We start from the raw sequence: 57671 nt of genomic DNA on the forward strand, positions 1-57671 counted from the left end.
ATCCGCGAGAGTTTGTACAATGATTGCCTTCATTTTGAAGTCCAGCTTCTCAAACTCCTCTTTGGCCTTCTTGTTTTCCATTTCGATAGCGAAGCTCGCTTTGATGAAGCGGTTGTTGGCCGCCAGATTAGTCATAACATCCTCAATGAGAACCGTGTTTTCTTTCGTTTCATCCGGTGACGCTTGCTCCGCCTCGTTTGCTGAAGCTTGATCCTGCTGGGTCGGACTGGCGCCGGCTGATTTCTCCATGTAATTCCATAACACGAAGGCAGCTGTTAAAATCAATGTAATCGCGATAAGAATGGCCACTACCAGTAAAAAAACTCTGCTTTTAAGCAACTACAACCCCTCCGAGTCCAAACTCTTAATTGTTCCGGTAACTAAACCGATCGATTGCAGATACTGGGTCACAAGCTGCACCACTACACTTTCCGGTTCTAGTACGGTGATCCTTCTGCTGGTAACCAGGGTGACAATGGTGTCAGGTGTTTCTTCAATATTCTCAATCAGCAAAACATTTACCGTAATGGGTTTTCCATTCAGACGGGTAAGCCGAATCATGACTAGCCTCCGATTTCTAAGATTGGGGGAGACCAGACTCCCCCTCCGCTGTTAATTCTTCAGATTAACAACTTCCTGCAAAATTTGGTCCGATGTGGTGATGATGCGTGAATTCGCCTGGAAACCACGCTGCGCAACGATCATCTCAGTGAATTCGGCAGTCAAGTCCACATTCGACATTTCGACCTGACCGGTTACTATGGCACCGGTGCCTGTTTCAGCGTCATTTGCTACACCCAGCAAGTCCGCTACTGCTTGTTCAGAATTGGAATTGCCGGTACCACGGTACAGATTGCCCCCGATCTTTTCCAAGCCGGCGGGATTCGGCACTTTAACTACCCCGATAAATACTCCCGAATTGTTAGTGGCTCCGGTATCGTCTGTAGTGATGATTTCGCCTGAGTTAGAGATGGAATATGCCGTGACGGTGCCCAAATCATCGAGGTCAATGATATCTCCCGCACTGTCAACTACAAACATCCCATCAGCTGTCACGAGCTGGTTGTTCGCATCAAAACTGAAATTGCCGGCGCGAGTCAAAAAGGGCTCCTCTTGCTCCTCGGTTGCTTTAACTGCGAAAAAACCGTCCCCGTCAATTCTCAAGTCTGTGGGATAATTCGTAGTCATCGCGCTTCCTGGTGTGTGCAGCGTGTCTATTGCGCTAAGTGCCACGCCGAGACCGACTTGCTTAGCGTTAACCCCTCCTGTCGCACCATCTGCTGAAGGCGTCGCCCCGGCAACAGTCTGGCTTAGGATGTCCTTGAACATAACGCGCCCAGCTTTAAAGCCGACCGTATTTACGTTTGCAATGTTATTACCGATGACATCCAGCTTGGTTTGAAAACCTCTCATGCCAGAAACACCGGAATATAAAGATCTTAACATACAATATTTTCCTCCCATTGGGGTAATGTAATTAGGTTGCTTCTATCGTTCCACAACCCGGAGCTTCCTGAGCAGGGCCGGCTCCCATTGTTACGAAATGATCACCGCACTATCGATCTGTGTGAACAAATTATTTTTCATAGATGCTTGATCTAATGCGGTGATAACGGTTTTGTTCTTGATGTTCACAATAAGCGCAGTGTGGTCGATCAGCATTAAGGACTCTGTAGCGCCTTTCGAAGCCGCATTGTCAATAGCATTACGGATTTTGGCCAACTGTTCCGGCTGGAACTCAATCCCTCTCTGTCTGAGCCGCAGTTCAGCGTGGTTGCTGAATCGAACGAGCTCATTTTGCAGGAGGTTGTCAAATGTCGCATGTTGACTGCTCGGTCGCTGTTCGTTTCTTGTGGGAGGTGCAGGCCTCAGGGTGCCAGGATAGAGCTGTCCGATAGAAATGCGCTCAGTCATGGCGTTGCCTCCGAATTCGTAATCTTCGAAATTCGATCCAGCGCTATTTGCTCATCCTTGACCACCGCATACTGACCGTCAGGTTTCACTACAATCGATTCAACCATGCCACTTTTGGTGGTGTCTTGCTCGCCATTCTTGCCCGCGACGATCCAAGAAATTTGCTTTCCAATAATCCCGGAGGCGAAACCCAGCGTTTGGCGCAGCTGCTTCAGCTCCGTGCTCATATTGCTCAATTGTTCGACAGACGTAAATTGTGCCATCTGTGCAATAAATTCTTTATCCTGCAGAGGCTGCATCGGATCTTGGTGGTTCAATTGAGTTATTAAAATTTTTAAAAATTCATCCTTGCCTAGCTGGCTTTTGTCACCGGTACCCGCATTGCTTATGTTGGTTTTGCTGTAGTATGGATACACATTTTTAGTTCCCACTGCCGGATTTGGCATATTCTCACCTCCCAGTCAATCCTAGACGATTCAGTTATTAAGCAATCGTATCGATTGAGGTATGTCTCGAAGCGCGCGAACTCTGAGCAGGTTTGTCCTTTGGTTGAGCCAGCTCGTCATCGAGTGCCACAATCTCTCCTGAACTGGCGTCCTTTTGCTGCTTGTTGGATTGTTTAAACTGCTGCTGGCGCTGCTCTTGGAATAACCCCGATTCAAACGCTTGACTTTGGCTTACTTCCAGCTTATCCACCTGAATGCCTTGGCTTTGCAATGTTGTTTTCAATTGTGATAATTGACTTTCAAGCATCTCTCTGCCGACTGCACTTTCTGCCACAAATTGCGCCACCAGCTGTCCGTTCTGCATTGTCAACTTAACGTCCACTTGACCCAGATGCTCAGGGTATAATGACAGCTTGGCTTCTGTGATACCTTCAGCTCGAACGTCCATTGTGAAGGATTTGATCACAAACTCTGCCATCTCCTCTACAAAAGCTGGTGCGTTCATGACCAGAATCAGCGTTTTGTTTATCCGTTCACCATTGTCCAACTTTTTCAAGAATTCATGGATCGGCATTGCTTGATTGTCCTCGGTCATTTCGGTCGGCATTTCCACTAACGGTTCAAACAACGGTGCATCAACGGTCACTAGCGAACTGGACGTGACAGTTTGCGGGGGCGCTGATTTCGCTGCCAAAATCTCAAGCTTAGGATTCACGCTGACCGGTTGTGCCTGAACTTCAATTGACACCGATGTGTCGGGCTTTAACAGATTCTGCTGTGCATTTGGCCTGCTGTGAGAAAGTGCACTTCCGCCTGCCAAGGTGTAGCTGCCGTTGGCTGTGCCGGACTTATTTACTTCATCCTGCCTGCGACCGGCAAGCAAAGGAGCCAGCACTTCTTGCAGTTCCGCAACCTTAGCGTGAATTGTTCGCGCAGATTCGGTAACAGCCACCTGAGATTTAGTAGTTTGTTGCAGCACCTCCTTAACCTGCTGCAACAAGTCGATTGCCTCAGATTTGCTAAAATTACTCAAAGTCGATACTGCTTGACCTGGCAGGGAATCATCTGCTTCTAACGGCTGCTCCATAGGAACAAACAGCAAAGAATTTACACCGACTGCTTTCACGTTGTGGTTTGCGAGCGGCAGTTCCACTGCGCGGTCACCAGTCACTGCGTCTCCCGAAGAATTGCCATCCGGTGCAACTGCTGGTTCCGTGAATGACGAGTATGCCATAAGTGCCGCCTGCATTTGCACCAGCCAAGCTTGTACATCCGGGTTATGTAACAGGGCGGATGCATCTTCTGAGTCGGCATCCAGCAATTCAACTAGTGCATCCAACTGCTGCAATGCAGCTTCAGCTTGTGTGTCCGGAGACACACTCGCAGTACGCTCGAAAGCCAAGAGCAGCTGGTTCAATGCAGCTAAACCCGTCAAAGAGAGTTGTACACTCGGTTGGCTGTCCGTCGGCATACCGGCCAACACACCATTCAACGCTGCGGAAAAGCCGCCAACTGCTTGCCCGTTTACCTCGGCCGACGCTGAGGCGATGGTATTGCCGGCTACTGAGGTGCTCGTGAAGGCAGCTGCGTTAATCGGAGCTTGACTTTGTACTACCATAGTAATTCACCTCCCTTCCTCATTTCATTGAACCAGACGGTTCGAGATTATAGCTGCCGTCTCCTTGGATTGCTCTGCCACAGCAGTAATGACTTTGGAACGCCCGACGCTGTCCATTGAACTCAAAATCGCGACCACCTTCTCCGGATTGCTTTTATACATCTCCATTAGCACTGTCGCCGCGCTCTTAGGTGTCATATTTGCGAAGGTGCTCCCTAAATCATCCTTGCTAAGCTTTTCGCTTACGCCCTCTTCTGTCGGAGCCGCTTGCTTTAACCGGTCTTGCAGTGCCGCAATCTGTGTGTCCCTGGCCGTAGTTTGATCCTTCAGCAGAATGGATGACTCGGCGGCAATTTTAGGATCCATTTTTTCCAGCACCTTAACCCGTTCGTCCGTTTTCATCTTACTCAGAACGAGCACCCGCTCGGCAGTTGTCAAGTTTTCCAAGATCGGTGCGGATTTCGATGGAGACATCTTCGCATACATCGTCGCAAGCTGCTGCACTTGATTATCATATTCCTCATCAGATTGTGTTTTGGCCTGCACTTGTTCCTCTAACGCGGTATTCTTCGCCTCAAGCTCTTTAATCGCCTGATCGCGCTGTGCGAGCAACTCATCCGACTTAATTAGATCCTGCTCTTTCTCTTGCAAATCGCTGGTCAGGGATTGAACCGTTTCTTCCGGCGTGGGTGCAGTTGTCTCGTCCGCAACGGGCCCTTCAGTTTCTGCAGATGCCGTTTTCGGATCAGGAATGACGCTGTTAACCACGGGCACACGATTAGCTGCTTTCAGGACATTGTTCACCACATCGTAGTCAAAAATGGTGAGCAGTACACCGAGAAGCACCGCAGTGAACACAAACGGAATCAAGAACCAAATAAGAAACCGTTCCATCGCACCGTACGAGGACCCATTTTCCACATCAGTGTCCGCCATATGCCTCACCTCCTATATTCTGTCGGCTCCTACGATAACCTCTGGAACCGATTGGTTGCCATTTCGTCTAGCTGTTCTTGTTCCTTTTTCAGCATGTTGATCACAAATTTTTGCTGAGCCCGGTTTTTCGCTTTGGTCCAAATCTCTTCTTCCAATGCTTTGCCAGCCAGCGTCTCTTTTTTGCTGGCCATTACCGCTTGAGCCTTCTGTAAATCTTTGTTCTTCATCACGATTTGATGATCAATTTGATCAACCATTTGCTGAATGATCATGATCTGCGATATGGTCGTTTTATTAGAAGAAACGGTATGCAGTCGCTCATGCAGATGATCCTTCTCGGTAACCAGCTCGGCTAAAGAAGTTTCCTGTGCTTTAACCTTGCCGATCGCTTCTGACAGCAGCCATTCCGCTTGAATTTTTTCGTTGGTTTTGAGATCCACTATTTTCTGGAAAGCATATCGAAAGCGCATGGTATACATTCTCATCCCTTATAAAATTCTCGAATTAATCTGTGCTGAGCTTCCTCATACGTCAGCTTCTCATTCACTCTCTGTTTGGTGTAATCCCAGATGGATTGAATGTGTTGTAAAGAAAGATCAATTTCCGGATTAGAGCCTGGCTGGTACGCCCCGATATTGATTAAATCTTCCGAATCTTTATAAACAGAAAGTAATCGTTTTAGGTGTTCGGCTGCCAGCATCTGTTCGGCAGGGACGATTTCCTTCATCACACGGCTGACACTTGACAGTACGTCGATCGCCGGATAGTGGCCTCTGTTAGCGATGTTCCGATCTAGTACGATATGCCCGTCTAATATACCTCGTACTGCATCCGCAATCGGTTCATTCATGTCGTCGCCGTCAACCAGGACGGTGTAAAACGCAGTAATCGAGCCCTTTGGTCCGGTACCCGACCTTTCCAGCAGCTTTGGCAGCGTGGCAAACACTGAGGGCGTGTATCCCCTCGTAGCGGGCGGCTCACCTACTGCCAAACCGACTTCACGCTGCGCCATGGCGAAACGGGTGACCGAGTCCATCATCATCATCACGTTTAACCCGCGGTCTCTGAAATATTCGGCGATGCTGGTTGCGATCAAAGCACCTTTGATCCGGATAAGCGCGGGTTGATCCGAAGTAGCGACAATGACCACCGATCTGGCAAGGCCTTCTGGACCAAGATCGCGCTCAATGAAGTCCAGCACCTCACGTCCGCGTTCACCGATAAGTGCAATCACGTTAACATCGGCTGAAGTATTTCTCGCTATCATCCCCATCAACGTACTTTTCCCAACACCGGAACCAGCGAAAATACCGACCCGTTGTCCTCTACCGATTGTGAGTAAACCATCGATGCACCGCACACCCACGCTGATCGGATCAAGAACACGCGGTCGCTTCAGCGGATTGCTGGGGGCGTTGTTCGTTGAGTATTGCGTCATCCTCGAAGGGAGAAATGTTCCATCCAGAGGCTGTCCCAGTCCGTCCAATACTTTGCCCAACAGCTCGTGCCCCACTTGTACCGACAAAGGTTTGCCAGTGCCGACGACGTCGCAGCCCGGACCGATAGCTTGCAGTTCTCCTAGAGGCATTAACAGAACTTTATTGTTCTTAAAGCCCACAACCTCTGCTTTCAACGGTCGATTTGACTTTAACGGGAAGATGTAACAAACATCGCCAATGCTCGCGTCAGGACCTTCCGACTCAACGGTTAGTCCTATTACTTGAGTGACTTTGCCGTTGACACGTATCGGATCGATCTGTCTGAGATGCTCGATGTACTTGGAGGTATTCAGCGATTGCCCCATGCTACTCTCCCTCGTTTCTCACTGCCAGCTGCTGCAAAGCGTTTTTAATTTCATTCAGCTGAGTATCAATTCTGGCGTCGATGCTGCCGAACGACGAGCGAATCACACAACCGCGATCATGTACTGAGGGATCAGGAATGATTTGCAGCTCCGCCTGAGAGTCTATATGCAGTAGAAGCTCCTCTCTGGCGTCCTGTATATTCGAAAAATGCGCGGGTGCGATACATAAAGTAATGATGCCTTTTTCCTTTCGTCTAGCCAGCACCGATTGGATTAATTCAATCACCCAGGATGATTCCACAGTGAGCTGCCTTGCGATGATTTTCTCGGATATTGCACAGCTCATTTCAATTAGAAAGGGTTCTGCTTCCTGGATGATCTGCTGCTTTGATATGTAAGCTTGCTCTAAAATCTGCGATGCTTCTTGCAGCATTTCACTGTACTGCTGACGCAGTTCCTCTTCAGCCCGCACCAACCCGTCTTGATAACCCTGTGAAAAGCCTTCATCTTTCAGTTTGTTTTGCAGCTCGTCATCATCTTGCCTGCGTTCGTTCCACCACTGCTGAATTTCCTCCTGCGCCCGCTCCCGAATCGCGGAAGCCTCGGACATAGCCGCTCTAACCTGCTCTTCAGCGAATGTTTCCGCATCGTTCAATATCTGCTCTTTGATTTCAGTCAGTTCTGTGAGTTCCTGCCTCTGCTCTTGAGTCATGTGACTTGGATCAACGGCATTGTCGTCAAACGCTGGTCGACGTTCGACCAGTTTCACGTCGTCTAATGATACATAATGAGTATATTTAATCACATTAGACAACGATATCATCTCCTCCACCGCGCGCAATGATAATCTCACCGGACTCCTCTAACCGGCGGATCGTCGCAACAATCCGGGTCTGAGCTTCTTCAACGTCCCGCAATCGTACGGGTCCCATGAATTCCATCTCTTCCTTAAAGGTTTCCGCCATGCGCTTGGACATGTTCTGGAATATCGCCTCCCGAACTTCTTCGCTCGCCACTTTCAGCGCCAATTGCAGATCAGCATTCTCGATGTCGCGGATAATTCTTTGAATTGAACGGTTATCGATGTTAACGATATCTTCGAATACAAACATTCGCTTCTTAATCTCTTCCGCCAGCTCGGGATCTTGAATTTCCAACGAATCCAGAATGGTACGCTCCGTACCACGGTCAACGCCGTTCAGTATTTCTACGATAGCGGAAATGCCGCCCGCATTCGTGTAATCTTGTGTTACAGTGGCCGACAGTTTTTGTTCGAGAACACGTTCCACCTGGCTGATCACTTCGGGCGATGTACTGTCCATTAACGCCACGCGTTTGGCAACATCCGCTTGCTTTTCCTGCGGCAGCGATGACAGAATGATCGACGACTGCTCAGGCTGGAGATAGGCAAGCACCAACGCGATGGTCTGAGAATTCTCATTTTGAATAAAATTCAGAATCTGCGCGGGATCGGCTTTTCTCGCAAAGTCAAACGGCCGCACTTGCAGAGTCGCCGTTAACCTGTTGATAATGTCCAGCGCTTTTTGAGAGCCTAGCGCCTTCTCTAATATATCTTTTGCGTATGCGATACCGCCTTGTGAAATATACTCCTGAGCCACGCAGATCTGATGAAATTCCGAAAGGATGGACTCTTTCTCCGCGTTGTCTACCTTTCTGACGTTTGCGATTTCCAATGTCAATTGCTCGATCTCTTCATCGCGCAAATGCTTAAAAATTTCAGCAGAGACCTCGGGTCCTAAACTGATCAACAAGATGGCTGCTTTTTGACGTCCTGTTAATCCCTGACTCGTTCTAGCCAATAAAAGCCCACCTCTATTCGTCCGCTAACCAGGTACGAAGCAAATTAACGAATTCCTCCGGTTTTTTCTTCGCCAAGGTTTCAAGCTGTTTTCGTACTTGATTGTCATTGGTCACACTGTCCATATCAATCGTAGGAAATTCAACTTTGGCTGGCTCGGCTGCGTCAAACTCTTCAGCCTCCTGCCGGGCCTTCCGTCGCCGCATTAGCATATAACCACCGACTCCTAGCAGTGCCAAGGCCAGTCCACCCAGTCCGCCATACAGCAGCATAGTATTTGAGTTGCCAGCTTCCTCTTCAACCGTACGAGCAAACGTATGCGGGAACACTGAAATTTTCTGAGCCAGATCCTCATCCGTCAGCGGTTGGTCGCTGTCCGCGAGTGCCGCTCTTACGACGTTCGTAAGAATTTGCTGCACCGCAGCCACCGTTTCGGGCGTTAAAGAATTCGGATCAACCGGATCCGGCGGTTCAATGCCTACGTTGATTGTTAAATCTTTCACTACATACGGTGCAGCCACAATATCATTCGTGATTCGGTTAACTTCGTAATTCACTGTCCTTTGAAGCTCTTCTGACTCCGCGGTGCCTGCGTTGTTCGCCCCAGGATAGCCGGGCACATCAGTCTGACCAGTCCCAGGTACGCCTGCGGCACCCGCTCCACCGTCACTGTTGTAGTTTTTCTGAAGCTCCTGCACCGAAATTTCAAGACCTCTCTGGTCAACCTCATTCGGCGCAGTTACCAATTGCTGCTTGGTATTCGTCTGGTCGAAGTTCATAGTGGAAAACACCTGTACGATGACCTTGTCCCTGCCAAGTATGGCTCCTAGCATTTGCTGTACGTTTTTCTGAACGTCATTCTTAAACTGATTATTAATTTGAAAATGCTCCGCCACCAGATTTGCGCTGGTGTTTTTCGTCTTACCTTGGGAATACTCAAGCAGTTCACCGTTCTGATCGGAGATTGTGATATTCTCAATCGGTAAGTCCTGCACGCTGTGGGAGACCAGATTATACATCGTGTCGATTTTGGCCTGGTCCAGTGTGTAGCCCGGCTTCAAATCCAGCACTACGGATGCTGAAGCTTGAGGTTTGTCAGTCCCTTTAGGAAGAAACACAGTTTCCTCAGGAAGATTTATTAGGACCTTAGAACTATTCACCGCGTTGTTTGAGTTAATCAGCTGTTGCAGCTCTCCCTGCACTGCATTGACATACCTAACGTTAAATTCTTTGTCTGTTGTGCCAAACGTACTATTCTGATCAAAAGCGCCATAGCCCACGTTGCCGGTTTTGTTCAACCCTTGCGATTCAACAGCCAGTTTCACATTAGCCACTTCGCTGCGGGGCACTCCGATGCTTTTACCATCCTCACTCAGCTGGTATGGAATCTTTGCTCCGTCAAGGTAAGATTTGATTGCAGCAGCATCGCTTGGCTGCAGATTCGTGTATGCCAACGCGTACTCAGTCTTTGAAAAGTTATAGCTCACAATCCCGATGGTTAACATGACGAGAACCAAGGTTCCAATAGCTGTTATCTTCTGTGCTCTGCTCAACTGCTTCCAGTGTTGTGTGAATTTATTCCAATACTGGCCAATATTTTCGTTCACTTTTCCACCCCATCCAAAAGACCGTAGCTATACATTGAACTGTTGCATTACAGCTGCATTCTCATGACGTCTTGATAAGCATCAATGACTTTATTGCGCACTTGAACCGTGAGCTCTAATCCCAAGGACGCTTTTTCCGCCGCGATCATCAGCTGGTGCACATCCGAAATTTCACCCATCGCAAATTTATCGTTCAACATGTCAACGTTCTGCTGCTGGGCGCTGAGTTTGTTCATGGCATCCGTGAGAAAGCTTCCAAACTGCCCGGTTACCACCGATGGGTTGAAATTTTTAGCTGCGGGTTGAGTAATGTTTTGCAGAGGCTTCATGCCCAATTTTTCAATCATTTGCGTATAAATCCCCTTTCACATACTTTATCTGCCGATTTCCAATGCCTTGCTGATCAGAGACTTTGAAGCATTCAACGCTGTCACGTTAGCTTCATAGGAACGAGTTGCCGATATCATATCGACCATCTCTTTAAGCACGTCAACATTCGGCATCATAACAAACCCGTTTTCATCCGAATCAGGATGCGTTGGATTGTAAACCTGCTTAAAGGGAGAAGTGTCTTCTATCACTCTCGTTACCTGTACCCCTTCTCCGGCCGTACCTGCCTGTGCGTTCTGTAGAGCCTGTTCAAAACCTGCGTGCTTGGGTTCAACGGTGACCAACTTCCTTTGGTACGGTGTCCATTTGCCATCGACCATCCTTGCTCTAGTGGAATCGGCATTCGCGATGTTCGAAGAAATCACATCCATTCGAAACCGCTGCGCGGTCAATGCCGAAGAGCTGATGTCAAATCCATTCGTAAGCTTCATTATTTACCCCCTTATACCGATTGCCATATGGGCCTTCTTAATCTCGCTGTTCACCTGCTGTACCATGACGTTATAACGCAGCTGATTTTTCGCCATCAAAGACATTTCATAATCGATATCAACGTTATTCAAGTTGTTGTTTACTGCCGACGAGTTGTCTCTCACAATTTGTGGTTCCGGAGTCGCCGCCCCTCCCAACTGAAAGTGCCTCGGATCGGTTCTAAATCCTTGCAAAGCAGGACCATTCATCTCATTTTGCAGGAGCTCTTCAAAACGAACCTCCGCTCTCTTAAATAATGGTGTGTCGACATTCGCAATGTTATCAGCTATAACACGCTGTCTCATGGTTGATGCATTCAAAGTGCGCTCAAGCTGGTTAAACGCGGGTTTATTTAAGATATTCATAAGCAGCCCTACCTTTAAATTGATGTTGATTTCCATTATTCGGATGTTGTTAATTTCTACTATTCAACAAGTCTAGTGTAATTCCTTTATTTTTTCGACATTTTCTTCTAAAAAATATGTTACAATTTTCGTAACGCGATAGTAAACTAGAACTATATCTATATTATACAATCAACGCCTTAAAACAATGAGAAAAAAGCCCTATATTTGTCATATAGGGCTTAATTTTCACAATTTGTCATATTTTAATGTTTCGAATTCCCTGCATCAGCTGATCGTTCAGCACTCGGATATACGTGCCTTTCATTCCCAAAGAGCGGGTCTCGATAACGCCGGCACTTTCCAGTTTTCGCATTGCATTGACAATAACCGACCTGGTAATTCCCACACGGTCCGCAATTTTACTCGCCACCAACAATCCTTCAGACCCGTCCAGCTCCTCGAATATATGTTCCACCGCTTCTAATTCGCTGAAGGATAATGATGCAACCGCTACCTCGACAACAGCTTTACTCCGCGCTTCAATCTCAACTTGCTCCGCTTTCTCACGCAGAATCTCCATGGCGACGACCGTGGAGCCGTACTCCGCGAGAATCAAATCATCATCGACGAACTCATCGAACCGCTTTGTTAGGATTAAAGTGCCTAGCCGTTCGCCGCCCCCTATAACAGGTACAATCGTGATATACACGTCGCCATGCTGCAAGTAGCTGCCAAAAACGTGATACTCGCTGCGTGAATCCATGTTAGAGGAGGTCTCTTCCACTCTTAACAGCAGTTCGTTGTAATCGGCGGGAAAACGATTGTCCTGCAGCATCGACTCCAGCAGCATCGGGCTCCGCTCTGTTGAAGAAACAGCTTTGCCCAACACCTTGCCTCTGCGGCTCACCACAAAAATATCCGCGCGCAATATATCGTTTAGGACCTCAGCCATATTTTTAAAGCTCACCGGATTTCCGGCTTCTTTTTGGAGCAATTTATTCAATCTTCTTGTCTTTGCTAACAATAGCATGATGCTGCCTCCCAAATGCGGCTTACCATAATGACAGAGCCTCTTGGTTAAAGCTCTGCGGAACTACAATATATATTGGCTTAAATCCCGGTTCTGCACAATGTCAGACAGTTTTTCCCGGACGTATTCCGGTGTGATGACAATCTGCTCTAAGGTGATTTCGGGCGCCTCGAAAGACAGATCCTCCAAAAGTTTCTCCAAAATCGTATGCAGCCGGCGCGCTCCTATGTTATCTGTGTTGTTGTTGACATCAGCTGCAATTTTGGCAATTTCTTCTATAGCGGCATCGGAGAATTCCACATGAATTCCTTCAGTTTCTAACAGTGCAGTATACTGCTTGGTAAGTGCGTGCTTAGGCTCCCTCAGAATGAGCATAAAATCCTGCTCTGTCAAGCTGCTTAATTCTACCCGGATTGGAAACCGGCCCTGCAGCTCTGGGATAAGATCGGATGGTTTTGCAATATGAAAAGCACCTGCAGCAATGAAAAGAATATAATCCGTCTGCACGGGGCCGTATTTGGTCATAACTGTCGAGCCTTCTACGATAGGCAGGATGTCACGCTGTACGCCTTCACGCGAAACATCCGGTCCGCTGCCGCGCCCTGTGCTGCAAATTTTATCGATCTCATCAATGAAAATGATACCGACTTGCTCCGCTCTTTGTACCGCCTCCTGGATGACTTCATCCATATCCAGCAGTTTTTGAGCTTCCTCCTGGATTAACACTTTGCGTGCTTCTCTGATCGGCAGCTTGCGCTTTTTCATTTTCTTCGGCATCAAGTTGCCAAACAGCTCCTGCATATTCATGCCTGCCTGTTCATTGCCTTGTCCCGCCAACATATCCAACATAGAAGGTGTGTTATCCTCCACCTCGATCTCAATGACGGTGTTTTCCAACTCACCCTTGCCCAGCTTTTCTTTCATTTCCTGCCGTCGCGATGTGAGGTATGCATCCTGTTCCGGCTCCTGCGAGTCCCCGCTTCCAGCGGTAGTCGCGTTGCCAAAGAGCATTTCCAGCGGATTCCGCTGCTGCTTCTGCTTTGAAGCACCTGGCACGAGGATCGAAACAATTCGGTCATCCGCCAGCTTAGCAGCCTTATCCTTTAGCTTCTCAGTTTTTTCTGTCTTCACCATGCGAATGGAAGTCTCGACCAAATCGCGCACCATGGCCTCCACATCCCGCCCAACGTAACCCACCTCTGTGAATTTAGTGGCTTCCACTTTGACGAATGGAGCGTTGACCAGCTTTGCCAGCCTGCGGGCAATTTCGGTTTTGCCGACACCGGTAGGGCCTATCATTAAAATATTTTTCGGTACGATCTCATCACGTATCGATTCATCCAGCTGGCTTCTGCGGTACCGGTTGCGCAGCGCCACAGCCACGGATTTCTTCGCGTTCTTTTGTCCAATAATGTAATTGTCTAGTTGAGCGACAATCTCTCTGGGCGTTAAGGCCATATGCTTCAAAAGAGTGTACCTCCCCGTCTACTCGATTTCTTCTACAATTATATTGTGATTGGTAAACACGCAAATTTCAGCAGCCATCGTCAGCGCCGCGGTTGCAATCTCTTTGGCGCTCATATGCGGTGCATACCGATGCAAGGCACGCCCTGCAGACAACGCGAAGCTGCCCCCTGATCCTATCGCAACAATCCCGTCGTCCGGCTCAATAATTTCCCCGTTCCCCGAGATGAGTAAAAGGTGATTGGCATCCATGACGGTCAGCATTGCCTCAAGCCGTCGTAAAACGCGGTCGGAGCGCCAGTCCTTCGCGAGTTCGACCGCAGCCCTCTGGAGATTCCCCTGATGCTCTTCGAGCTTGTCTTCGAACTTCTCAAATAGTGTGATGGCATCCGCCACAGAACCGGCAAATCCCGCTACAACCCTGCCGCGGTACAATCTTCTTACCTTCTTGGCGTGACTCTTCATTACCATGCTGTTGCCGAATGTTACCTGCCCATCACCGGCAATAGCACCTTTACCTTGATGCCTGATAGCGAAAATCGTGGTCGCATGAAACGCTTGTTCCATATCAATCTACCTCCAAGGGTAATACTCCGTCAAAACAGTCATTCAATAGAAAAACCTCGTTCGAGACGCACGATATGGCACCGCGAAGCAGAGGTTCTTTTGACTATTATATAAGTTAGAAAAAAGCTCTAGCGAGTTCTAGTATTTAAAACAATAATATCGTAGCACAGAAAAGCTTTTCCACACAAGCTCGTTGTGCTTTAACAAAACTCCCCGATTTTATTCAGCGCTCTGTGCGCGATCTGTTCATACCGCTGTTGCTTATTCTTAATTCTTTCACCCAGCGGCGGGAACAGCCCGAAATTGGCATTCATCGGTTGAAAATGTTTGAAATCCGCGGTGGTAATATAATGCGCCATACTGCCAAGGGTAGTTTCCTCCGGGAACACCAGACATTCTTGCCCCTTCGCATAGCGTGCGGCGTTCAAACCCGCAATCAATCCAGATGCCGCCGATTCCACGTAACCTTCCACACCTGTCATTTGACCGGCGAAAAACAAATTATCACGCTTAAGAAACTGGTACGTCGGTTTCAGCAGCTTCGGAGAATTGATGAACGTGTTGCGATGCATCACGCCGTATCTCACGAACTCGGCATTCTCCAAGCCTGGAATAAGAGAAAATACTCTTTTTTGCTCTCCCCACTTCAAATGGGTCTGGAATCCTACCAAATTGTAAAGCGTTCCGGCCGCATTATCCTGACGAAGCTGTACGACCGCGTAAGGAAGTTCATTGGTATGAGGGTTAATCAACCCTACCGGCTTCATAGGCCCATATAAAGCAGTTTGTTTCCCGCGTTGTGCCATTACCTCGATGGGCATGCAGCCCTCGAAATAGATTTCTTTCTCAAACTCCTTGACGGGTGCAACTTCGGCTGAGATGAGCGCATCGTAGAATGTGTTGAACTCCTCCTCGGTCATAGGGCAGTTCAAGTACGCCGCTTCCCCTTTATCGTAGCGTGAAGCCAGATATACCTTGCTCATATCAATCGAATCTTTTTCAACAATAGGAGCAGCGGCATCATAGAAGTACAAATACTCCTCGCCCATCAGCTGTTTCAAGTGCGCCGAAAGGGTCGGGGACGTTAAGGGACCTGTGGCAACTACCGTAATCCCCTCGGGGAGTGCTTCCAGCTCTTCATTACGCACTTCGATCAGCGGATGATTCCGCAGCGTGTCGGTGATTTCAGCGGAAAATCCTTCTCTATCCACTGCCAACGCTCCACCTGCGGGCACGGCATGTTTATCAGCGGACCGCATGATCAAAGAATTCATAACCCGCATTTCTTCCTTTAATACGCCCACCGCATTCGTTAAGCCGTTGGCGCGCAGCGAATTGCTGCACACCAGCTCGGCAAACTTATCGGTTATATGCGCGGGTGTTTTTTTCACTGGACGCATTTCGTATAAGATAACGGGTACGCCTTGACTCGCGATCTGCCAAGCAGCCTCACTGCCCGCCAAGCCGGCCCCGATAACGGTCACTGTAGATGTCTCTGACAAGATGATATCCTCCTGGTCTAATGAACCTTACTCTGTTTCCTGCAGTTCTTCTTTGTAATCACATTGAACGCATTGATGGAATATGCCGTTCTTATTTCGTTTTTCCACTACTAGCGCCTCACATTTCGGACACGGTTTTTCTACCGGCTTATCCCATGACACGAACTCACAGCCCGGATAGCGGTCGCAGCCGTAAAATATACGTCCCTTCTTGCTGCGGCGTTCTATGATCTTGCCTTCTTTACAGTTCGGGCATGTTACACCTGTGTCCTTGACGATCGGTTTCGTATTGCGGCAGTCTGGAAATCCGGAACAGGCCAAAAACTTGCCAAACCGTCCCATTTTGTAAACCAGATGTCGGCCGCATTTCTCACATAATTCGTCTGAAACCTCGTCCTGGATCTCAATCTTCTCCATCTCTTCCTCGGCGACTTCCAGTCTCTTCTCAAATGACTCATAAAAGTCTCCAAGTACCTTGACCCAATTCTCTTTTCCCTCTTCCACATGGTCAAGCTCTTCTTCCATATGGGCGGTGAATTCGACATCCAAAATTTCGGGAAAATATTCGATCATCTGTTGAATGACCAATTCGCCCAGCTCGGTGGGTACAAACTTTTTGTCCTCAATCGCCACATATCCGCGCTTTTGAATGGTTTCGAGCGTAGGTGCGTAAGTACTCGGGCGTCCGATCCCCATTTCCTCCAATGCACGCACTAGACGAGCTTCGGTAAAGCGCGGCGGCGGTTGAGTGAAATGCTGCTTCGGATCGATTTGCTTTTTTTGCACCTGATCACCCTTTTTTAAAGGCGGCAGCAGCTTATCCTCTTCCGTGGTGCCGTCGTCGTTGCCTTCCACATACACCTTCATAAAACCGGGAAATTTCATTTTGGAACCTACCGCGCGAAACACCGTGTCCCCTGCCGCAATGTCAACGGTCATCGTATCCAACACCGCTGACGCCATCTGACTGGCCAAAAAACGTTCCCATACGAGCTTATACAATCGAAATTGGTCACGACTCAAATATTGTTTCATTTGATCCGGCTCACGCAGGACCGAGCTCGGGCGAATCGCTTCGTGCGCATCCTGGGCGTTGGCTGCTTTTTTCACATATACCCGGGGGGTTTCCGGATAATAGGCGTCGCCATACTTTTGCAAAATAAACCCTTTCGCTTCTTCTTGAGCCACGGGGGAAATACGTGTGGAGTCTGTACGCATATATGTGATTAGACCGACTGTGCCCTCGCTGCCAAGATCGATTCCCTCGTACAGCTGCTGCGCTACGGACATCGTTTTAGCTGCGCGGAAATTCAGCTTGCGGGCAGCTTCCTGCTGCAGAGAGCTCGTGATGAAAGGCGGCGACGGATTACGCAGCCGTTCTTTTTCTTTCACTTCACTCACTGTGAAGACCGCTTGTTCCAAGCCCGCCAAGATGGCATTAACTTCCTCTTGGTTACGAAGCTCCTTCTTCTCACCGCCGACACTGTGGTACTTGGCTTCAAATTCTGTGGAGCCCGTGAGCAGCCTCGCCGTGATAGACCAGTATTCCTCTGGTACAAAAGCCTTAATCTCATTTTCCCTGTCATAAATGAGCTTTACCGCCACTGATTGCACGCGGCCCGCGGATAACCCTTTTTTTACTTTCTTCCATAATAAAGGGCTGATTTTATAACCGACCAAGCGGTCTAAAATGCGTCGAGCCTGCTGGGCGTTAACAAGATCCAAGTTTATTTTTCGAGGTGTTTTAAAAGCGTCTTTGACGGCCTGCTTGGTTATTTCGTTAAATACAACGCGGCATGTTTCCGTTTCATCAAGCTCTAAATAATGTGCGAGATGCCATGCGATAGCTTCGCCCTCACGATCAGGGTCCGCCGCCAGATATACTTTTTTCACCTTTTTGCGGGCATCCTTTAACTCTTTCAGCACCGAGCCCTTGCCGCGGATAGTGATGTATTTGGGTTCAAAGTCCTTTTTTATTTCAACGCCGATTTGGCTCTTCGGAAGATCACGTATATGGCCCATGGACGCTTTTACGATGAACTTGCTGCCTAAATATTTGCCGATCGTCTTTGCTTTTGCGGGTGACTCCACAATGACTAATGAATCTGCCATAGCCGTCCTTCCCCCCTCGATTTATGAGATATGTAGTCTAATAAAAGCGTAGAGAGAACCCGGTAACTGTTCAACACGCTTTGTCAATAGTAAATTTAACAGAAGTGAATGTAAATGTCCAAAGGTAAATTCAGTGCTCACGAGCAGCTCATCAATGGACATCGCTTGATTTTGCAGCAGGCTTACGATGGTTTGTTCATCCGCTGATAAGTTTGACTGGGTTTGCTGCGCATAATTACTATTTGTCGTTGCGCGTCCCGCTATCCACTGCGGGTACTCCTCCAAAATGTCACTCACATCGCTGACCAGTTTAGCGCCTTGCTTGATTAAGGAAAGCGCGCCCTGACTCTTAGGAGAGGTGATTGGCCCTGGCACCGCAAACACGTCCCTGGATTCCTCTAACGCTTGATCGGCAGTGATCAGTGAACCGCTTCTGAGTGCGGCCTCCACGACCAAAACACCTTGACTCAAGCCGGCGATGATACGGTTGCGCTGAGGAAAAAGACCCGGATGGGCTTTAGTGTCCAATGGATACTCGCTGATGATCAAGCCTTCTTTCAAGATGCGCTCATACAACTGATGATTCTCACGCGGATACACTTGCCCTATCCCACAGCCCAACACCGCAATCGTTCCACCCGATTGGCTTAAGGCACCGCAGTGGGCGGCCGTGTCAATCCCTCTGGCCAAACCGCTTACGACACATACACTCGCAGAGGCGAGCTCGCCCGACAATTGTTCGGCAATCTTGCGGCCGTACACGGTGGGGGTCCTGGTGCCAACTACTGCAATGCAAGGCGCGTTCAGAAGATGAACTTTCCCATGGCAATATAATACCCAGGGCGGCTGAGCAGTTTGAGTCAATAACACCGGATATTCTTCGTCGTATATTGTCAGTATCTGAATTCCGTGGCTGTTGTAGCGGTCTAGCAGCTGCATCAAATATGCAGGCGTAACCTGGCGCAGCGCGGCTGTTATTGAATGCGCTTTAGATGACAACATCCCCAATTCCTTCCATTGATCGGGCTGCAGAGCTAAAGCGTCCGCCAGACACGGAAATTGGGCTACAATCTGCTGTATCGTTTTCCAACCGATTCCCGGTAGATGGTTCAACGCTATCAGAATGCTTCTATTATTCATACTAGTATATATCACTCCTTCAGTGAGAACAACTTTTCACGGTATGAGAACAAAAAAGCCTTCTATTCCCGGATAAGGAACAGAAGGCTGCTTGCCTAATGATTAATAGTGTGAAATTATTTTTTAGTAATGCATTTTCCCAATAGACCCTTTTCTTCCAACACGCTCACCAACGTGGAGCCCATCTCCGAAGGTGTTGGCGCTACCTTGATACCGCAGCGTTCAAGCGTTGCCACTTTCTCAGCCGCTGTGCCTTTCCCGCCAGAAATGATCGCACCGGCATGGCCCATACGTTTGCCTGGAGGAGCGGTCTGACCGCCAATAAATCCAACAACCGGTTTAGTCATATTCGCAGCGATCCATTCCGCAGCTTCCTCTTCCGCAGTGCCGCCGATTTCACCGATCATAATTACCGCATAAGTGTCCGGATCGTTATTGAAAAGTTCAAGAACATCGATAAACTCCGTGCCCTTCACAGGGTCGCCGCCGATACCAACCGCGGATGATTGACCAATGCCCCGTGTGCTAAGCTGATGCACCGCTTCATAAGTTAGTGTTCCACTGCGTGAAACGACGCCCACATGGCCTGGAGTATGAATGTAACCCGGCATAATGCCGATTTTGCACTCACCCGGAGTAATTAAGCCAGGGCAATTCGGCCCGATCAGACGGGTTTTTTTGCCTTCCATGTAACGGGAGACTTTTACCATGTCCAGCACAGGTATGCCTTCCGTGATACAAATCGCCAAATCGAGCTCCGCATCTACCGCTTCCATGATCGCATCCGCTGCAAAAGCAGGCGGCACATAGATGACGGATACCGTGGCACCTGTTGCGGCCTTGGCGTGTGCTACAGTGTTAAAGACGGGCAACGAGACCACTTCCCCATTCTCCAGAGTAATGTCGACTTTCGTGCCGCCTTTCCCCGGAGTCACGCCACCTACCATTTGCGTACCATAATCAAGAGCACCTTTGGTGTGGAACAGTCCGACCGAGCCAGTGATACCTTGTGTGATGACTTTCGTATCTTTATTAATTAAAATACTCATTTGTATTGGTCACATCCCCTGATTATTTTAACGAAGAATATGCGTTTACTGTTATATCCGATCACGATACTAGAGCAACGATTTTTTGAGCGCCGTCCGCCATCGAGTCCGCAGCCACGATATTCAAGCCGGATTCGTTCAGTATTTTCTTGCCGAGGTCCACGTTCGTGCCTTCCAATCGCACTACCAGCGGACGAGTCAGACCAACCTGCTTCGCGGCTTCTACTACACCGCTTGCAATGACGTCACATTTCATGATACCACCGAAAATGTTAACGAAAATGCCCTTCACCGCTTCATCAGAAAGGATAATTTTGAACGCCTCGGTGACCTTCTCCGCGGTAGCGCCGCCCCCTACATCAAGGAAGTTAGCAGGGTCTCCGCCGTAATATTTAATAATATCCATAGTCGCCATTGCCAAGCCTGCGCCGTTGACCAGACAACCAATGTTGCCGTCAAGCGCTATGTAGCTCAAGTCATACTTGGAGGCTTGGATTTCTTTTTCGTCTTCTTCTTCCAGGTCGCGCAGTTCAACGATGTCCTTGTGACGGTACAATGCGTTGGAGTCAAAATTCAATTTCGCATCGAGCGCCATGACATCTCCGCTTCCTGTCACTACCAATGGATTGATCTCAGCGATGGAGCAATCTTTGTCAACGAAAGCAGTGTAGAGAGCGATCATAAATTTCACGGCTTTGTTAACTAATTCGGATGGGATATTAATTGCGTAAGCCAATTTGCGCGCTTGGAATGGTTGTAAGCCGATGGCCGGATCAATCACTTCTTTAAAGATCTTCTCTGGAGATTTTTCCGCAACTTCCTCAATCTCCGTACCGCCCTCTTCCGACGCCATCATAACAACACGGCCGGTCACCCGGTCGATGACTACACCGATGTAGTATTCTTTCTTAATATCGCAGCCCTCTTCTATAAGCAAGCGCTTAACTTCCTTGCCTTCCGGTCCAGTCTGATGTGTGACAAGGACTTTGCCTAAAATTTCTTGAGCGTACGCACGTACCTCGTCCAAATTTTTAGCAACTTTGACACCGCCGGCTTTGCCGCGCCCGCCCGCATGGATCTGAGCTTTTACTACAACTACAGAAGTTCCAAGCTGCTTGGCCGCCTCGACAGCCTCATCCACTGTGAAAGCTACTTTTCCGTTAGGAACAGCAACCCCATATTGCTTAAGCACTGCTTTGCCCTGGTACTCATGGATATTCATTTAGCAAAATCCTCCTATCAGTTATAGCTTACTATATGAATCAGAACTGGCGGTTCATGTGCGAGTTCTGCGTCAACCAATATGAATTATTCGTGAATCTCCTGAGAAATCCTGCCTGAACCGGACGGTCAGCAACATTCCTAATTGTACCACTTTTTTTCGACGGTTTCCTCCTTTTTTCAAGCAAAGGTTTCATTTTTCAATTAAACTTTTTTATGCCACTGAAAAATTTCCCGTATAATCTCATTCCCGGGGAAATCAGGGAACAGCATAAAGACGCATGTATCCCGAAAAGCGGCGGAAACATGCGCCAAGTACCCCATGGCTCTCTCTTTAAACATAAGCGGGATTCGTCGGCGTAATTACACGAGGCTCACGTTCAGCCTGCTTGATAAATCGCAGTTCGTTCGCTCGGTAGCTGCACACGAGGCACTGAATCGTCGGTTCGGTATCCTCGATGGGCTCGAGCTCGGTAACCTCCTGCACTACTCCCGTGGCGGCGTCCTTCACCACACGTTGAGAAAAGCTGGAGATCACACTGAACTTCACACGATTTGACCTGCAATTTGGACAAAAATAAGGTTTGTCCTGCAAACTCATCACCCCCATTCATTGTATAACCAGAAGGCCGCACCGCTATGCCTGTAACGCATCACGTCAAGCGTTGCGAAATTCAGGATCAGAAGGTAGAATATAAAATAAAATAAGTACGAGCAATAAGGAAGCACCTTTTGCCTATTCTGATCTACGATCGAGGGAAGAGGTGTTTTTTTATGTACGGTAAAGTGTTAAGCGCGTGCCTGCATGGTGTCGATGGAAAGCTGGTGGAGGTGGAAGTGGATCTGAGCAACGGCCTTCCTCAGATGAACATAGTAGGTTTGCCGGACAGCGCGGTAAAAGAGTCGATCGAGCGGGTGCGGGCGGCGGTGAAAAACTGCGGGTACGCGTTTCCTCTGCAACGTATTACCGTCAATTTGGCCCCGGCCGATGTGCGAAAGGAGGGATCCGCCTTCGACCTGGCCATTGCTGTCGGAATCCTCGCGACCAGCGAGCAACTGAACTTAGCGGAAGCCGACCGCACTCTGATTTTGGGGGAGTTGTCTTTGGATGGCTCGGTGAGGCCGGTGCCAGGCGTGCTTTCCATGATGGCGAACGCAAAGGATCATGGTATTCGGCGGGTAATCGTTCCCACCGGTAACGTGGAAGAGGCCTCCCTGATTGCGGATATGGACATATTCACTTTATCGCATCTTAATCAGCTCCAGCAGCTTGCCGGTAATGGATTGACCGGTGTGCATGCCGTGCGCGTGGAAGAGCGCGAATCCGGTAGGCCCCGCAAGGCCGGAATGGATGATTACAGTGATGTGAACGGACAGATGCATGCGAAGAGAGCTCTTATCATTTGTGCGGCCGGAATGCATAACCTTCTGCTGCTTGGGCCGCCAGGCACGGGAAAAACGATGCTGGTCAAACGTCTGCCTACCATCCTTCCCGACATGTCGGAGCAAGAATCACTGGATGTCACCAAAATCTACAGTGCCTCCGGCAAGTTTTCCGACCGCAGCAGCTTAATCAGTGAACGCCCTTTCCGGATGCCACATCATACGATCTCAGCGGCTGGCTTGGTAGGCGGAGGCAATATTCCCAAGCCGGGAGAAATCAGTTTGGCTCATCGCGGGGTACTGTTTCTCGACGAGCTGCCCGAGTTTTCCCGAGCGGTGCTGGAAGTGCTCCGCCAGCCGTTAGAGGATAGGCATGTGACGATCGGGCGGGCGCGAGCGGTATACCGCTTCCCTGCCCACTTCATTCTCGCCGCGTCAATGAATCCGTGCCCGTGTGGTTATTTTGGAGCTGAAACAAACATCCACGCGTGCACTTGCAGCCCACTGCGCATTGAACAATATCGGTCGAAAATTTCGGGCCCTCTGCTGGATCGCATCGATTTACAAGTCGATGTTCCCCGCATCGATTACGAACAACTGGTGCTCACCGAGTCGCAGCTGTCATCCGAAGCCATGAAGCGGCAGGTCAATCTCGCCCGGGCGATGCAGGAGAACCGTTTTGCCGGCACCGGCATTACCTTTAACAGCGAGCTGTCCGGCAATCTGCTGAAACAGCATTGCCGAATGCACCGAGAGGCGGAAGCGCTGCTTCGCAAATCGTTCGAATTGTTGGGACTGAGCGTGAGAGCGTACGATCGTATTCTTAAGATCGCACGTACCATCGCGGACCTAGAGAGCAGCGTTCAGCTGGAACCGGCGCACGTAGCGGAAGCCCTGCAATACCGCAGCTTGGACAAAAAATCGCTCCCCCCGGCCGGCAGCCGTTAGAATGCGTTGCATACGTGCTCAATGGTTCTCAGACCGCCATCCTTCTCCGTCAGCACAGAAATGACGTCGAAGCGCTGCTGCTTATGCAGCAGTTGATTGCGGTGAGCGTAATACTGCGCCGTTTCTCTTACTTGACGCTGTTTGAGCAAGTTGACCGATTCTTGAGGAGTGCCGAATCGGGCACTACCGCTGCGTGTCCTCACTTCCACGAACACTAGCAGCTCCCCCTCCACGGCGACGAGGTCGATCTCGCCCGACCTGCACCGCCAGTTCTGAGCTTGAATCCGGTATCCTTTGCTGCTGAGATGTTCTCGAGCATAGTTTTCACCCAGAGCGCCCAGCATTTTGCGGGTAAGCCTTGTATTATCCATTTGACCTCTTTCCTAACTGCTGCTTAGCACGAGTGTCCGAACGGTAGATGAAGCTCAGTATTTCGGCTACGAGCTGGTATAGTGCCGGTGGAATTTCTTGATCTAGATCCAGCTTAGACAAAACTTCGACAAGCGATGAGTCCTGCTGGATCGGGACTCCATTCTCCCTTGCTTTCTGCATTATGGCGTCGGCGACCGAGCCCCTACCTTTCGCAATCAGCACGGGGGCACTCTTCTGCTCCGGGGCATATTTCAACGCTACCGCCTTTTGGACGGCGCTTCGACCGTCCCGGCGCTGGTTCATATTCGCACATCCATTCCGCGGTACTGCTGTTGACCATAGGCCGTCTGCAGCTGCTGTCCACTGAGATTCGCGTGAGTGCCGACTGTCTCGCTGAGTGTGGCATCGTGTGCTGTTTTCCCTTTGTCCGGATAAGGACTGCACTTCAGCGAGATAAATTGATAGCCGACGCTCGCCAAGCTGGCGGCGATTTCCTCACGATGCGGTTCAAGCAGGTCTGCAATAAAAGGCTGGTCGTTTAACACCCTTAGACTCACGATTCGGTCAACCGCTTGAACGTCGACCATAGTGTCGCCCAATGTTTTCATTCTCAGATCAAACACCAGCCGGCAGTTATGGGCATCAAGTTCTCCGCGCGCTCCTTTGCGGGATTGAATGTGGATTGCCGCAGTTTGTTCACCGTAACTATTTATTAAGGGCACAAGCAAGGTGATATGCGCAAACATGGCTGACCGATCGGAATTTAACAGCAGCTGCTGTCCTGTAATCTGCTGGACCGCTTGCTGCGCTGTGTCCTTTAAAACCGAGGGCACATCGTCCGAATGTATGAGCTGCAGTAGTGCGCTTTTTAATGTTTGCGACGTGTCATTCTGCTCCTGTGTGGCGTTGACGCTTTGACCGGTGGACGCAACTAGTGAGGATGGCATTCCATCACGCACAGCAGTACCTAATGGCGATAGATCAGGCAGCTTCGCGATGTGATGCTCATGTGCGACGCCCAACGCTTTCAAGATTTGCGGCAGCCAATGCTCGCGCGTATCGGCGGCCTGTCCGGCCCTGCCGGCAGCAGCGCCAGCCACAGCGTGGCCGCTCGCCTCCGCAGCGGCCTGCGGCGTTGCTGCGTGCGCTGCCGGCAGGCCGCCGCCCGGCTCCGCCCGCTGCGCATCCGGCAGCGGCGGCGTGTCGCGAGCCGCATGGGCGGCCGCGCCGTCTGGCGCAGCGCTATGCGGCTGCGCCGGCAGTGCACGAGCCGGCTGCGCAGCCGGCTCGGGGTTTCGCGGCCCCGCATCCGGTGCAGGGGCCGCTGCCTTGCGAGCAGCTGGCGTTGAGCCGCTGCTCTGTGCCGCCGCGAGGCCGCGCTGTGCGGCCTCTGCGGTAGCGCGCGAACCCTCTGCGGCAGCAGGGTTCGCATTGGGGCGCAGGCTGCTGAGCGCAGCAGTCTGAGCGTGCGGCGCGCCCCCTGGCGCGCTAGGGCTCCTGCCGGGCTGCGGCGTCTGCTCCAGCGAGCTTGAGCCTACGGCTGCCGCCTCCCCTCCGCCGCTTTCACGGCCCGCCTGAGCCGCTATGCCCGCCCCACCACAGGACGCGACTTGCGGCCCCGCCCCTTCAGCTGACGCGTGTGCTGCAGCCTCCGGCTGCAACAATATCTGAGCCGACGCCTGTCGCACCAGTGCAATGACCTGCTTCGCTGCACCAGCCGCAGACCGCGCGTCGTCCGATAACGCACCGGCTGCCAGCAATGAATTGATTTGCATATCAAGTCGTGCCAAAGTGGTATGCAGCGGCGGCCCGGATGTTGCCTGTCGTATGGAGCTAACCGCGTCAGCTGTCAAAGGGATGCCTCTTTGAAACGCCACGATCGCTGAAGGCACCCATTCGTCCTGTCCACCGAATACCGGGATTTGAGAGTGCAGCCGAGCGAAGGCTTGTATGTTTTCCTTCGATATGGGCACGTCCGATTGATGTAGCGCCTGCACCAGCTGTCGGTTCGCGGCATTATCCTCAAGTCCGAGCGTGTCCAGTACATCGCCTAATGAATGGGCAGTAATTTGTACGCCGGACCCCGCCAAAGGCTTCAACACAATCTGCCCGCCAACGGAATCAGGTTGTACCTGCAGCAGCGTGATCTGCCCCTGTGCGAGCGGCGTCTCCAGCTTAGCGCGTACCTGAACGCCATTAATGTTTACTAGGGCATCCTGCTCGGAGAGCAGCTGCAACACGATCCCCTTGACAACTTGCCCTGCCTTCAACTCTAATGTTTTCGCCGCGGTCGGCTGGGCTTCACCGAGAAAGCTTCTGACCAACCCGCTGATATTCAACTTTTGCCCACCTCCCGTAATTGTTCATTATCATCTATATCGGCAGCTATGCCGCGAAAGTTCAGACCTGAATCGTGTCGGTGCCGCATAAGTGCGATCGAATGGATGCTCAGCAGCTTTATTCCGCGCCATCGTGGTGACCACGCGATAATTTACCTTATTAACACTTAACGCTTAAAACAACTCCAACTGCTCATGCTCCGCCATCAGGTTTCTTAAAAAAGTTTTTCGATGCATTGCCGTTGCCCCGAACTCTATAATTCTCTCTCTGTGCAGCTTGGTGGCATAACCTTTGTGCTCGGCAATACCATACTCGGGATACTCCACTTCCCACTGCAAACACATCCGATCTCGTGTCACTTTTGCTACGATGGATGCCGCCGCGATGGATTGGCTCAGTGCATCCCCGTGAATGACCGCCATCTGCTCAAGCGTGACATCGATCTGTTCCGCATCAACCAGCAAGTAGTCCGCACGCGGATTGAGCCGCTCCACCGCTTGTTTCATAGCCAATCTGGATGCCTGCTTAATGTTGATTCTCTCTATCGTGCCGACGTCCGCCACACCGATTCCGATCGCAATGGCTTCCTGTTGTATCACATCATATAACTCCTCGCGCTTTTTCGGGCTGAGCTTCTTGGAATCGTTAACGTCCTGAAGAACAAGACCCTGCGGCAAAATAACAGCGGCAGCCACTACGTCACCGAACAGACAACCTCTGCCCACTTCGTCCACGCCAGCAATATGGCGCATGCCGCGTTCCCAAAGCGGCTGCTCGTAATCTAAAAACATATGTAACTCCCTTTCCTGTAAAACAACAGATCATATCAGTCTATTATACTAAAAAGAACCGCGGCAGAAAAATTAAAAAAGCCACCCTTTTGAGAGTGACTTTTAGTCTACTAACGATATATCCGGTCTTTCGAGACTCACTCGACCCATTTTACCAGCCCGCAGCTCACGCAAAATGACCAATGCAGCTTTATCTAAATCAACTCTGCCACCGCTCATCAGCGCGCCGCGCTTACGACCGATAGCTTCCATCACTTCGATCACGGCATTCGTATCCGTCATATCGTCGGGGAGCTTCTCAATGGCATAGCGCTCTTTCAACGCCTCCCGGTAGTGCTGCGCCAAGTATCGCACGGCAAACAGCGCAATGTCGTCCGTGTGCAAAAGCTCTTCTTTGATGGCACCCGTGACGGCAAGCCGCATGCCGACCTGCTGGTCTTCAAATTTCGGCCATAGTATGCCCGGCGTGTCTAGCAACTCCATTTCCTTGCCGACCTTAATCCACTGCTGCGCCTTGGTAACTCCGGGCTTATCCCCCGTTGCGGCAATTTTACGTCCTGCAAGCCGATTGATCAAAGTGGATTTCCCCACATTGGGAATACCGACAATGAGCGCTCTCACGGCGCGCGGTTTAATGCCTTTACGCAGCTGCGCCTCAAACTTGGCAGCCATCAGCTCCCTGCATCTAGCCATGATCTCTTTCATTTGGCTGCCGTTCGCGGCATCCACCGGCAGCGCCTGCAGCCCCTGCTCAGCGAAGTAAGCTACCCACTGGGCGGTAACTTCCGGATCAGCAAGATCATTCTTGTTCAGCAGGACCAGACGTGGCTTGTTTTGCAATATTTCATCGATCATTGGGTTACGGCTGGACAACGGGATCCTCGCATCCAACAGTTCTATGACCACATCGATCAGCTTCAGCTTCTCTTCGATCTGACGACGGGCTCTTGTCATGTGACCTGGAAACCATTGAATCGTCATACGGTCACCTCAGCTTCCTATACAAATACCGCCTGATTTTTTACAAATGAACCAAGCTAATTTTGTTCAACGGCCAGAAGATTAAATCGGCACGTCCGACGATCTCATCGTATTCTATAAATCCGATATCGCGACTGTCAGCGCTGTTCGACCGGTTGTCCCCCATAACGAACACCTTTCCTTCAGCTACCGTTTTTTCCGGGTAATTTCTCGTGTTATATGGTATCCCTTTTGCCGCTGCCTCATCCAACGCCTCTTTCAAATACGGCTCGTCCAGCAGCTCATTATTCACATACACCTTGTCACCTTCCACGCGAACGGTTTCGCCAGGCAACGCGATAACGCGCTTTATGTAATCCCTGTCTTGGCTGGCATGGAACACCACGACCTCACCGCGCTCAGGCGCGCGAAATGAGTAGATGAGCTTGTTCACTATAAGACGTTCTCCAGTGTGAAAATTGGGCTCCATCGACGGGCCTTCGACTATAAACGGGGCAAAAATCAACCAACGAATAACAAAAACGAGCGCCGCAGCGATCAGCAGGGCTTTAGCCCATTCCCATGCTTCATTCTTCAGTGGACTGTTTTTTTCCACGGTTTCTTCCTGCTCCATACTAGACTGCCCTCTCTCTAGGAAAAAGTTTCTAAAAAAACGAAAAGGAGCTTGCTAAACAAGCCCCCGTTTGTTTTCGTCTTAGCGAATCTCTTGAATTCTAGCCGCTTTACCACGAAGACCACGCAAGTAGTACAGCTTCGCGCGACGAACTTTACCACGGCGAGCCACCTCAAGCTTTTCAATCTTCGGTGTGTTCAAAGGAAACGTTCTTTCTACGCCTACGCCGTAAGAAATTTTTCTAACGGTAAAGGTTTCGCTGATTCCGCCTCCCCGGCGCTTGATAACCACACCTTCGAACAACTGAGTCCGTTCACGCGAACCCTCGATAACCTTAACGTGAACTTTCACAGTGTCTCCTGGACGAAACTTAGGAAGATCCGTGCGCAGCTGTTCTTTAGTAATCTCTTGAATCAAACTCATAATATGACTTCCTCCTTCCACTCAGGTGTTCATTCCGCCTTCGATGTATAAATTCAGCGTTGTTATGCGTAGAGGACCACCGTAATCGGGCAAAATGCCACAACATGATTATATTATCATAAACATCCGTCTAACACAACTGAAAATGTGTCAAAGCTCAGGTTGGCCGCATCTGCTATTTATTCGTTCTCAGACTGCGACTTGTGCTGCTGCTCCTCCAGCCACCGCTTGTCCTTTTCGGTAAGCGGAAAATTCTCCAGCAGGTCGGGCCTCTTTTGCCATGTGCGCCACAGCGCCTGCTGCCTGCGCCACTGCGCTATGTTAGCATGATGCCCTGATAATAAAATGTCAGGCACACGCCAGCCTCTAAACTCGACAGGTCTAGTGTAATGCGGATACTCCAGCAAACCTGTGCTAAACGAATCAGTCACGGCCGAAGTTTCGTTGCCCAGTGCACCCGGTAAAAGCCGAACAACGCTATCAATGATCACCATGGCGGGCAGCTCCCCGCCCGTTAGCACATAATCTCCGATAGATAGCTCGTCCGTGACCAGATGCTCCCTAATGCGTTCATCGTATCCCTCATAATGCCCGCATACGAAAATCAGATGCTCTTCCCTGGACAGCTCTTCCGCCTTGCGCTGTGAAAACGTCTCGCCTTGAGGACACATTAGGATCACACGAGGAGGATTCACTCCTGAATTCTCAGCAGCCTGCAGCGCCTCTACAGCGGAGAAAATCGGCTCAGCCTGGAGCACCATTCCCCCTCCGCCGCCATACGGATAATCATCTACGGTATTGTGCTTGTTGTTGGCATAGTCTCGGAAATTGACCGTATTTAACGACACGACGCCTTTGTCGCGGGCTTTACCTAATATGCTGGCCGCGAACACACCGTCAAACATCTCCGGAAACAGGGTAAGCACATCAATTCTCATCAATCCAGCAAGCCCTCCAATAGGTGTACCTTGACTCGTTTTTCAGTCACATTAACATCAAGTACCACATCGTCAATATAAGGAAGCAGAACCGGCTTGCCCTCTTTGCGCTCCACAACCCAGACATCGTTGGCGCCCGGTGACAGGATTTCACTTATTGTGCCGAGTTCCTCCCCCTCGTCGGTGACCACAGTGCAGCCAATGATTTCATGGTGGTAATATTCGTCCTCGGCAAGCTCACCGATGTATTTTTCTTCGACCTGCAGCAGCCAGCCCTTGTATTTTTCAACTTCGTTAATGCTGTTAAAACCTTGAAACTTAATAATGAACAGCTTTTTGTGCTCGCGCGCCGACTCGACAACGACCGGCACGGCAGTGTGCTTTTGAGGGTCATACAGCACTAAAGCACTGCCCTTGGCAAATCGTTCATCGGGGAAATCGGTGTCCGGGTAAATTTTTAATTCACCCCGGATCCCTTGTGTGTTCACTACTGTACCTATGGTATATAATTTCTCGCTCATGAAACCCTCCGGGAATCGGATTAGATACGCGCATATGTAGATATGGAAAAGAGTTAGGATTGCTCCTAACCCTCATATTTTCCACTATGAAACAATTTCAACCGAAACACGCTTGCTTTCTCTCACTGCAGCCGAGGTGACTACGGTACGCAGCGCTTTGGCGATCCGCCCTTGCTTGCCTATTACTTTCCCGACATCATCGGGATGTACGGACAGCTTAAACGTAACCTCACGCTCGTCTTCGTCCACATTCACCTTCACTTCATCGGGATGATCAACCAACGCCTTGGCGATGACGGTTATTAGATCTTTCATGACACCCTCCGAATCAGCAGATTACTTCTGCAGCTTGGACTCGTGAAATCTTTTCATAATACCCGCTTGACTGAACAGATTGCGCACAGTGTCCGATGCTTGAGCACCGGTTTGCAGCCATCTAAGAGCCTTCTCTTCATCGATGCTCACTACCGCCGGTTTTGCAACCGGGTTGTATGTGCCAATCTCTTCGATAAAGCGGCCGTCACGTGGAGAACGGGAATCCGACACTACCACACGGTAAAAAGGTGCTTTGTGAGCGCCCATACGCTTAAGACGAATACGTGTTGCCATTGCTAAAAATCACCTCCCACATAGAATAAGGATTCGGTGAGGACAGCTGAAAGCTGTTTAACCGAACGGGAACTTCATTCCCTTACCGAGCTTGCCCTTGAGACCCTTTAGGCCTTTCGCGCCTTTAGGTCCCATCATACCGGAAAACTGCTTCATCATCTTGCGCATATCATCGAACTGTTTAATAAAACGGTTCACATCTTGTATCGAGTTACCGCTGCCTGCAGCAAGACGCTTGCGGCGGCTCGGATTCAGCAACACAGGATTTTGCCGCTCTTCCTTGGTCATTGATTTCACAATGGCGGCCACACGTGCCATCTGCTTATCGTCGACCTTAATGTCCTGCATCCCCTTCATTTTACCGGCGCCCGGCAGCATACCCAAAATCTGATCAAGAGGACCGAGCTTCTTCATCTGTTCCATCTGCTCCAGGAAATCGTCGAAGGTGAACTCGGCGGTGCGCATCTTCCGCTCCATTTCCTTAGCCTTATCCATATCGATGCCTGCTTGGGCTTTCTCGATCAAGGTGAGCATGTCGCCCATACCAAGAATTCTGGAAGCCATACGATCAGGGTGGAACGGCTCGAGCGCATCCATCTTCTCGCCCATCGCTGCGAATTTTATCGGACAGCCGGTCACCGCTTTAACGGAAATCGCTGCACCACCGCGTGTATCGCTATCGAGTTTGGTGAGCACGACCCCAGAAAGCGCCAGCTGCTTGTGGAAGCTTTCAGCGACGTTGACAGCTTCCTGTCCGGTCATCGCATCGACAACCAGAAGCGTTTCATCCGGCTTGATGGCGTCAGCGATGTGCTTCAGCTCATCCATCAGTGCTTCATCAATGTGCAGCCGTCCCGCGGTATCCATAATGATATAATCGTTTCCGTTATCTTTCGCGTGCTGCAGCGCGTTCTTCGCGATCTCGACCGGGCTGACCTGGTCGCCCATGGCAAATACCGGTACTTTCAACTGCTCGCCCAGCACCTGAAGCTGCTTAATCGCCGCCGGCCGGTAAATGTCTCCTGCCACCAGCAAAGGCCGGTGATTTTGTTGCTGCAGCATCCTGGCCAATTTCCCGGCTGTGGTCGTTTTACCCGCACCCTGCAAGCCAACCATCATGATCACCGTCGGAGGGCGATTGGACCGGGCAAGCTTGCTCTGCGTACCGCCCATGAGCTCCGTCAGCTCTTTGTTCACTATGTCTACGACTACCATGGCGGGTGTGAAACTTTGCAGTACTTCCTGCCCGATAGCGCGTTCTTTCACTTTGGAAACAAACTCTTTTACGACTTTAAAATTGACATCCGCTTCAAGCAGCGCGAGTCGAACTTCGCGCAGCGCTTCGTTTACATCGTCTTCCGTTAGCTTTCCTTTGCCTTTCAGCTTGCTGAACACGTTCTGCAGTCGGCCTGCTAAACCTTCGAATGCCATGCGAATTCACCTCTTTCCGCGTTACTTTGAAATGTGACGCAGATCGCGTGAGCATTTAGTCCAAGCTGTGCAAATGCCCGAGCACGGATCTTGCGACCTGCCGCTGTCGCGGCGGCAGTTGTTCCGCCACCGCCGCGAGTTGCTGCAAAAGCTGCTGTCTTTGTTCGTGCTTGGCCAACAGCTGCAGCTTAAGCTCATAATCTTCTAATGCGGTCTCAGCCCGCTTTATATGCTCATATACCGCCTGACGGCTGATTTGGAACTCAGCAGCGATTTCGCCAAGCGAATAATCATCATAGAAATAATATCTCAAAAATGTCTGCTGTTTTTCCGTTAAAAGCTTTCCGTAAAAATCAACCAGCAGGTTCATCCGGTTTGTCTTTTCTAGCACGTTTTCTTCTGTCACAGTGCCTCGCCTCCGTTAAGGTAAAACACTTTACAGCACATAACAGTACATATCATACTGAAAACGAAGCAGGATGTCAAGCGTCTTTCCTTGTCACCTAAGATATACTTGTTTGAGCAGAAGTGATTGCGCCTGCGTGCTCGCGGTTACCACAATTTGAACCCGAGCACGATCACGAAGGAGCTTGCCGCTGGCGCAGCTGAGCCGCCGCATGCGCGGGATTGAAGCCCACTGCTTATGTGCTGGGCACGAACAGCAAGAATTGCTCCACTGCGCGAGACGGGCGGCACCCGTCAAATTACGCTTAGCCAAGTGCCAAACAACCGAAAACGGCATCACCATCGCCCAGCTGCGCTGCACGGCGTGACATTCTGTTGAATTGCGCGCCATGAGCCGCACAGACACGGGATTACCGCCGCTGCTGTGCGGCACGGCCTGATGCCCCGTGGCATTACTCTACGGCGTCAGCCATACACCGAAAACGGCATCACCATCGCCCAGCTGCGCTGCATGGCGTGACATTCTGTTGAATTGCGCGCCATGAGCCGCACAGACACGGCATTACCGCCGCTGCTGTGCGGCACGGCCCTGATGCCCCGTGGAAACTGGTCTACACCATGCATACTAGCGAGACCGTATCTGGCATCTGCACGGCAAGCCCCCAACCACATGAAGCTGCGCTCGTTTCAAACGGCTAAAGCCGGTCAATGCGCACATCGACCGGCCCTTAGTGCCTATACCTTTTGAGATTGTGTGTCCTCGTTCGCTTCGTCAGCGATCCACTTGCTAAATAGCGCGCCGACAAATTGCTCCGAGTCGAACGGCTGTAAATCATCCATTTTTTCTCCCAGACCAACGTACTTGACCGGCAGCTGCAATTCCTGCCTGATAGCCACCACGATCCCGCCCTTGGACGTGCCGTCCAGCTTGGTCAGAACCAGTCCTGTCAAGCCCGACTTTGCGTCGAACATTTTCGCCTGGCTGAGCGCGTTTTGACCGGTAGTTGCATCCAGCACCAATAAGACCTCATGCGGTGCTTCCGGCACCTCACGGCGGATCACGCGGTAAATTTTGTTCAGCTCTTCCATGAGATTCACTTTGTTCTGCAAGCGGCCGGCCGTGTCACACAGCAGAACGTCTACACCCCTGTTTTTGGCCGCGTGCAGCGCATCGTACATCACAGCTGCCGGGTCAGATCCCGCCTGCTGTTTAATTACATCTACGCCTGCCCGCTGTCCCCAGGCTTCGAGCTGCTCGATCGCGCCGGCACGGAATGTGTCTCCGGCAGCGAGAAGAACCTTTTTTCCCTGCGATTTCAGCCGATGCGCCAGCTTGCCGATGGTGGTCGTTTTACCAACGCCGTTGACACCGACAAATAAAATCACAGTGAGGCCGGAATCCGCCATACGGAGATCCGCATTTTCTTCCCCTTTCAGCAACGCGACCAGCATTTCCGAAAGAATCGGCTGCAGCTGGCTTGGCTCCTCGATCTTCCTTTTGCGTACTTCGGTGCGCAGATCCTCGATCAACTTCAATACCGTATTTACACCCACATCGGCGCCGATCAAAATTTCCTCCAGTTCCTCGTAAAAATCCTCATCGATTTTTTTCCGCCGACTGAACAAATCTTCCACACGCTCGACGAACACATCACGCGTTTTAGTCAGGCCTTCCTTGAACTTATTCGTGACTGCCTCGGTCTTCGTGGAAATACTGTCCTTTAACCGTTTAAAAAAACTCATGGGCTTCCGCCCTCCTCGTCTTATATTAGTTGATGATGCTCGCCAGCGGACGAACGCCCGCAGTCGGGGAAATCCCATGAACGCCACGCCGTCGGCAAACCATGTGCTACAGGGGCGGTACGGCACACCGAGCGTAATGGGCGCGGCACAACGCTCCGAGAAGGAATCCATCGGTATTAACAGCCGCCTCTCTCTTTCATGCAGGAGAGTTAGCTGGCGATGAACGCCTCGTCTTCCTCCAACCGGACGGATACCAGCTTCGATACGCCGCCCTCTTCCATTGTAACGCCATACAGGACATCCGCTTCCTCCATCGTCCCCTTGCGGTGAGTGACAACGATAAATTGAGTCTGTTGGGAAAACTCGCGCAGATATTCCGCAAACCGGGTCACGTTCGCTTCATCCAACGCTGCTTCCACCTCGTCCAAGACACAGAACGGCACCGGCTTCACGCGGATAATAGAGAAAAGCAGAGCAATGGCAGTGAGCGCTCGCTCGCCGCCCGAGAGCAGCTGTAAGTTCTGCAGCTTTTTGCCCGGCGGCTGCGCCACGATTTCAATACCCGTATCCAGCAGGCTGTCCGGCTCAGATAAGATTAAATCGGCACGTCCTCCGCCGAATAGTTTCGCGAACACCACCACAAAGTGCGATCGAATCGAATCAAATGTGACGCGGAAACGCTTGGCCATTTCCTCATCCATCTCGCGGATCACTTGATACAGCGTCGTCTTGGCTTCGACCAAATCATTCTTCTGCTCGCTTAAAAACTCAAACCGTTCATTGACGCGCTGAAATTCCTCTATCGCGCCGAGGTTCACCTCACCCAGGATCGCAATTTCCCGCTTGATCTCGCGCACGGCATTTTGTGCGCCCAATACATCGTCCGGCACAGGATAGCGCTCCTTGGCCAGCTCGTAGCTCAGCTCATATTCGTCTGCAAGCTTCTTTAACAAATTCTCAAGCTCGACATCTAAACGAGCTACCCGTACTTCCGCTTGGTGCAGCTGCTCTTCCACCTGACGCAGGTGGTTTCGCTCTTCACGCGTCTTGTTCTGCTCGTGCTCGAGCTTTTGCTGCCATTCGGTGCGCGAAGCTCGTTTCATATCCAGCTGTTCGGAACACTTCTGCTTCTTCAGCTTTAGGTCGTTCAGCTGTTCGATTTGCCGTACCGACTCCTGCTCGTGATTCGACATATCCTGTTCCAGCTGCTCCACTAAGCTGTGGTTTAAATCAAGCTCATTCTGCATGTCCGCCAGCTCGCTCTTTAAGCGGCGTTCCTGATCCAACAGCGACTGCTTTTCCTGAGAATGCGCAGCGACCTTGATTTTCAGGTCGGTGAGCTGCGTCTGCAGCTCCTCCTTAGCCTGTTCGCCCGCTTTACGGGAGAGCTCCGCCTCCCGGATAGCCTGCTGAACGACAGCCTCTTCTTCCTGCAGACGTTGCAATTTCTCCAGCGCAGCCGCACGCCTGCTTTCCAGCTCGCTCCGCTCCGTGCCCAGCGTGTCGCTGTCCTGACCATACAACGCCAGCTGCTCGGCAACTTGCTTGCTCTCTTGCTGCAGCGGCTGTAGGCCCGCCCGGATTTGCTGTTCTTCAATACGCAGTGTTTGACCTGCTTCACGCAGCTCTTCCAGTTTGCCTGCGTCCAGCATGATGTCCTTGCCCACCTGTTCCGCCTTACTGCGCAAGTGCTGCAGCTGCTTCTCCGACTCGCTGATTTCCTTATCCAGTTCTTCAATCTGCCGTTGCCGGCTCAGTAGGCTTGTCGTTTTCCTGTGCTGGCTGCCTCCTGTCATGGAGCCGCCCGGATTGACAACATCACCATCCAAGGTCACAATCCGGTACCGGTATTGAACTTTAGCTGCGATGCGATTCGCCACCTCCAGTTGGCTGGCGATGATCACGTTCCCCAGCAGGCTGCCTATGATGTTACGATACGTATCGTCAAATTGAACCAAATCGACACCGATGCCTACAAAACCATCCAGCCCTTCGATCGATCGCTTCTCCATCTCCGGTATGGATCGGCTGCGTATAACATCAAGCGGCAAAAACGTCGCACGGCCCAGCTGTCTCTTTTTTAAAAATCCAATTGCTTCCCGCCCGTTCACTTCGTTATCGACAACCACATGCTGCAGCGCGCCGCCCAACGCGGTTTCTACAGCGGTTTCCATGTGTGCCGGCACCTTTACCAGCTCTGCCACTGCACCGTGAATCCCGCGCAGGTCCCGACGGTCCTTGGCTTTCAGCACTTCTTTAACCCCATGCATAAAGCCGTCGTAATCATTAGCCATCTCATGCATTGTGTCACGTCGGGAAACTAAGGTATTCAGCTTCTGTTCCCATTTGCGCACAGTCGATTGCGTCTCCTCAGACAGCAGTTGTTTCGACTTCAGCCCTTGGCTGAGTGTCATATATTGATTGCGTACTGCATCGATCTTCTGGACCACCTCGGATAAACGCTGCTCCAGCTGAATCTTGCGGACCGCTATACTTTCCTGCTGATCCTTCCATTTGCGGCTCTCTTCCGTCAGGCGTTCTGAACGACGGCCGAGCGCTTCAAGCTGCTGCTCCGCATAACGGATTTCGTTACGGGCGTTCGCCATTTCATTCAGTGTCTCCAGCAATTCACCCTTCAGCCTGTCTTCTTCACCGCTGCCGATACCGCCAGCCACACCGAGCAGCCTGTCCTCTTCGGCTTTCAGCTTTGCCTGAAATATAATCAATTCCTCAGAAATCGCCGCGATCTTGTCTCGAAACAGCGTTAGATCCGCTTGCTTCTCGACTATTCGTTGTTCCTGCTGTGCAACCGCCTGCTGCAGCTGAGCTTGATTCGATGAATAGTTTTTCTTGCGCTCCTTTAATACCTCTCCCTGGCCCTCGCACTTCTCAAAATCCTCACTCAGCTGCAGTAAATGCGCCTGAAGCTGTTCTATCTCTTCTTCGAGCTGACGAGTTTGCCACCGATGCTTCTCCAAGTGTGCATCGTGCTGCCCAACAACAGTGGCCAGTTCAAGTTGCTCCTGCTTCAATGTCTCAAGCTTGGCGTTCGTCTGCGACCAGGAAGCATATATTTGTTCAATCTGGTATACGTACATGGCGATCTCATTGCTTTTCAGCTGTGCTTTCAGTTCTTTAAAACGGATCGCTTTTTCAGACTGCACGCGCAACGGCTCAATCTGGTCTTCCAGTTCCGTCACCAAATCGTGTATACGGAGTAAATTTTGTTCTGTTTCGTCCAGCTTTTTTTCTGTTTCGCGTTTGCGCGATTTATATTTGACAATGCCCGACGCCTCTTCGAAAATGCCGCGGCGGTCTTCCGATTTTGTGCTTAAAATTTCCTCGATGCGTCCTTGCCCAATAATCGAATAAGCTTCTTTTCCAATACCTGTATCCATGAACAGCTCCGTAATATCCCGCAATCTGCATGGCTGCTTATTAATAAGGTATTCGCTGTCACCGCTGCGGTGAACGCGGCGCGTTACCGTGACCTCGTTATAGTCGAGAGAGAGCGACTGATCCGAGTTGTCGAGCGTGAGTGAAACCTCTCCGTAATTGACCGCTTTGCGTGCATCGCTGCCGGCGAATATAATATCTTCCATTTTGCCGCCACGTAAGCTCCGGGCGCTTTGTTCACCCAGTACCCAGCGGATCCCATCGGAAATATTACTCTTACCACTTCCGTTAGGCCCAACTACAGCCGTGATGCCTTGGACAAATTCCAGCTCCGTTTTGTCGGCAAATGATTTAAAACCAGCCAGCTCAATACGCTTCAAAAACATTGTCTCACCTCTGCCGCTATTGTACCATACATGGCCTGGCCGTTGAACCTGCCCCGGTTCGCACCAACTGCACAAAAAAATGCACCGTAGTCAGCTGTCAAGCCGCTCCGATGCATCTGTGCTGTTGTTGACCAGCTACCGTATATCAACGTTCAAAGCTTCCAGCGCCCTTGCCGCCGCGTGCTGCTCCGCTTCCTTCTTCGAGCGGCCGCTGCCTTGGCCCAAGAGTGTATCATTCACCCAAACCTGCGCCACAAACTCACGTTCGTGGGCCGGCCCACGCTCGTCGACGATTTTATACTCCAAATTCCCCATCGTATGCTGCTGAGTGTACTCTTGCAGTTGGGTCTTGAAATCGACCGTCAGCAGCTTGCCTTGGTGCGGCAGGTTCGGAAAAAGATGCTTTCGAAGAAATACTTTCACCACTTCGAGCCCTTGATCCAAATATAAAGCTCCAATGAACGATTCAAAGACATCAGCAAGGAGTGCAGGCCGCATGCGTCCGCCTGTCAGTTCTTCACCTTTTCCGAGCAAAACATAGCTGCCGAATTCCAACTCCTCAGCGAAATTCACCAGTGACGGCTCGCATACGATCGACGCTCTGAGCTTCGTTAATTCACCTTCCGAGCGGTCGGGGTAAGTGTCATATAAATACTCGGACACGGTTAGCTCCAGCACCGCATCACCCAAAAACTCAAGCCGTTCATTGTCCTTGTGATTGCCGATTCTATGTTCGTTGACATAAGAAGAATGCGTGAATGCTTGCCTCAACAGCTCAGGCTTGCCGAACTGTATATCCAGCGCCGCCTGCAGTTTTTTCAGGTTTCGATGCATGCTATAACCCCCCCCCGACTTCACACCTCCGGTTACTTAGTATTAATCCCCAAAGATGAATTATTCTTCGTATTTTTGCAAAATGATCGTAGCGTTGTGCCCGCCAAAGCCGAAGGAGTTGGACATCACAACACGTAAGTCTGCCTGTCTTGGAGTATTTGGCACATAATCGAGATCGCACTCAGGATCCTGATTTTCAATGTTAATTGTGGGCGGGATATACCCGGTTGTCAGCGCCAAACCGCAGATTAACGCTTCCACCCCACCTGCAGCGCCGAGCAAATGCCCGGTCATCGATTTCGTTGAACTTATCGCGACTTTGTATGCATGGTCGCCGAGAGCCTTCTTGATGGCAGCCGTTTCAGAGCGGTCGCCTACCGGTGTGGAAGTACCATGGGCGTTGATGTAATCAATTTCTTCTACAGGGATACCGGCATCTTTGATGGCTTTCACCATGCAGCGTGCAGCGCCATCGGGATCCGGATCGGTCATGTGGTGCGCATCACCACTCATTCCGTAGCCAATCACTTCACCGTAAATACGCGCACCTCGCTTCTGTGCGTGCTCAAGCGATTCCAGGATCAGTATCCCCGAGCCCTCGCCCATGACGAACCCGTCACGGTCAATATCAAACGGTCTGCTTGCTTTCTCCGGCTCATCGTTGCGTGTGGACATAGCGCGCAGCGCGCAGAAGCCGGCTACGCCTGTCGGAGTAATGGTCGCTTCCGCTCCACCGCAGATCATGACATCCGCGTCACCACGCTGGATCATTTTATATGAATCTCCGATGGAATGCGTACCTGTCGCACATGCTGTGACCGCGGTGCTATTCGGTCCTTTGGCGCCGGTCATCATAGAGATTTGGCCTGATGCCATGTTGGCAATCATCATCGGAATGAAAAACGGGCTGACACGTTTCGGCCCCTTCTCGAGCAGGATTTTGTGCTGCTCTTCCCATGTTGACAGACCACCGATGCCTGAGCCTACATACACGCCAACCCGCTCAGGATCGGTATCCTGCTGTACGTCGAGCCCCGCGTCCTTGAGAGCTGCCAGGCTCGCAGCTACAGCAAACTGCACGAAACGATCCATTCGGCGAGCTTCCTTCTTATCGAAATACTGTGCAGGGTCAAAGTTTTTCACCTCAGCGGCAATACGTGTCGGATAGTCCGACACGTCGAACAATTCTATCATGCCAACTCCGGATTTCCCCGCCATCAGGTTGCCCCAGAATGTTTCCAGATCATGCCCTAAGGCGGTCATGACGCCCATACCTGTAATAACGACTCTTTGCTTCACTGAAACTCACCTCTATCTAAAATAACGACGTTATGTAAGCGGCTTGTATATAAAAACGTTCAACGAATCTTGAATGGAGATAAGTCCCGTCAATGGAGACAACGGGACTTATGTCACTTACGTATGAGATTTTTTTATGTACTCAACTACTTGACCTACAGTAGTGATTTTCTCTGCGTCTTCGTCAGAGATTTCCATATCAAACTCATCTTCTAATTCCATGACCAATTCTACTACATCTAGAGAATCAGCGCCTAAATCATCCTTAAAAGATGCTTCGAGGGTTACTTCAGCCTCATCAACACCAAGACGATCGATGACGATACGTTTTACACGATCCAAAACATCGGACATCCGGTTCACCTCCTCTTTGGTATTATACTGGACTTGTGGACAAATTACCAGTGAAAGCCCTCGCCCCTATGAAAAAAACCAGCTGTGCAAATAATCGTTAAAAAAGGCGAAGTCCTCACTGCGGCTCACATGTACATGCCGCCATCCACATGGATGGTTTGCCCGGTCATGTACGCTGCATCATCCGACGCGAGGAATCGGACGGCTTTGGCGATATCATCCGGTTGGCCCAGTCGCGCGAGTGGAATTTGCTGCAGCAGCTGCGTGCGGGTGTCCTCAGACAGCTGATTGGTCATATCCGTCTCGATAAACCCTGGCGCAACCGCATTGACGGTTATACCGCGAGAGCTCAATTCCTTGGCGGACGCTTTCGTCATCCCGATCACACCGGCCTTAGCGGCAACATAGTTGATTTGTCCGGGATTGCCTAAAACGCCGACGACCGATGAAATGTTGATGATGCGGCCATAACGCTGCTTCATCATGGGACGTGTTGCCGCTTTGATGCAGTTGAACACTCCTTTTAAATTCGTGGCGATAACCTGGTCGAATTCCTCTTCCTTCATCCGCATTATCAGATTGTCTTTAGTGATGCCGGCGTTATTGACCAAAATATCCAGACGGCCGTATGTTTCCAGCACAAGCTTGAACATGTCGTCGACATCCTGAGCGGAACTAATGTCCGCTTGCACCTGAATGGCTTTGCGCCCCATCGCTTGGATGAGTTCAGCCACCTCGGCTGCCGCCGCTTGGCTGCCGGAATAATTGACAGCCACGTCCGCTCCTGCCTCAGCCAGTGCTAACGCAATTGCACGGCCGATGCCGCGGGATCCACCGGTGACAAGTGCAGTTTTTCCAGATAGCATGCCATACCCTCCTTCTATCTCCCAAGGTAATTTTGGTTAAACAGCGGATTCCAGTCCAAATGTGTCTGCGGCTTCAACGCTGTTGATGGTGCACACCTTCACCGTGCGGTCTATTTTCTTGATCAGACCCGTCAGCACGCTGCCGGAGCCGATCTCAACAAACGTATCGACGCCTTGCCCGATCAACCATGTTACGCTGTCTTCCCAGAGCACGGAAGAGTGCACTTGATCCACCAATAGTGATCTGATGTCGGAAGGCTCGGCAACGGGGCGCGCGGTGACGTTGGCTACCACCGGTACGGCTGCAGACTGCATGGGAACACCAGAAAGCGCCTCGTGTAAACGCTCGGAAGCAGGCTTCATCAACGACGAGTGAAAAGGACCGCTAACCTCGAGCGGCAGCACCCGTTTCGCTCCAATGCTTTTCCCCTGTTCTACCAGCGCCTGAACCCCGGCCTTGCTGCCTGAGACGACAATCTGGCCCGGACAGTTCAGATTAGCGAGGTCGACCACGCCTGTTTCACGGCTAATCCGCTCGCACAGCTGTTTCAATGCATCTCTTTCAGCGCCCAGTACTGCGGCCATCGATCCTTGTCCGCTGGGTACCGCTTGTTCCATAAACTCGCCGCGCAGCCGTACCGTCTTCACTGCGTCCTCGAAGCTGAGCACTCCGGCGGTAACTAGAGCGCTGTACTCACCGAGACTATGACCTGCGACATAATCAGGACGGATTCCCTTCTCTTTGAATAACTCCAAGTAAGCTATGCTAGTGGTTAAAAGTGCAGGCTGTGTATGATACGTCATTTTTAATTCCGCTTCCGGCCCTTCGAAGATAATCGAAGATAACGAGAAGCCCAACGCAGCGTCCGCGCGGTTAAATATTTGTTTCGCCGCGTCGCTGGTGTCATAAGCATCGCGTCCCATACCTACGGCTTGCGCCCCCTGGCCAGGGAATACGAAAGCTATTTTTCCCATACCTGCCAACTCCCTTTCAAATCCGGATTACCAAACGATGACGGAGGCTCCCCAGGTCAAGCCGCCGCCAAAGCCAACGAGTACGAGCCGGTCGCTTTCTTGCACTCTGCCCTCTTCCACCGCTTCAGCCAGCGCAATCGGAATTGACGCGGCCGAAACGTTGCCGTATTTGTGCAGGTTAATCATGCACTTCTCTTCGCTGAGATCCAACCGATTCAGCGCCGCTTGTATGATGCGTATATTCGCCTGGTGCGGCACCAGCAGATCGATGTCAGTCTTAGTCATGCCGGCCTTACTGAGGGCTGCTTCAGCTGCATTTCCCATAATGCGAACGGCGAACTTGAACACCTCGCTGCCCGCCATGTAAATGAAATGCTCTTTATTGTCCAAAGTTTGCGCAGATGCCGGACGGCGGGAGCCTCCGGCGGAGACCTTTAACAGATTCCCGCCGGAGCCGTCGGCGCCGAGCTCGAATGACTTGAAGCCCCGTCCTTCCGGCACCTGTCCTAGCACCACCGCGCCCGCACCGTCCCCGAACAGAATGCATGTGTTGCGATCGGTGTAATCCGTTATTTTCGATAAGCACTCGGCGCCGATGACCAACGCATACTTGTACACACCCGTAGCGATAAAATTGGAGGCGTTGGCGAGCCCGTATATGAATCCCGAGCACGCCGCAGAAAGATCAAATGCCGCCGCTTTGCTCGCCCCCAGCTTGGCCTGCAACAGGCAAGCGGTAGATGGAAACGACATATCCGGGGTCACCGTAGCAACCACGATCAAATCCAGCTGCTCGGCGCTGATCCCTGCCGCTTGCACAGCTTTGACGGCCGCTTCGTACGCCAGGTCCGAGGAGGCTTGTTCAGGGCTCGCCAGACGCCGTTCACGCATCCCCGTGCGGGTGACGATCCATTCGTCGTTGGTGTCAACCATCTGTTCCAAATCCTGATTGGTTAAGATCCGATCAGGAACATATTTTCCAGTTCCAATGATGCCTACCGGCACTAAGCTCATAGGTTACAACTCACTTCCATTACTGATTTCCGTGGAAATACTTTGAACCACGTCGTTCTGCACCGCGATCCGAGCCTGCCGCACCGCGTTTTTGATCGCATTCGCATCCGATGACCCGTGGCTTTTCAGCAGCAGTCCGTTAACGCCCAGCAGCGGTGCTGCTCCATGCTCGGAGTAGTCCATGTTTTTGCGAAATCGCACTAGCCCAGGCTTCAAAACCAGAGCGGCCAATTTTGTCGCGACACTTCTCATAAACTCGCGCTTTAGCACGGAGAAAACGACCGCAGCTGTGCCCTCGATCGATTTCAGCATCACATTGCCTGCAAACCCGTCGCACACGAGTACGTGGCATGGTGCGTTCAACACATCCCGCGATTCCACATTGCCGACAAAATGAACAGGGGCCTGTTCCAAAAGCGGAAACGCGGCTTTAGTTAATTCATTCCCTTTCATCGCTTCGGTACCGACATTGAGCAAACCGACCCGGGGCTCGCTCACTCCGTGCACTTTATTTCTGTAGATACTGCCCATGATTGCATACTGCCGCAGCTGCTCCGGTGAAGCATCCATATTCGCTCCAAGGTCGAGGCCCAGTACCCCAACACCGTCGACCGTTGGGATCATTGCCGCGAGTGCCGGGCGATCTATGCCGCGGATCCGTCCAACTACCAACAGTCCGGTGGTCATAAGCGCGCCAGTGTTGCCTGCGGATATCATCGCATCTGCTTCGCGCTCCGCAACCATTCGTCCGGCCACCACCATGGATGCGTCCTTTTTACGGCGTACAGCCTTTACAGGCTCGTCATCGGCTGCTATGGTCTCTGCCGCATGCCGTATCTCCAAATTGCTCGGCCGCGCACCGTGTTTGCCAATCAATGTCTCGAGTCGTTCAGCGTCTCCGACCAAAATGACGGTGGTGTCATTCCACTCCCTGGCAGCTGCCAGCGCACCGGATACCGTGACATCGGGGGCATTGTCGCCGCCCATCGCATCAACCGCTATCCGCATCAGGCTCTCCTCCCTCTGAACGGTTCTTAGGTGAATGATAAATAATGAAATTCCCTTGGAACACCACTTCCTCCCCCACGTACGTGAAAACCTCCACCTTGGCTTTGCCCTTGGAGATGGAACGCACATAGGCTTTGGCGACACATTTTTCACCTAGATGTACCTGCCTCACAAAGCGGATGTCCGCTGCTGCCGTCAGAGCGATAGGGTCGTTAATGATAGCTACCGCCAAGGAGTTAGCCTGGGAAAACACGTGGTGCCCGCGGGCGATCTTCGTTCTTGAGAACACATGCTCATCTGTAATCTCGAACATAGAAATTCCGCTTTTATCCAGCTGCAAATCAATCACGTCACCGATCACCTCATGCAGGGGCAGCGAACGTACCTGATCATAAGATTGCTCCGCCATCAGCTTAATGCGTTCCCGCAATTCCGGAATGCCAAGCTCAAGCCTATCCAATCGTATCGTTTGGATGCTCACTTGAAAAATGCGCATCAGCTCATCGTCTGTAATAAAAGGGTTGTCCTCGATAGCGCGCGCCAACTGCTGTTGCCGTTGACGTTTGGGAAGGCGTTCGATGTCACACACCGCCTTATCTGTGATCTGTGTGTTCTAATTCTGGTATGGTCCGCCATGATTATGTAAGTATATCTTAAGACCAAGTAATAAGAGATAGTATAATGGATTGCTTTGGAAAAGGGAAGTAAAAAAATAGTACCTCACCCCCGGGGATGAAGTACTATCATTGTCCTGTTCGCAAGAATTATTGCTTGATGATTTCTCTTTTCTTATACGAACCGCACACTTTGCAAACGCGGTGAGCCATTTTCAATTCACCACAATTGTCACACTTTACCATGCCTGGCACTTCTAATTTAAAGTGAGTACGGCGCTTATCGCGACGAGTCTTGGATGTTCTTCTTTGAGGTACTGCCATATTCCCACCTCCTTCAACTAGTTCACAATGGTTGCTCTGAGTAACATACTATTCCTTAAAGAAATCCGCCAGTCCTGCAAGCCTCGGATCAATCTTCTCATGCTTGCAGTCACAAGCCTGCTGGTTTCGGTTTGCGCCACATGTCGGGCACAAGCCTTGGCAAGCTTCATCACACAGCGGTACAAAAGGCAAGGCGAGTAGAACATTTTCTACCACAAAGGGCTTCAAGTCTATTTTCTCATCCGTGACGAAGTGTGTTTCGTCCTCCTCGTCCTCGGGCTCCGATTCATCTGCGACTAAGGCAAACGTTTCGTCAAAAGGAATCTCCAGCGTTTGTTTTACCGGAGTTAGACACCTCGCACAGGGCTGCTCAACGTCAACTACTAATTGTCCGCCTACTTCAGCAACATCATCTTCCGTCATGTACCGTGCGTGGAGGTGGACGTGCAGCGGTCCGAAGCTCAATACATCGCTGCGGTGCTGTAACACATCGGTCAAATCGATGGTCTCATCAATATGTACCGTTTCACCTTTTTTCGCCAACTCTTTTAACTGAATTAACATGAGCATCACTCCAAACAGACAAAGATTATTATAGCGATATTTATTCTATTTTGTCAACAATTTCAGAACATGCTATATTGAGTTTATTAATAAGACCTGAGCTGGGGCGCACCGCGTCTTCACCAAACAAGTAAAAAGGAGCGGCTTATGAAAACCGTGGGCCTGATCGTCGAGTACAATCCGCTGCATAACGGCCATTATTATCATTTCCAACAATCGAAAAAAAGCTGTGAAGCCGATGCCGCTATTGCAGTAATGAGCGGACATTTCCTGCAGAGAGGCGAACCGGCGGTCGCGGGCAAATGGGCGCGTGCCGAAATGGCTCTTCGTATGGGCGTCGACCTGGTCATCGAGCTGCCGGTCGCTTATTCCGCTCAGCCGGCGGAGTGGTTCGCTTTTGGCGCCGTATCGGCCCTCGCCGCGACAGGCGTTGTAGACACGCTGTGCTTCGGCAGCGAAATTGGTGACATCGGCTGGTTGCAAGCCGTAGCCGACGCCATGCATCAAGAAACGGAGGCGTTTCAGTCGCTTCTTCAACAGCAGCTGAAAGCCGGCGTGCCGTATCCGGCTGCGTATGGTAGTGCAGTGGCGAGATATGTGAAGGGAACCGACCCGGCTGAGCTGGCACAGCCGAATAACACCCTTGGCTTACATTATTTAATCGCCTTGCGGAGACTGCGCAGCCCTATTCAACCGGTGTCTGTGGCGCGTCAAAAAGCAGGCTACAATCAGGTCGACATTACGGATAACGCAATCGCCAGCGCTACCGCTGTGCGGCGCATCATGTTCGAGCAGGGGGCGCTGGCCGAGATCGCTCCCTATGTGCCGGAAGCAACAATGGCAATTCTTGCGCGGGAGCAAGCTGCCGGCCGTTCCCCGATCAGTTGGGATCGCTATACGAAGCCTCTGCTCCTCCAACTGCTGCATCACGGTTCTGCCGAGCTGGCAGCCTTCCATGAAGTGAGCGAAGGTCTGGAGCATCGGATTAAGCAGGCGGTGTCCGGCCTCAGTCTGGGCGGTGAGCATGTGATAAATGATCTTATTGATCTGCTTAAGACGAAGCGATACACACGGACGAAGCTGCAACGCATGCTGCTCAGGATATTATTGAACCACACCAAGGAACAACTGCGCCCGGCGGTGTTGGCCGAAGGTGTGCCATACCTCCGAGTACTCGGGTTTAGCGATAAAGGCCGTGCGCTGTTGAAGCGCATGAAAACAGCCGCCAAAGTCCCGATTGTCACGAAAGTCACCTCTATGACCGGCACGTGTCCGTTATTGCAGATGGATATCCAAGCAACTTCCGTTTACGCACTGGGATTCGAAGCCGCTTCTGAGCGAGAATTATTCCGCGACTACTACGAGCCGCCGATCCGGCTGTAGCAGGTGCACACCGTGTTTAACCGTTCGCCGCTGCCTTCGGCGGCAGCACACTCAAATACTGCAGAGCATCGTCAATGGTACCTACCGGAACGACCTTCATTCGAGACTGAATGTCCTTCGCCCGTTCCTCCGCCGCAGAGAAGTTCGGTATGATCTGACCGTTCGGGGCGGTGTAATCCTTCGGTGCAAAAAATATTTCCGCCCCGGCTTTGTCCGCAGCGATTATTTTATGCTGAATGCCTCCGATAACGCCTACTTCACCTTGCGCGTCAATGGTGCCCGTCCCGGCAATCTTATAGCCTTTGGTAATGTCCTCCGGAGTCAACCGATTCACTATCTCTAATGCGAACATCAGTCCCGCCGATGGGCCGCCTATTTCTCCAGCCGTGATGGTCACCTGATGCTTGGGATCGTCCGCTTGGATGCTTTGGACATTCACGGACACAATACCAAGGCCCGCGCGCGGTGCACGTTGTTGCTCACCTGTAGTGCCGTCCGCTGTCGGAAGTACGGCCAGCTTTATCTCAGCGGAGTGCATCTCATCTCCCCTTTTGTAATCGATCTTCACGGCGTCCCCGGCCTGCCGCTCTTTCAAAAGCTCAAGCAGTTCTTCGGTCCGCCGCACGGGCGTGTCGTCCACTTGCACGATGGAGTCGCCTGGTCGAAGCACTTCATACGCCGGAAAATCCCTAAACAACTGCATCACCACTACCCCGTCATTTCGTATGTGATACGGTATACCTAGTTTATGATACGCAGCCTCAATAGCACTTGACTGTGAAGTAAGCATGCTCACTTCCTGCCGCTGTGTATATTCCTGTTCAGATTCATTGTCGCGAAGCAATTCGCCTTTACTTCTGAGCTCGTCATACGGCTGCACCAAGGAGAGCAAGTAGCTGAACACCGATGCACTGCTGACCCTGACCGTGGTGAGCATGAATGTGCCCCTTTCCTGCGCGCCGGTCTGGTGCGTTTGCACCATTGGTTGAATGGTTTCCGCTGTGCCGGCTGAAAAGATATACAAAGGCAGCGGCAAAAAATATACCGCGTAAACAAGCGCGATTGCAATAAAGACGGAAACGACAACCCGAGATGCTTGTCTGACTTCTCTGTAGTTTCCCATGTTGAATATATCCCCCGTTCACCGCGAGAGCCTGTTACATCATAGCAGTGAGGAGCTAACCGTAGGATTGGCCTGCTTGGTCTAAACCATTCAAACCATGCGTAAACATGTACCATCCTGTTATCCGGAGTTGGTTGTCATGTTGAGCTTGAAAACGGTCTCCTCCCCGCGTCTAACCACCCTGATTCTGGGCGGTTTGGCTCTACTGCTGGTAATTTATATCATTCTATTCCCCGATGAAGCATTCCAATCGTCGCTGCAGGGATTGTCGATCTGGTGGAAGCTGGTGTTTCCCGCCCTGCTGCCGTTTCTCATCCTGACGGAAATTTTGCGCGGCATGGGCGTGCTCCATGGCCTGGGAGCGCTATTGGAGCCGCTGCTGCGAATGCTGTTCCGTCTACCCGGCGTAGGCGGTTGGATTTTAGCTCTAGGTTTGACCGCGGGCGCCCCGAGCGGCGCTATCGCTGTAGGACAATTACGGCGAGACAAGCTGGTCACGAGAGATGAAGCCGAAAGACTGCTGGCCTTAAGCCATCTGCTAAGTCCAGTTTTTCTCATTACCATCGTCGGAGTCGGCTTTCTGCATGACGCAAAGAGCGGGCTTGCACTGGCGGTAATACATTATGCGTCCGCACTTTTGGTCGCTTTCATCGAACGCTTCACATATGTGCGCCGAATCGCCGAGCGACAGGTTGTACTTAATCGGCGCGCAGCGGCGCACGCCGTCCCGCGGGACGGATTGTTCGTCAAAAGCGCTGCTGCTCTCCGCGCGGCCCAAGCCGCTGACGGGCGAACGTTCGGCAAGCTCTTGGGCGACTCCGTAAGCCATTCGGTGCAGCAGTTGATGGCCGTGGGGGGACTCATTATGATATTTTCCGTTGTCATCCATGTTGTGACATTAAGTGGATTTCTGTCTTCTGCCGCTCAGGTTCTGGCCGTGTTTGGACTCGGCGCTGCAGCTCAGACTCAAGAGCAGCTTGCCGCCATTACGCCAGGGCTGCTTGAAGTGCATTTGGGTGCTTACGCGGTCAGCCAGAACAACGTATTCTCCCACGCCTGGCAGTACGCTCTGTTGAGTGCCGTGTTTGCTTGGGGCGGGCTGGCGACGCATGCGCAGGTACAAAGCTTTACTCTTAACACCGATATTCGCTATTCCGCTTTTCTCCGGTCACGTCTACTGTTGTCCATCATTGCTTCAGTAGCAACCCTCTTATGCTGGAACCGGCTTTACGACTGGATAGCACAAGTAGACACCCCCGCGTGGCTGACCGTATCCGCGCAAGCTTCTGCCAACTGGACGTGGCAAAATGAGAATTTATGGCCGCTGCTAAGCCCGTTAATGCTGTGGTTCAGCGGTATTTTACTGTTGATGCTCACACTGTCCGTGTTTATCGCTTTCTTTTTCCGTGACAACAACCGTGGTCACAGCAGCGAGCTTTAGCCTCTGAATTTGGCGCGAATCGCCTGCTCCACTTCAGCCGGAACCAAGTCCCCGACCGGACCATGAAAGCGGGCAATTTCCTTAACTATGCTTGAACTCAAAAATGAATATTTAGGCGTCGACGCCATGAAAAAAGTTTCAATGTTTCCGTCCAATGTGCGGTTCGTCGAAGCCATCTGCAGTTCATACTCAAAATCGGATACCGCCCGCAGGCCGCGCACAATCAGGTGCGCGTTTTTTTGCTTCATATAATTGATCAGAAGATCACGGAAGCTGTCAATTTCGACATTAGGCAAATCCCGGGTAACCTGCCGCAGAAGCGCTGTCCGTTCATCTACGGTGAAAAGAGGATTTTTGCTGGTATTGTTTAAAACCGCCACGATCAACTTGTCAAAAACTTTTGATGCCCGATGAATGATATCCAGATGCCCGTTCGTCACCGGATCGAAACTTCCCGGGTAAACTGCTGTTTTGATGCCGAAATGAACCGTTTCCATGTCGCTTGGCTCCCCCTGCCTTTTCCCTCGATATCATCATTCGTACTTGTAAATTGTGACTGCAGTATCCCCATACTCAGCACGCCTCGTCCATCGCAGCCGGCCTATGGGCTGGCTGTAAACATCTTCCGCATCATGCTCAAGCACAACAATTGCCGTGTTCGTCAGCATGTCAGCCTCATCCAGCTGCAGCATTAAGTCCTGCAATACTTTCAAACGGTATGGCGGATCCAGAAACACCATATCGAAACGGACCTGCCGTTTGCTCAGTGCCCTGATGGCTCTTGCCGCGTCATTGCGGTAAATTTCCGCTTGCTCAGTGAAACCGGTTACCTGCAGGTTGTGCCTTATCGTTTCGACGCTTTTTTTATCCACATCCGTTAGCACCGCCCGGTCCATGCCTCTGCTCAGCGCTTCGATGCTGAGCCCGCCGGTGCCGGCGAATAAATCAAGCACCTGGCCTCCATCGAAATACGGCCCGATCATGCTAAAAATCGCCTCCTTCACCTTATCGGTCGTAGGACGCGTCCCTGTGCCCGGTACGGCTTTTAACGGCCTTCCCTTGGCTGTGCCTGAAATTACTCTCATGCGCTCCACCTTCTACTGGATAGTCACCCTATCGTACCATAAACGGAAACCGTTGCACAAAATTTTATATGTGCTATGTATACTTTAGGAAAAAAATGTCCATCCTTGTATTATCGACATCCGAAAATGTCGTAGACAACCGTGGAGAAGACTTACGTTCCCCATAAGCTCTTCATCCGGTTTCTCCTCTCCCATGAAGGGGCTCGTCGTGAGACGGGCCCCGAATTTATTTATACAGCTTACCGCACGCCATTGATAGACACGGTTTTTGTTATGTGACACCAGCACTGGCAGGCTGTATTAAATGCAGATTTTCTTAATTTAAGCTAGCGGGCAAAAAAAGAAGCCGGTTTACGGCTTCATCGTTCCTTTGAATATAACTTCTTTCAACGGACGACGGCTGGTCGGCACGTCCATGTCCCGAAGATTTGGCGGAAGCTGATCTTTATCGCCTGGGTAACCAAGCGCAATTACTACATGCAGCTCAAAAGAATCCGGCACGTTTAACAGCCGTCGTGCTTTGTCGTGATCGAATCCGCCCATAGCCCGAGTGGTTAATCCAAGCAAGTTGGCCTGAAGCGCGATAGACCCCCAAGCGGTACCGGCGTCAAAGGAATGTGCTCCATTCAGATCTCCGTTCGGTCTACGCTTGTCCGAAGCCAGCAAAATTAGAACAGGCGCGTTGGCCGCCCAAGTGTTGTTGAATTCGTTGATAAACTGATGAAACACTGTCAGTTGTTCTTCCGTGTGTGCGTAAATAAACCGCCACGGTTGATCATTGTAGGACGAAGGAGCCCAGTGCCCCGCTTCCAGCACCGTGAACAAATCCTGTTCCGTTACTTTGCGATCGGACAGAGCGCGCGAAGACCAGCGGTTCAAGAACTGAGGGTTAACCGGGTATTCCGATTTGCGGTGACCTGCCACTTCAGGTGCCACCTCGTTGACTGTGGAATTGACATTACTCATCTATGTATTCCCCTTCCCTAATTTCACTTACTTATTTTAAAATAGCACATGATTTTATGTATATCAACCACTTTGGTGCGAGAACATCAAAAGAGTCCCCCTGTAGGGACTCCAAGAAGAGCTGTCGAGACGCTATTTATGCATATCGTAATAAAGCAAAAATTGTTGTGCTAATAAACAGGATGAGCAGCCGGTTCTTGTAGTTCGGATCGCACTTGTAGAAATTTATAGAAGATGGTGGCCGCTTGTGCCCGGGTTACCTGTACGTTCGGAGAGAATTTGCCGCCCTCGAGCGACATGATGGAGAGTGCGTTAACTATAGCGATTGAGCCTTTGGTGGGAATGCCATCCACGTCGGTAGCCTTTAAGGTGAATAAGCCTTCCACCTGCGACAGCTGGCGGTAACCCAGGCCGCGTACGATCAAATCTGCGATTTCAGCCCGACTCAGCGTGCCCTCCGGATAGAATGTGTCGGAAGAGCGGTCGATCAGCTTGCGGTCAATCGCATTTTCTATATACGCAAAGTACTTGGAGTTTTTAGCTACGTCGGCGAAGCTTGCTGTCCGCTCGGCATACAGTCCTGCGCCAACGGGATAGTAGCCGCCATTCAGCGCCGTGAGCAGCATTTTGATCATTTCGCCGCGCGTGATCAAACCATCCGGCTGCACCTTGCCGTCGATCACGTCCAAAGCTTGATAATCCAGCATCAACCTCAAGGCCTCTTCAGCCCAATGCCCCTGAATGTCCGTTGGTTCTGCCGTCACAGGCTGCACTACTGCATTGGTGTCCCTGTGCTTCCATTGGCCTGTTACCGCATCCAGGTAAATCGGCTCAAACAACTGGGCCTTGGGCTTCAGATTGTAAGCCAGCTTCGTCTCCGGCTTCTCGGCCTGAGCATCGTGCTTTATCTCTCCTGCAGCTACCATCGTGTTATATTTTTCAACCGGCAGGGCCATCGCCATACCTTTATAATTTAAGCTGCCTTTGTGAACTGTAATATACTGCAGTTCGATATCATACAGCGACAACAATGTCTCCTTAGCCTGCTCAGCGGTGATCGTCTGCGGCCGTGCCGAAGGATACCTGGTAGGCGTCACATTACTGTGATACTCCACAATATCGCCGGTTTTTCTGTCCAAATTGATGTTGGCCGACTCATATTCAGTGTATACCCCGTTAACGATACGCCTGAAATTAAAGCCGATATTAGTCATTTGCTGCATCACAGGCATCGAAGCGGAGTCCGCCTCAGGCTGCAGCCACAGTTCGTGAGCATAAGTGGGAAGCAGATTTTTAACATACTCTGTCGCTTTGTCCTTCAACTGATCACGGCTTAGCATCTCCTTGCCCGGCTCGGTGCCTTCGCTCGATCGTAAAGGGCGATAATCCTGCCTGGTATAACGCAGCACCGCTCCGCTGTTGCTGTCGACTGAAGCGTGAATGTTAGGGTGGTTATTGGCAGCCCCGGCAGCGGTTGACCAACTTAGTTCCCATTGGCTGGATGCGGTACCGGTACGCGGATCAATATTTTCCTGATACGACGCATTCTCAAGCTTGGCGTCCGCTGGAAGCGGGAGCTTTTGTTTCACCAGATCAGCAGCCTGCTCCTTGGTCAGCTTCAGCGGCTCCTTCGGCACCTCCGTTAACGGCCGTTCACTGACCAGGGTCATGGCCGGCACCGACTCTTTAGGTATACCCGAGGGGAGCAAGGCTGCACCGGTGTGGGCATCCAACATAAAGGCATCCATCTGGTAAGAGAGAAGGGGTTCAGATGTGCCTGAACCAGCCGGCGGCAGCAAGTACTGCAAACGTACTTCGGCGAGCTTTTTGAACTGTTCGGCCGCTTGTTCCGTACTAATTGGCTTGTCGGGCGGCACGAAGCTGATAGCCGAGTTCCAATCCACATTATAGGAGTTAATCTTACCTTCCCCATCCACGGTAACATGAATTGAATTTTGCGGAAACACAATATTGTTAGCGGTTCTTGCAAAACGAAATGTATATTGCGCGTTGCCCGCGAGAGGCTTGCGGTTGTGATGACCGGCTTCCTTGTAATATGTTAGATGTTCTTTTTTGTCAGGATTCAGCTTGGCAATGTAATCCCAGGCGATCTGCTTCGCTTGTGCCTGGTCCACTTTCGGCGGAAAAACAGGTTTTTTGCCGGGATCGTTTTCGTGTATATAGTGGGAGAGCAGCTGCCCGGAATCGGAATCCACCGACACGCTGATGTTGCCATAATGCCGCTTATCATCCTGTTTGGTGAAGGATAAGTGCCAAGATCCTCTGCTGCCGCGCGAGCCATATTTATCTGTGTGATAATTGACTCCCTGCAAAGCATAGTCTCCCGGAACCGTAACATATTGTTTTGCCAGTTCTATCGCTTGCTCACGGCTGATTCTCGTATCTGCCGGTGGTGGTGCCTCCTCGCTAGCAGCGGGTGCTTTTGATGGAACTGACATACTTGCCGCTGGCAACGAGCTGACAGCTCCCGGTGTCACAGCTGCAACCGGAGTGGTGGAACCGAACAACAGTACCGTAGTGATGCACGTAATCCCTGCTTTCTTCATAGCTGGCGACTCCTTTCTCTACGACCAGAATGGCCAATCATCGCATATAACGCTTTCATGATGGAAAATGTTGCACACATCGGGAGGCATTCAGGAGGAGGTGGTAACTTTTAATATGAACCAAGTCGAACGAACATTCCCTTTGCAAAATTTGTTATACTTGAATATTGGTAACGACAAACCGATTAACCACGAGGAGCGGATCATTATGGGATTTATGTTAGACAAAATCGAAACAAAAATTGAATTTTTTGAGGCCTACGACTTGACAGCGCTGGAAAAGCAGATCGACGACCAGATCGAAAATAATAAAGCACTGCTATTGGATGTACATTCGATCAGTCATCATGTGACATTTCACCCGGTGCACAACAGGATGTTGTACAGTGCGGTGGTGCATTTTAAAGCTAAATAAAAAAAGACAAACGACCGCTGCATGGCGGTCGTTTGTTGTTGGTTAATCGAAGTAAGTAAGAGACATTGACGGCGGAAGTTAGTAGCTGATCAACGATGCCATCAAAATGCCGGAAACCACACTTAAGCAGAATGAGAAGAAACCGACGGCGACATTTCCTTTTGGAATTTCATCCAACACCTTGAAAGGGGTGAGCAGTTCGAACAGATAAAACACGAGAATCTGAAAAGCAATACCGAGAAGCCCCCAAATAAGCAAATCGATAAGTCCTAACGAATGAAACACAGCCGAGGCCAGCACCAGCACCTGCCCAAATATTTTTCCGCCCAAATCATAAGCTGCGGCACGGGCCGCCCTGACTTTAACCGGGTCCTCGGCACTACCGTCGCGGATTAACTTAAATTCGCTGTACGGCGTGGTGAAGATGAAAAATAAAATACCGACGCCGAGCAGCGGTACCGTCACCCCCACATAAATCAAAAAATTGACAATCGAGCTCCACTGCGACACTCCGTCTTCCTCCCTCTTTTTGCTCGGTGACCCAAGCGTGTCTTTTGCTTGAACTTATGGCATTACCTAGGCGAATCCCACTGGCAAATAGTAAGATAGATTGCTTGTGATATGCCCGCCCACCCGCGGGATGACGGCGGACGGCCTGCCGCCGATGACAAAGCAGCCCCATAGCAGGCGTCCGTTCACCGGTCCCTTCAAAGTTTCCACCTCAACGGCAGGAAGCTCTGTGTACCGCTGATAGATCATTGGCTGCTCTATGTACTCATGCTCGCTGCTCTGGTCCAGCGTCGTTCCATCCGCATTATAAATGGTGACCCCGCTTCCTTCCCGCCCAAAAATCGGCTTCACTACGTAGGCGGAGCTGTTGGCGCCGGCACTGAAGCGGTTTTCCAAATACGTAGGCAGCATATGCCTCTCGATGATACCATGCTCCTCTTCCGAGTAAAATTGCCCAGTCTCATGCAGATTCCAGATGAGTGCCTGCAGCGCTTTGGTCTGGGCCAGAAATCCCGACGGCGGATTAATCAGGGCCAGCTTGTGTTCCGACACAAGGCGAAGCACATGCTCGCCTGTCGGATAACCGTCGTCATCATGGTCCTCGGCCAATTTCTCTAAAGCATGCAGCCGATACAGCAGCTCTACCGGCCGCAGCGATTCCGCTTCATTCATCGCCCATAAACGCTCCCCATGCACTCGCAGCTGTGACAGCGGGGTGAATACCGCGCCCGACACCCCTGAATGCTGCAGCAAATACCGGGTGGTGCCCGCATCCTCCTCATGCCAATCCAGTGCGCTGAAATGGACGGACTCCACGGAGTAGCCTGCTTGGCGGTAAGTGTTGATGGCTTTAGAGAATGCTGCTCCGATCATATCCGTGCACCCACTGTTCGGGTCATCGACGTTATAGGCGTCACATACACGGCCGTTAACGTGGAACGCTTCGACGATACCTGTGGGCGTGTCGCTGTTGAACTCAAGCATTTTTATCTCGCCGCCGCGGACTGAAAAATCAAACCGCCCTATTACCGTCGGCAGCAGTGAGTCGAACCCGACGCGGACAGCACCGAATGACTCCCTCGGCAGCCCCAGCTCCGCCAGCAGAGCTTCATCAGCGTCCCTCAAAATTCTCACAGTGCGAGCGTAAATGCCCGTCAACCCTTCCGCCGCTTGCAGCATTCGATGGTGCAGCTCCCGATCCATGCGATGAAGACCTGCCAGCGCGTACTCTTCACCATACATGCAATCCCAAGTAAATACTCCTTCCCGCCGAAGCGGTCCATAAATGGCCTCTCGCCGTTCTGCGTAGCACATTTCACATGACCCTCCGGCCGCTTGTTTCCATGGCACCAGTCCGCCTCCTCCAATCTCTAGCTTGAGCTTGATTTACTGCCGCTCCCGATGCCACCGTGTGGGGCAGAACCGCGTGAAATACCGGATGAATCGAACGAACCGCTGGAAGGCTTAGCGTTGGAGATGGAGGATCCCCCGCCATAATATCTATACGACGACGAGCTGCTTCCGCTCCCGCTATTATCACAGTAACCGTCCTGATTCGCATCTACGCAATCGGTGTTAGCCTGTTTGCTGGAGCAACCAGGCGCAACTATCA

Annotated in this window: 60 protein-coding genes and 1 pseudogene (2 of these 61 running past the window's edge); 4 read left to right on the forward strand and 57 right to left on the reverse strand. The window is 51.1% G+C overall.

Translation table 11 applies throughout. The features are described from left to right. The 24 genes from CBW46_RS01285 to CBW46_RS01400 form a co-directional block, all read right to left on the reverse strand. Positions 1–339: the 5' portion of a flagellar basal body-associated FliL family protein gene (locus CBW46_RS01285; RefSeq protein ID WP_089198217.1), read on the reverse strand. Its footprint begins 132 nt before the window's first position; 339 of the gene's 471 nt are visible here — the first part of the coding sequence; the start codon lies at positions 337–339; its stop codon lies off the left edge, out of view. Continuing rightward, complete coding sequence (locus CBW46_RS01290; RefSeq protein WP_089198218.1) at positions 340–561, reverse strand: flagellar FlbD family protein; 222 nt, start codon at positions 559–561, stop codon at positions 340–342. Positions 562–612: 51 nt separating this feature from the next. Beyond that, positions 613–1446 (reverse strand): flagellar hook-basal body complex protein, encoded by an 834-nt coding sequence (locus CBW46_RS01295; protein WP_089198219.1) that lies wholly within the window; start codon positions 1444–1446, stop codon positions 613–615. Positions 1447–1536: 90 nt separating this feature from the next. Beyond that, positions 1537–1914, reverse strand: coding sequence for a TIGR02530 family flagellar biosynthesis protein (locus CBW46_RS01300; protein ID WP_089198220.1), 378 nt, complete (start codon positions 1912–1914; stop codon positions 1537–1539). Next, entirely contained in the window at positions 1911–2360 is a 450-nt protein-coding gene (locus CBW46_RS01305; protein WP_089198221.1) for a flagellar hook capping FlgD N-terminal domain-containing protein, read from the reverse strand. The genes CBW46_RS01300 and CBW46_RS01305 overlap by 4 nt, the downstream gene beginning before the upstream one ends. Positions 2361–2397: 37 nt before the next feature. Next, positions 2398–3978 (reverse strand): flagellar hook-length control protein FliK, encoded by a 1581-nt coding sequence (locus tag CBW46_RS01310; protein WP_089198222.1) that lies wholly within the window; start codon positions 3976–3978, stop codon positions 2398–2400. A gap of 24 nt (positions 3979–4002) precedes the next feature. Further along, positions 4003–4914, reverse strand: coding sequence for a MotE family protein (locus CBW46_RS01315; RefSeq protein ID WP_089198223.1), 912 nt, complete (start codon positions 4912–4914; stop codon positions 4003–4005). A gap of 29 nt (positions 4915–4943) precedes the next feature. Continuing rightward, positions 4944–5384, reverse strand: a complete 441-nt coding sequence (fliJ, locus tag CBW46_RS01320; protein ID WP_089198638.1) for a flagellar export protein FliJ — start codon at positions 5382–5384, stop codon at positions 4944–4946. Between the two features lie 11 nt (positions 5385–5395). After that, positions 5396–6718: a flagellar protein export ATPase FliI gene (gene fliI / locus CBW46_RS01325; RefSeq protein ID WP_089198224.1), complete on the reverse strand. Its 1323-nt coding sequence runs from the start codon at positions 6716–6718 to the stop codon at positions 5396–5398. 1 nt (position 6719) lies between these two features. After that, the gene (locus CBW46_RS01330) at positions 6720–7532 is read right to left on the reverse strand and encodes a FliH/SctL family protein (protein WP_089198225.1); all 813 of its coding nucleotides are present in this window, start codon (positions 7530–7532) and stop codon (positions 6720–6722) included. Beyond that, positions 7525–8538 (reverse strand): flagellar motor switch protein FliG, encoded by a 1014-nt coding sequence (gene fliG, locus CBW46_RS01335; RefSeq protein WP_089198226.1) that lies wholly within the window; start codon positions 8536–8538, stop codon positions 7525–7527. The genes CBW46_RS01330 and fliG overlap by 8 nt, the downstream gene beginning before the upstream one ends. Positions 8539–8551: 13 nt before the next feature. After that, positions 8552–10144: a flagellar basal-body MS-ring/collar protein FliF gene (fliF, locus tag CBW46_RS01340; protein ID WP_089198227.1), complete on the reverse strand. Its 1593-nt coding sequence runs from the start codon at positions 10142–10144 to the stop codon at positions 8552–8554. 47 nt (positions 10145–10191) lie between these two features. Beyond that, positions 10192–10491 (reverse strand): flagellar hook-basal body complex protein FliE, encoded by a 300-nt coding sequence (gene fliE, locus CBW46_RS01345; RefSeq protein ID WP_089198228.1) that lies wholly within the window; start codon positions 10489–10491, stop codon positions 10192–10194. 27 nt (positions 10492–10518) lie between these two features. Then, complete coding sequence (flgC, locus tag CBW46_RS01350) at positions 10519–10965, reverse strand: flagellar basal body rod protein FlgC (protein ID WP_089198229.1); 447 nt, start codon at positions 10963–10965, stop codon at positions 10519–10521. A gap of 3 nt (positions 10966–10968) precedes the next feature. Next, a complete protein-coding gene (gene flgB / locus CBW46_RS01355; protein WP_089198230.1) occupies positions 10969–11370 on the reverse strand; it encodes a flagellar basal body rod protein FlgB in 402 nt (133 codons plus the stop codon). A 238-nt stretch (positions 11371–11608) separates the two neighbouring features. Further along, complete coding sequence (gene codY, locus CBW46_RS01360; RefSeq protein ID WP_089198231.1) at positions 11609–12382, reverse strand: GTP-sensing pleiotropic transcriptional regulator CodY; 774 nt, start codon at positions 12380–12382, stop codon at positions 11609–11611. A gap of 63 nt (positions 12383–12445) precedes the next feature. Then, positions 12446–13840 carry an ATP-dependent protease ATPase subunit HslU gene (gene hslU / locus CBW46_RS01365; protein ID WP_207802229.1) on the reverse strand — a complete coding sequence of 465 codons (1395 nt, stop codon included), beginning with the start codon at positions 13838–13840 and terminating at the stop codon, positions 12446–12448. A 27-nt stretch (positions 13841–13867) separates the two neighbouring features. Then, the gene (gene hslV / locus CBW46_RS01370; protein WP_089198233.1) at positions 13868–14413 is read right to left on the reverse strand and encodes an ATP-dependent protease subunit HslV; all 546 of its coding nucleotides are present in this window, start codon (positions 14411–14413) and stop codon (positions 13868–13870) included. 200 nt (positions 14414–14613) lie between these two features. After that, complete coding sequence (gene trmFO, locus CBW46_RS01375; protein ID WP_089198234.1) at positions 14614–15915, reverse strand: FADH(2)-oxidizing methylenetetrahydrofolate--tRNA-(uracil(54)-C(5))-methyltransferase TrmFO; 1302 nt, start codon at positions 15913–15915, stop codon at positions 14614–14616. Between the two features lie 27 nt (positions 15916–15942). Further along, entirely contained in the window at positions 15943–18027 is a 2085-nt protein-coding gene (topA, locus tag CBW46_RS01380) for a type I DNA topoisomerase (RefSeq protein WP_089198235.1), read from the reverse strand. Between the two features lie 21 nt (positions 18028–18048). Continuing rightward, positions 18049–19167, reverse strand: a complete 1119-nt coding sequence (gene dprA / locus CBW46_RS01385; RefSeq protein WP_089198236.1) for a DNA-processing protein DprA — start codon at positions 19165–19167, stop codon at positions 18049–18051. A 116-nt stretch (positions 19168–19283) separates the two neighbouring features. Next, the gene (gene sucD, locus CBW46_RS01390) at positions 19284–20216 is read right to left on the reverse strand and encodes a succinate--CoA ligase subunit alpha (protein ID WP_089198237.1); all 933 of its coding nucleotides are present in this window, start codon (positions 20214–20216) and stop codon (positions 19284–19286) included. Between the two features lie 61 nt (positions 20217–20277). Continuing rightward, the gene (sucC, locus tag CBW46_RS01395) at positions 20278–21438 is read right to left on the reverse strand and encodes an ADP-forming succinate--CoA ligase subunit beta (RefSeq protein ID WP_089198238.1); all 1161 of its coding nucleotides are present in this window, start codon (positions 21436–21438) and stop codon (positions 20278–20280) included. A gap of 333 nt (positions 21439–21771) precedes the next feature. Further along, positions 21772–21987, reverse strand: a complete 216-nt coding sequence (locus CBW46_RS01400) for a hypothetical protein (protein ID WP_243633128.1) — start codon at positions 21985–21987, stop codon at positions 21772–21774. 224 nt (positions 21988–22211) lie between these two features. Here CBW46_RS01400 and CBW46_RS01405 point away from each other — a divergent pair, with 224 nt between their 5' ends. Continuing rightward, on the forward strand, positions 22212–23768 hold the full coding sequence (locus CBW46_RS01405; RefSeq protein ID WP_089198240.1) for a YifB family Mg chelatase-like AAA ATPase: 1557 nt from the start codon (positions 22212–22214) through the stop codon (positions 23766–23768). Here CBW46_RS01405 and CBW46_RS01410 read toward each other — a convergent pair. From CBW46_RS01410 to CBW46_RS01535, 25 genes and pseudogenes are all read right to left on the reverse strand, one after another. Next, entirely contained in the window at positions 23765–24139 is a 375-nt protein-coding gene (locus CBW46_RS01410; RefSeq protein WP_089198241.1) for a YraN family protein, read from the reverse strand. The genes CBW46_RS01405 and CBW46_RS01410 overlap by 4 nt on opposite strands. Then, positions 24132–24443, reverse strand: coding sequence for an EscU/YscU/HrcU family type III secretion system export apparatus switch protein (locus tag CBW46_RS01415; protein ID WP_089198242.1), 312 nt, complete (start codon positions 24441–24443; stop codon positions 24132–24134). The genes CBW46_RS01410 and CBW46_RS01415 overlap by 8 nt, the downstream gene beginning before the upstream one ends. Further along, a complete protein-coding gene (locus tag CBW46_RS01420) occupies positions 24440–26479 on the reverse strand; it encodes a hypothetical protein (protein WP_089198243.1) in 2040 nt (679 codons plus the stop codon). Before CBW46_RS01420 ends, CBW46_RS01415 begins: the two co-directional genes overlap by 4 nt. 174 nt (positions 26480–26653) lie before the next feature. Beyond that, positions 26654–27274: pseudogene (locus tag CBW46_RS01425) on the reverse strand (ribonuclease HII); the annotation flags it as partial. A gap of 99 nt (positions 27275–27373) precedes the next feature. Continuing rightward, on the reverse strand, positions 27374–28252 hold the full coding sequence (gene ylqF, locus CBW46_RS01430) for a ribosome biogenesis GTPase YlqF (protein WP_089198245.1): 879 nt from the start codon (positions 28250–28252) through the stop codon (positions 27374–27376). Between the two features lie 40 nt (positions 28253–28292). Continuing rightward, a complete protein-coding gene (gene lepB, locus CBW46_RS01435) occupies positions 28293–28865 on the reverse strand; it encodes a signal peptidase I (protein ID WP_089198246.1) in 573 nt (190 codons plus the stop codon). 81 nt (positions 28866–28946) lie between these two features. Then, positions 28947–29288: a 50S ribosomal protein L19 gene (rplS, locus tag CBW46_RS01440; RefSeq protein ID WP_089198247.1), complete on the reverse strand. Its 342-nt coding sequence runs from the start codon at positions 29286–29288 to the stop codon at positions 28947–28949. 179 nt (positions 29289–29467) lie between these two features. Continuing rightward, positions 29468–30226, reverse strand: a complete 759-nt coding sequence (trmD, locus tag CBW46_RS01445; RefSeq protein WP_089198248.1) for a tRNA (guanosine(37)-N1)-methyltransferase TrmD — start codon at positions 30224–30226, stop codon at positions 29468–29470. Beyond that, entirely contained in the window at positions 30226–30747 is a 522-nt protein-coding gene (gene rimM, locus CBW46_RS01450) for a ribosome maturation factor RimM (RefSeq protein ID WP_089198249.1), read from the reverse strand. Before rimM ends, trmD begins: the two co-directional genes overlap by 1 nt. A gap of 84 nt (positions 30748–30831) precedes the next feature. Beyond that, entirely contained in the window at positions 30832–31062 is a 231-nt protein-coding gene (locus CBW46_RS01455; RefSeq protein WP_089198250.1) for a KH domain-containing protein, read from the reverse strand. Between the two features lie 21 nt (positions 31063–31083). After that, complete coding sequence (rpsP, locus tag CBW46_RS01460; protein WP_089198251.1) at positions 31084–31356, reverse strand: 30S ribosomal protein S16; 273 nt, start codon at positions 31354–31356, stop codon at positions 31084–31086. A 57-nt stretch (positions 31357–31413) separates the two neighbouring features. Beyond that, positions 31414–32787 (reverse strand): signal recognition particle protein, encoded by a 1374-nt coding sequence (gene ffh / locus CBW46_RS01465; protein ID WP_089198252.1) that lies wholly within the window; start codon positions 32785–32787, stop codon positions 31414–31416. A gap of 55 nt (positions 32788–32842) precedes the next feature. Then, complete coding sequence (locus CBW46_RS01470) at positions 32843–33193, reverse strand: putative DNA-binding protein (protein WP_089198253.1); 351 nt, start codon at positions 33191–33193, stop codon at positions 32843–32845. Between the two features lie 734 nt (positions 33194–33927). Then, complete coding sequence (ftsY, locus tag CBW46_RS01480) at positions 33928–34935, reverse strand: signal recognition particle-docking protein FtsY (protein ID WP_089198255.1); 1008 nt, start codon at positions 34933–34935, stop codon at positions 33928–33930. Between the two features lie 209 nt (positions 34936–35144). Beyond that, a complete protein-coding gene (gene smc / locus CBW46_RS01485) occupies positions 35145–38717 on the reverse strand; it encodes a chromosome segregation protein SMC (protein ID WP_089198256.1) in 3573 nt (1190 codons plus the stop codon). 135 nt (positions 38718–38852) lie between these two features. Further along, entirely contained in the window at positions 38853–39551 is a 699-nt protein-coding gene (gene rnc / locus CBW46_RS01490) for a ribonuclease III (RefSeq protein ID WP_089198257.1), read from the reverse strand. 60 nt (positions 39552–39611) lie between these two features. Further along, positions 39612–40850 (reverse strand): beta-ketoacyl-ACP synthase II, encoded by a 1239-nt coding sequence (gene fabF, locus CBW46_RS01495; RefSeq protein ID WP_089198258.1) that lies wholly within the window; start codon positions 40848–40850, stop codon positions 39612–39614. 117 nt (positions 40851–40967) lie between these two features. Next, positions 40968–41204, reverse strand: a complete 237-nt coding sequence (acpP, locus tag CBW46_RS01500; RefSeq protein ID WP_089198259.1) for an acyl carrier protein — start codon at positions 41202–41204, stop codon at positions 40968–40970. A gap of 125 nt (positions 41205–41329) precedes the next feature. Then, a complete protein-coding gene (gene fabG, locus CBW46_RS01505) occupies positions 41330–42070 on the reverse strand; it encodes a 3-oxoacyl-[acyl-carrier-protein] reductase (RefSeq protein WP_089198260.1) in 741 nt (246 codons plus the stop codon). Between the two features lie 36 nt (positions 42071–42106). After that, on the reverse strand, positions 42107–43045 hold the full coding sequence (gene fabD, locus CBW46_RS01510; protein WP_089198261.1) for an ACP S-malonyltransferase: 939 nt from the start codon (positions 43043–43045) through the stop codon (positions 42107–42109). 27 nt (positions 43046–43072) lie between these two features. Then, a complete protein-coding gene (locus CBW46_RS01515) occupies positions 43073–44059 on the reverse strand; it encodes a beta-ketoacyl-ACP synthase III (RefSeq protein ID WP_089198262.1) in 987 nt (328 codons plus the stop codon). Positions 44060–44062: 3 nt separating this feature from the next. Beyond that, the gene (gene plsX, locus CBW46_RS01520; RefSeq protein ID WP_089198263.1) at positions 44063–45067 is read right to left on the reverse strand and encodes a phosphate acyltransferase PlsX; all 1005 of its coding nucleotides are present in this window, start codon (positions 45065–45067) and stop codon (positions 44063–44065) included. Beyond that, on the reverse strand, positions 45051–45647 hold the full coding sequence (fapR, locus tag CBW46_RS01525) for a transcription factor FapR (RefSeq protein WP_424445854.1): 597 nt from the start codon (positions 45645–45647) through the stop codon (positions 45051–45053). Before fapR ends, plsX begins: the two co-directional genes overlap by 17 nt. A gap of 184 nt (positions 45648–45831) precedes the next feature. After that, entirely contained in the window at positions 45832–46005 is a 174-nt protein-coding gene (gene rpmF / locus CBW46_RS01530) for a 50S ribosomal protein L32 (protein WP_089198265.1), read from the reverse strand. Between the two features lie 48 nt (positions 46006–46053). Next, positions 46054–46569 (reverse strand): YceD family protein, encoded by a 516-nt coding sequence (locus CBW46_RS01535; protein ID WP_089198266.1) that lies wholly within the window; start codon positions 46567–46569, stop codon positions 46054–46056. 147 nt (positions 46570–46716) lie between these two features. Here CBW46_RS01535 and CBW46_RS01540 point away from each other — a divergent pair, with 147 nt between their 5' ends. Continuing rightward, positions 46717–47952: a nucleotidyltransferase gene (locus CBW46_RS01540; protein ID WP_089198267.1), complete on the forward strand. Its 1236-nt coding sequence runs from the start codon at positions 46717–46719 to the stop codon at positions 47950–47952. Positions 47953–47968: 16 nt separating this feature from the next. On the opposite strand, the gene CBW46_RS01545 is transcribed toward CBW46_RS01540, so the two are convergent. Further along, positions 47969–49075, reverse strand: coding sequence for a SepM family pheromone-processing serine protease (locus CBW46_RS01545; protein WP_089198268.1), 1107 nt, complete (start codon positions 49073–49075; stop codon positions 47969–47971). Between the two features lie 139 nt (positions 49076–49214). On the opposite strand from CBW46_RS01545, the gene CBW46_RS01550 reads away from it, so the two are divergent. Further along, positions 49215–50516: a nucleoside recognition domain-containing protein gene (locus CBW46_RS01550; protein WP_089198269.1), complete on the forward strand. Its 1302-nt coding sequence runs from the start codon at positions 49215–49217 to the stop codon at positions 50514–50516. On the opposite strand, the gene coaD is transcribed toward CBW46_RS01550, so the two are convergent. The 4 genes from coaD to CBW46_RS01570 form a co-directional block, all read right to left on the reverse strand. Next, the gene (gene coaD / locus CBW46_RS01555; protein WP_089198270.1) at positions 50513–51013 is read right to left on the reverse strand and encodes a pantetheine-phosphate adenylyltransferase; all 501 of its coding nucleotides are present in this window, start codon (positions 51011–51013) and stop codon (positions 50513–50515) included. The two genes, CBW46_RS01550 and coaD, sit on opposite strands and share 4 nt — an antisense overlap. Positions 51014–51049: 36 nt before the next feature. Then, positions 51050–51601, reverse strand: a complete 552-nt coding sequence (gene rsmD, locus CBW46_RS01560; RefSeq protein ID WP_089198271.1) for a 16S rRNA (guanine(966)-N(2))-methyltransferase RsmD — start codon at positions 51599–51601, stop codon at positions 51050–51052. 351 nt (positions 51602–51952) lie between these two features. Next, positions 51953–52567, reverse strand: a complete 615-nt coding sequence (locus CBW46_RS01565) for a nitroreductase family protein (RefSeq protein ID WP_089198272.1) — start codon at positions 52565–52567, stop codon at positions 51953–51955. A gap of 170 nt (positions 52568–52737) precedes the next feature. Next, entirely contained in the window at positions 52738–55134 is a 2397-nt protein-coding gene (locus tag CBW46_RS01570; protein ID WP_089198273.1) for an S-layer homology domain-containing protein, read from the reverse strand. A 115-nt stretch (positions 55135–55249) separates the two neighbouring features. Here CBW46_RS01570 and CBW46_RS01575 point away from each other — a divergent pair, with 115 nt between their 5' ends. Beyond that, complete coding sequence (locus CBW46_RS01575; RefSeq protein WP_424445724.1) at positions 55250–55549, forward strand: YrzA family protein; 300 nt, start codon at positions 55250–55252, stop codon at positions 55547–55549. A gap of 78 nt (positions 55550–55627) precedes the next feature. Here the strand turns inward: CBW46_RS01575 and CBW46_RS01580 are convergent, their stop codons facing one another. The 3 genes from CBW46_RS01580 to CBW46_RS01590 form a co-directional block, all read right to left on the reverse strand. Beyond that, entirely contained in the window at positions 55628–56059 is a 432-nt protein-coding gene (locus CBW46_RS01580) for a DUF350 domain-containing protein (protein WP_089198274.1), read from the reverse strand. A 66-nt stretch (positions 56060–56125) separates the two neighbouring features. Beyond that, positions 56126–57373 carry a glutathionylspermidine synthase family protein gene (locus CBW46_RS01585; protein ID WP_089198640.1) on the reverse strand — a complete coding sequence of 416 codons (1248 nt, stop codon included), beginning with the start codon at positions 57371–57373 and terminating at the stop codon, positions 56126–56128. Positions 57374–57429: 56 nt separating this feature from the next. After that, on the reverse strand, positions 57430–57671 hold the 3' portion of the coding sequence (locus tag CBW46_RS01590) for a hypothetical protein (RefSeq protein ID WP_089198275.1). Its footprint extends 61 nt past the window's final position; 242 of the gene's 303 nt are visible here — the last part of the coding sequence; its start codon lies beyond the right edge, outside the window — the gene reads right to left on this strand; it ends in the stop codon at positions 57430–57432.

Origin of the sequence: Paenibacillus xerothermodurans (assembly GCF_002220865.2) — a bacterium.
Lineage (GTDB): Bacteria > Bacillota > Bacilli > Paenibacillales > NBRC-103111 > Paenibacillus_S > Paenibacillus_S xerothermodurans.

Coding starts and splice junctions, on each gene's coding strand:
- CBW46_RS01290 (WP_089198218.1), bottom strand. CDS start 561: ATGATTCGGCTTACCCGTCTGAATGGAAAACCCATTACGGTAAATGTT.
- CBW46_RS01295 (WP_089198219.1), bottom strand. CDS start 1,446: ATGTTAAGATCTTTATATTCCGGTGTTTCTGGCATGAGAGGTTTTCAA.
- CBW46_RS01300 (WP_089198220.1), bottom strand. CDS start 1,914: ATGACTGAGCGCATTTCTATCGGACAGCTCTATCCTGGCACCCTGAGG.
- CBW46_RS01305 (WP_089198221.1), bottom strand. CDS start 2,360: ATGCCAAATCCGGCAGTGGGAACTAAAAATGTGTATCCATACTACAGC.
- CBW46_RS01310 (WP_089198222.1), bottom strand. CDS start 3,978: ATGGTAGTACAAAGTCAAGCTCCGATTAACGCAGCTGCCTTCACGAGC.
- CBW46_RS01315 (WP_089198223.1), bottom strand. CDS start 4,914: ATGGCGGACACTGATGTGGAAAATGGGTCCTCGTACGGTGCGATGGAA.
- fliJ (WP_089198638.1), bottom strand. CDS start 5,384: ATGCGCTTTCGATATGCTTTCCAGAAAATAGTGGATCTCAAAACCAAC.
- fliI (WP_089198224.1), bottom strand. CDS start 6,718: ATGGGGCAATCGCTGAATACCTCCAAGTACATCGAGCATCTCAGACAG.
- fliE (WP_089198228.1), bottom strand. CDS start 10,491: ATGATTGAAAAATTGGGCATGAAGCCTCTGCAAAACATTACTCAACCC.
- flgC (WP_089198229.1), bottom strand. CDS start 10,965: ATGAAGCTTACGAATGGATTTGACATCAGCTCTTCGGCATTGACCGCG.
- flgB (WP_089198230.1), bottom strand. CDS start 11,370: ATGAATATCTTAAATAAACCCGCGTTTAACCAGCTTGAGCGCACTTTG.
- codY (WP_089198231.1), bottom strand. CDS start 12,382: ATGCTATTGTTAGCAAAGACAAGAAGATTGAATAAATTGCTCCAAAAA.
- hslU (WP_207802229.1), bottom strand. CDS start 13,840: ATGGCCTTAACGCCCAGAGAGATTGTCGCTCAACTAGACAATTACATT.
- hslV (WP_089198233.1), bottom strand. CDS start 14,413: ATGGAACAAGCGTTTCATGCGACCACGATTTTCGCTATCAGGCATCAA.
- topA (WP_089198235.1), bottom strand. CDS start 18,027: ATGGCAGATTCATTAGTCATTGTGGAGTCACCCGCAAAAGCAAAGACG.
- dprA (WP_089198236.1), bottom strand. CDS start 19,167: ATGAATAATAGAAGCATTCTGATAGCGTTGAACCATCTACCGGGAATC.
- sucD (WP_089198237.1), bottom strand. CDS start 20,216: ATGAGTATTTTAATTAATAAAGATACGAAAGTCATCACACAAGGTATC.
- sucC (WP_089198238.1), bottom strand. CDS start 21,438: ATGAATATCCATGAGTACCAGGGCAAAGCAGTGCTTAAGCAATATGGG.
- CBW46_RS01405 (WP_089198240.1), top strand. CDS start 22,212: ATGTACGGTAAAGTGTTAAGCGCGTGCCTGCATGGTGTCGATGGAAAG.
- CBW46_RS01410 (WP_089198241.1), bottom strand. CDS start 24,139: ATGGATAATACAAGGCTTACCCGCAAAATGCTGGGCGCTCTGGGTGAA.
- CBW46_RS01415 (WP_089198242.1), bottom strand. CDS start 24,443: ATGAACCAGCGCCGGGACGGTCGAAGCGCCGTCCAAAAGGCGGTAGCG.
- ylqF (WP_089198245.1), bottom strand. CDS start 28,252: ATGACGATTCAATGGTTTCCAGGTCACATGACAAGAGCCCGTCGTCAG.
- lepB (WP_089198246.1), bottom strand. CDS start 28,865: ATGGAGCAGGAAGAAACCGTGGAAAAAAACAGTCCACTGAAGAATGAA.
- rplS (WP_089198247.1), bottom strand. CDS start 29,288: ATGAGTTTGATTCAAGAGATTACTAAAGAACAGCTGCGCACGGATCTT.
- trmD (WP_089198248.1), bottom strand. CDS start 30,226: ATGAGAATTGATGTGCTTACCCTGTTTCCGGAGATGTTTGACGGTGTG.
- rimM (WP_089198249.1), bottom strand. CDS start 30,747: ATGAGCGAGAAATTATATACCATAGGTACAGTAGTGAACACACAAGGG.
- CBW46_RS01455 (WP_089198250.1), bottom strand. CDS start 31,062: ATGAAAGATCTAATAACCGTCATCGCCAAGGCGTTGGTTGATCATCCC.
- rpsP (WP_089198251.1), bottom strand. CDS start 31,356: ATGGCAACACGTATTCGTCTTAAGCGTATGGGCGCTCACAAAGCACCT.
- ffh (WP_089198252.1), bottom strand. CDS start 32,787: ATGGCATTCGAAGGTTTAGCAGGCCGACTGCAGAACGTGTTCAGCAAG.
- ftsY (WP_089198255.1), bottom strand. CDS start 34,935: ATGAGTTTTTTTAAACGGTTAAAGGACAGTATTTCCACGAAGACCGAG.
- smc (WP_089198256.1), bottom strand. CDS start 38,717: ATGTTTTTGAAGCGTATTGAGCTGGCTGGTTTTAAATCATTTGCCGAC.
- rnc (WP_089198257.1), bottom strand. CDS start 39,551: ATGCATCGAAACCTGAAAAAACTGCAGGCGGCGCTGGATATACAGTTC.
- acpP (WP_089198259.1), bottom strand. CDS start 41,204: ATGTCCGATGTTTTGGATCGTGTAAAACGTATCGTCATCGATCGTCTT.
- fabG (WP_089198260.1), bottom strand. CDS start 42,070: ATGCTATCTGGAAAAACTGCACTTGTCACCGGTGGATCCCGCGGCATC.
- fabD (WP_089198261.1), bottom strand. CDS start 43,045: ATGGGAAAAATAGCTTTCGTATTCCCTGGCCAGGGGGCGCAAGCCGTA.
- CBW46_RS01515 (WP_089198262.1), bottom strand. CDS start 44,059: ATGAGCTTAGTGCCGGTAGGCATCATTGGAACTGGAAAATATGTTCCT.
- plsX (WP_089198263.1), bottom strand. CDS start 45,067: ATGCGGATAGCGGTTGATGCGATGGGCGGCGACAATGCCCCCGATGTC.
- rpmF (WP_089198265.1), bottom strand. CDS start 46,005: ATGGCAGTACCTCAAAGAAGAACATCCAAGACTCGTCGCGATAAGCGC.
- CBW46_RS01535 (WP_089198266.1), bottom strand. CDS start 46,569: ATGTTAATTCAGTTAAAAGAGTTGGCGAAAAAAGGTGAAACGGTACAT.
- CBW46_RS01540 (WP_089198267.1), top strand. CDS start 46,717: ATGAAAACCGTGGGCCTGATCGTCGAGTACAATCCGCTGCATAACGGC.
- CBW46_RS01545 (WP_089198268.1), bottom strand. CDS start 49,075: ATGGGAAACTACAGAGAAGTCAGACAAGCATCTCGGGTTGTCGTTTCC.
- CBW46_RS01550 (WP_089198269.1), top strand. CDS start 49,215: ATGTTGAGCTTGAAAACGGTCTCCTCCCCGCGTCTAACCACCCTGATT.
- coaD (WP_089198270.1), bottom strand. CDS start 51,013: ATGGAAACGGTTCATTTCGGCATCAAAACAGCAGTTTACCCGGGAAGT.
- rsmD (WP_089198271.1), bottom strand. CDS start 51,601: ATGAGAGTAATTTCAGGCACAGCCAAGGGAAGGCCGTTAAAAGCCGTA.
- CBW46_RS01565 (WP_089198272.1), bottom strand. CDS start 52,567: ATGAGTAATGTCAATTCCACAGTCAACGAGGTGGCACCTGAAGTGGCA.
- CBW46_RS01570 (WP_089198273.1), bottom strand. CDS start 55,134: ATGAAGAAAGCAGGGATTACGTGCATCACTACGGTACTGTTGTTCGGT.
- CBW46_RS01575 (WP_424445724.1), top strand. CDS start 55,250: ATGAACCAAGTCGAACGAACATTCCCTTTGCAAAATTTGTTATACTTG.
- CBW46_RS01585 (WP_089198640.1), bottom strand. CDS start 57,373: ATGTGCTACGCAGAACGGCGAGAGGCCATTTATGGACCGCTTCGGCGG.